Annotated in this window: 53 protein-coding genes, 1 tRNA gene, 2 pseudogenes and 2 CRISPR repeat arrays (1 of these 58 only partly in view); of the genes and pseudogenes, 25 read left to right on the plus strand and 31 right to left on the minus strand. The window is 72.9% G+C overall.

Annotated features, from left to right (window positions below; genetic code table 11):
- Positions 1-58: 58 nt before the first annotated feature.
- Positions 59-331: pseudogene (locus tag ABT092_RS22015) on the minus strand (tetratricopeptide repeat protein); the annotation flags it as partial.
- 560 nt (positions 332-891) lie between these two features.
- Between ABT092_RS22015 and ABT092_RS22020 the strand changes: the two are divergent.
- Both ABT092_RS22020 and ABT092_RS22025 read left to right on the plus strand, forming a co-directional pair.
- Positions 892-1,392 carry a hypothetical protein gene (locus ABT092_RS22020; RefSeq protein ID WP_351246408.1) on the plus strand — a complete coding sequence of 167 codons (501 nt, stop codon included), beginning with the start codon at positions 892-894 and terminating at the stop codon, positions 1,390-1,392.
- 64 nt (positions 1,393-1,456) lie between these two features.
- Positions 1,457-2,329, plus strand: a complete 873-nt coding sequence (locus tag ABT092_RS22025; protein WP_351246410.1) for a spermidine synthase — start codon at positions 1,457-1,459, stop codon at positions 2,327-2,329.
- 14 nt (positions 2,330-2,343) lie between these two features.
- Here the strand turns inward: ABT092_RS22025 and ABT092_RS22030 are convergent, their stop codons facing one another.
- The gene (locus ABT092_RS22030) at positions 2,344-2,955 is read right to left on the minus strand and encodes a hypothetical protein (protein WP_351246412.1); all 612 of its coding nucleotides are present in this window, start codon (positions 2,953-2,955) and stop codon (positions 2,344-2,346) included.
- 111 nt (positions 2,956-3,066) lie between these two features.
- Between ABT092_RS22030 and ABT092_RS22035 the strand changes: the two genes are divergently transcribed.
- The 3 genes from ABT092_RS22035 to ABT092_RS22045 all read left to right on the plus strand — a co-directional run bounded on the left by ABT092_RS22035 (position 3,067) and on the right by ABT092_RS22045 (position 7,868).
- Positions 3,067-3,756, plus strand: coding sequence for a response regulator transcription factor (locus tag ABT092_RS22035; protein ID WP_351246413.1), 690 nt, complete (start codon positions 3,067-3,069; stop codon positions 3,754-3,756).
- Positions 3,753-5,135 (plus strand): sensor histidine kinase, encoded by a 1,383-nt coding sequence (locus tag ABT092_RS22040; protein WP_351246415.1) that lies wholly within the window; start codon positions 3,753-3,755, stop codon positions 5,133-5,135. The genes ABT092_RS22035 and ABT092_RS22040 overlap by 4 nt, the downstream gene beginning before the upstream one ends.
- A 1,680-nt stretch (positions 5,136-6,815) precedes the next feature.
- Positions 6,816-7,868 carry a LacI family DNA-binding transcriptional regulator gene (locus tag ABT092_RS22045; RefSeq protein ID WP_351246417.1) on the plus strand — a complete coding sequence of 351 codons (1,053 nt, stop codon included), beginning with the start codon at positions 6,816-6,818 and terminating at the stop codon, positions 7,866-7,868.
- Positions 7,869-7,977: 109 nt separating this feature from the next.
- On the opposite strand, the gene ABT092_RS22050 is transcribed toward ABT092_RS22045, so the two are convergent.
- From ABT092_RS22050 to ABT092_RS22060, 3 genes are read right to left on the minus strand one after another with little or no spacing between them, the layout of a single operon-like run.
- Positions 7,978-8,415, minus strand: a complete 438-nt coding sequence (locus ABT092_RS22050) for a hypothetical protein (RefSeq protein WP_351246419.1) — start codon at positions 8,413-8,415, stop codon at positions 7,978-7,980.
- Positions 8,412-8,687, minus strand: coding sequence for a hypothetical protein (locus ABT092_RS22055; RefSeq protein WP_351246421.1), 276 nt, complete (start codon positions 8,685-8,687; stop codon positions 8,412-8,414). Before ABT092_RS22055 ends, ABT092_RS22050 begins: the two co-directional genes overlap by 4 nt.
- Positions 8,681-9,088 carry a hypothetical protein gene (locus ABT092_RS22060; protein ID WP_351246423.1) on the minus strand — a complete coding sequence of 136 codons (408 nt, stop codon included), beginning with the start codon at positions 9,086-9,088 and terminating at the stop codon, positions 8,681-8,683. The genes ABT092_RS22055 and ABT092_RS22060 overlap by 7 nt, the downstream gene beginning before the upstream one ends.
- A 237-nt stretch (positions 9,089-9,325) precedes the next feature.
- Between ABT092_RS22060 and ABT092_RS22065 the strand changes: the two genes are divergently transcribed.
- Positions 9,326-10,594: an NsdA family TPR-like regulatory protein gene (locus tag ABT092_RS22065; protein WP_502968484.1), complete on the plus strand. Its 1,269-nt coding sequence runs from the start codon at positions 9,326-9,328 to the stop codon at positions 10,592-10,594.
- Here ABT092_RS22065 and ABT092_RS22070 read toward each other — a convergent pair.
- Entirely contained in the window at positions 10,583-11,353 is a 771-nt protein-coding gene (locus ABT092_RS22070) for a fumarylacetoacetate hydrolase family protein (protein ID WP_502968482.1), read from the minus strand. The genes ABT092_RS22065 and ABT092_RS22070 overlap by 12 nt on opposite strands.
- A gap of 161 nt (positions 11,354-11,514) precedes the next feature.
- Here ABT092_RS22070 and ABT092_RS22080 point away from each other — a divergent pair, with 161 nt between their 5' ends.
- The gene (locus ABT092_RS22080; protein ID WP_351246427.1) at positions 11,515-12,264 is read left to right on the plus strand and encodes an NUDIX domain-containing protein; all 750 of its coding nucleotides are present in this window, start codon (positions 11,515-11,517) and stop codon (positions 12,262-12,264) included.
- A gap of 58 nt (positions 12,265-12,322) precedes the next feature.
- Here the strand turns inward: ABT092_RS22080 and ABT092_RS22085 are convergent.
- The 3 genes from ABT092_RS22085 to ABT092_RS22095 all read right to left on the minus strand — a co-directional run bounded on the left by ABT092_RS22085 (position 12,323) and on the right by ABT092_RS22095 (position 14,325).
- A tRNA-His gene (locus ABT092_RS22085) sits at positions 12,323-12,395 on the minus strand.
- A gap of 84 nt (positions 12,396-12,479) precedes the next feature.
- Positions 12,480-13,091 carry an oligoribonuclease gene (gene orn / locus ABT092_RS22090; RefSeq protein WP_351246429.1) on the minus strand — a complete coding sequence of 204 codons (612 nt, stop codon included), beginning with the start codon at positions 13,089-13,091 and terminating at the stop codon, positions 12,480-12,482.
- A 10-nt stretch (positions 13,092-13,101) separates the two neighbouring features.
- Complete coding sequence (locus tag ABT092_RS22095; protein ID WP_351246431.1) at positions 13,102-14,325, minus strand: helix-turn-helix domain-containing protein; 1,224 nt, start codon at positions 14,323-14,325, stop codon at positions 13,102-13,104.
- A 1,323-nt stretch (positions 14,326-15,648) separates the two neighbouring features.
- On the opposite strand from ABT092_RS22095, the gene ABT092_RS22100 reads away from it, so the two are divergent.
- A complete protein-coding gene (locus ABT092_RS22100; protein WP_351246433.1) occupies positions 15,649-16,173 on the plus strand; it encodes a universal stress protein in 525 nt (174 codons plus the stop codon).
- Between the two features lie 243 nt (positions 16,174-16,416).
- Entirely contained in the window at positions 16,417-16,986 is a 570-nt protein-coding gene (locus tag ABT092_RS22105; RefSeq protein WP_351246435.1) for a GPR1/FUN34/YaaH family transporter, read from the plus strand.
- Between the two features lie 108 nt (positions 16,987-17,094).
- Here the strand turns inward: ABT092_RS22105 and glmS are convergent, their stop codons facing one another.
- From glmS to ABT092_RS22120, 3 genes are all read right to left on the minus strand, one after another.
- The gene (gene glmS, locus ABT092_RS22110) at positions 17,095-18,912 is read right to left on the minus strand and encodes a glutamine--fructose-6-phosphate transaminase (isomerizing) (protein ID WP_351246437.1); all 1,818 of its coding nucleotides are present in this window, start codon (positions 18,910-18,912) and stop codon (positions 17,095-17,097) included.
- 85 nt (positions 18,913-18,997) lie between these two features.
- Positions 18,998-19,255 (minus strand): hypothetical protein, encoded by a 258-nt coding sequence (locus ABT092_RS22115; protein ID WP_351246439.1) that lies wholly within the window; start codon positions 19,253-19,255, stop codon positions 18,998-19,000.
- Between the two features lie 127 nt (positions 19,256-19,382).
- Positions 19,383-20,279 carry a DUF4429 domain-containing protein gene (locus tag ABT092_RS22120; protein ID WP_351246441.1) on the minus strand — a complete coding sequence of 299 codons (897 nt, stop codon included), beginning with the start codon at positions 20,277-20,279 and terminating at the stop codon, positions 19,383-19,385.
- A 134-nt stretch (positions 20,280-20,413) separates the two neighbouring features.
- On the opposite strand from ABT092_RS22120, the gene ABT092_RS22125 reads away from it, so the two are divergent.
- Complete coding sequence (locus ABT092_RS22125) at positions 20,414-22,012, plus strand: beta-N-acetylhexosaminidase (RefSeq protein WP_351246443.1); 1,599 nt, start codon at positions 20,414-20,416, stop codon at positions 22,010-22,012.
- 39 nt (positions 22,013-22,051) lie between these two features.
- Here the strand turns inward: ABT092_RS22125 and ABT092_RS22130 are convergent, their stop codons facing one another.
- From ABT092_RS22130 to ABT092_RS22150, 5 genes are all read right to left on the minus strand, one after another.
- A complete protein-coding gene (locus ABT092_RS22130) occupies positions 22,052-22,912 on the minus strand; it encodes a siderophore-interacting protein (protein WP_351246444.1) in 861 nt (286 codons plus the stop codon).
- Between the two features lie 142 nt (positions 22,913-23,054).
- A complete protein-coding gene (locus ABT092_RS22135; RefSeq protein WP_351246511.1) occupies positions 23,055-24,215 on the minus strand; it encodes an acyl-CoA dehydrogenase family protein in 1,161 nt (386 codons plus the stop codon).
- A gap of 2 nt (positions 24,216-24,217) precedes the next feature.
- The gene (locus ABT092_RS22140) at positions 24,218-25,171 is read right to left on the minus strand and encodes a hydroxymethylglutaryl-CoA lyase (protein WP_351246513.1); all 954 of its coding nucleotides are present in this window, start codon (positions 25,169-25,171) and stop codon (positions 24,218-24,220) included.
- A gap of 17 nt (positions 25,172-25,188) precedes the next feature.
- Positions 25,189-27,222, minus strand: a complete 2,034-nt coding sequence (locus ABT092_RS22145) for an ATP-binding protein (RefSeq protein ID WP_351246446.1) — start codon at positions 27,220-27,222, stop codon at positions 25,189-25,191.
- Between the two features lie 7 nt (positions 27,223-27,229).
- On the minus strand, positions 27,230-28,852 hold the full coding sequence (locus ABT092_RS22150; protein ID WP_351246448.1) for a carboxyl transferase domain-containing protein: 1,623 nt from the start codon (positions 28,850-28,852) through the stop codon (positions 27,230-27,232).
- 98 nt (positions 28,853-28,950) lie between these two features.
- Here ABT092_RS22150 and ABT092_RS22155 point away from each other — a divergent pair, with 98 nt between their 5' ends.
- From ABT092_RS22155 to ABT092_RS22165, 3 genes are all read left to right on the plus strand, one after another.
- On the plus strand, positions 28,951-29,556 hold the full coding sequence (locus ABT092_RS22155) for an SACE_7040 family transcriptional regulator (RefSeq protein WP_351246449.1): 606 nt from the start codon (positions 28,951-28,953) through the stop codon (positions 29,554-29,556).
- Between the two features lie 101 nt (positions 29,557-29,657).
- Positions 29,658-30,761, plus strand: a complete 1,104-nt coding sequence (locus ABT092_RS22160) for a helix-turn-helix domain-containing protein (protein ID WP_351246450.1) — start codon at positions 29,658-29,660, stop codon at positions 30,759-30,761.
- The gene (locus ABT092_RS22165; RefSeq protein WP_351246452.1) at positions 30,758-31,312 is read left to right on the plus strand and encodes a PIN domain-containing protein; all 555 of its coding nucleotides are present in this window, start codon (positions 30,758-30,760) and stop codon (positions 31,310-31,312) included. The genes ABT092_RS22160 and ABT092_RS22165 overlap by 4 nt, the downstream gene beginning before the upstream one ends.
- Before the next feature lie 463 nt (positions 31,313-31,775).
- Here the strand turns inward: ABT092_RS22165 and ABT092_RS22170 are convergent, their stop codons facing one another.
- Both ABT092_RS22170 and ABT092_RS22175 read right to left on the minus strand, forming a co-directional pair.
- Complete coding sequence (locus tag ABT092_RS22170; RefSeq protein ID WP_351246453.1) at positions 31,776-32,351, minus strand: hypothetical protein; 576 nt, start codon at positions 32,349-32,351, stop codon at positions 31,776-31,778.
- 243 nt (positions 32,352-32,594) lie between these two features.
- Positions 32,595-32,726 (minus strand): hypothetical protein, encoded by a 132-nt coding sequence (locus tag ABT092_RS22175; RefSeq protein ID WP_351246455.1) that lies wholly within the window; start codon positions 32,724-32,726, stop codon positions 32,595-32,597.
- 231 nt (positions 32,727-32,957) lie between these two features.
- Between ABT092_RS22175 and ABT092_RS22180 the strand changes: the two genes are divergently transcribed.
- A complete protein-coding gene (locus tag ABT092_RS22180) occupies positions 32,958-33,827 on the plus strand; it encodes an acyl-CoA thioesterase (protein ID WP_351246457.1) in 870 nt (289 codons plus the stop codon).
- Between the two features lie 48 nt (positions 33,828-33,875).
- Here ABT092_RS22180 and ABT092_RS22185 read toward each other — a convergent pair whose 3' ends face one another.
- Positions 33,876-34,085, minus strand: a complete 210-nt coding sequence (locus ABT092_RS22185) for a hypothetical protein (RefSeq protein WP_351246459.1) — start codon at positions 34,083-34,085, stop codon at positions 33,876-33,878.
- A gap of 342 nt (positions 34,086-34,427) precedes the next feature.
- Between ABT092_RS22185 and ABT092_RS22190 the strand changes: the two genes are divergently transcribed.
- Positions 34,428-35,225, plus strand: coding sequence for a phosphatase (locus ABT092_RS22190; RefSeq protein WP_351246461.1), 798 nt, complete (start codon positions 34,428-34,430; stop codon positions 35,223-35,225).
- A gap of 18 nt (positions 35,226-35,243) precedes the next feature.
- Here ABT092_RS22190 and ABT092_RS22195 read toward each other — a convergent pair whose 3' ends face one another.
- The 4 genes from ABT092_RS22195 to ABT092_RS22210 all read right to left on the minus strand — a co-directional run bounded on the left by ABT092_RS22195 (position 35,244) and on the right by ABT092_RS22210 (position 39,418).
- The gene (locus ABT092_RS22195) at positions 35,244-36,218 is read right to left on the minus strand and encodes a cation diffusion facilitator family transporter (protein ID WP_351246463.1); all 975 of its coding nucleotides are present in this window, start codon (positions 36,216-36,218) and stop codon (positions 35,244-35,246) included.
- 104 nt (positions 36,219-36,322) lie between these two features.
- Positions 36,323-37,516, minus strand: coding sequence for a cytochrome P450 family protein (locus ABT092_RS22200; protein WP_351246465.1), 1,194 nt, complete (start codon positions 37,514-37,516; stop codon positions 36,323-36,325).
- An 88-nt stretch (positions 37,517-37,604) separates the two neighbouring features.
- Positions 37,605-38,933 (minus strand): MFS transporter, encoded by a 1,329-nt coding sequence (locus tag ABT092_RS22205; protein ID WP_351246467.1) that lies wholly within the window; start codon positions 38,931-38,933, stop codon positions 37,605-37,607.
- Positions 38,930-39,418, minus strand: coding sequence for a MarR family winged helix-turn-helix transcriptional regulator (locus ABT092_RS22210; protein ID WP_351246469.1), 489 nt, complete (start codon positions 39,416-39,418; stop codon positions 38,930-38,932). The genes ABT092_RS22205 and ABT092_RS22210 overlap by 4 nt, the downstream gene beginning before the upstream one ends.
- A 403-nt stretch (positions 39,419-39,821) precedes the next feature.
- On the opposite strand from ABT092_RS22210, the gene speB reads away from it, so the two are divergent.
- From speB to ABT092_RS22225, 3 genes are all read left to right on the plus strand, one after another.
- A complete protein-coding gene (speB, locus tag ABT092_RS22215; RefSeq protein WP_351246471.1) occupies positions 39,822-40,856 on the plus strand; it encodes an agmatinase in 1,035 nt (344 codons plus the stop codon).
- 132 nt (positions 40,857-40,988) lie between these two features.
- Positions 40,989-42,710, plus strand: a complete 1,722-nt coding sequence (locus ABT092_RS22220) for a thiamine pyrophosphate-binding protein (protein WP_351246473.1) — start codon at positions 40,989-40,991, stop codon at positions 42,708-42,710.
- Positions 42,711-42,971: 261 nt separating this feature from the next.
- Positions 42,972-44,159: a CRISPR direct-repeat array (repeat unit 29 nt; unit sequence GGGACCACCCCCGCGCGTGCGGGGAACAC).
- A 328-nt stretch (positions 44,160-44,487) separates the two neighbouring features.
- Positions 44,488-45,021, plus strand: coding sequence for an NUDIX hydrolase (locus ABT092_RS22225; RefSeq protein ID WP_351246475.1), 534 nt, complete (start codon positions 44,488-44,490; stop codon positions 45,019-45,021).
- On the opposite strand, the pseudogene ABT092_RS22230 reads toward ABT092_RS22225, so the two are convergent.
- The 5 genes and pseudogenes from ABT092_RS22230 to ABT092_RS22250 all read right to left on the minus strand — a co-directional run.
- Positions 44,999-45,209, minus strand: a pseudogene (locus tag ABT092_RS22230) (hypothetical protein); the annotation flags it as partial. The gene ABT092_RS22225 and the pseudogene ABT092_RS22230 sit on opposite strands and share 23 nt — an antisense overlap.
- Positions 45,210-45,408: 199 nt before the next feature.
- Positions 45,409-45,705, minus strand: a complete 297-nt coding sequence (locus tag ABT092_RS22235; RefSeq protein WP_502968483.1) for a DUF397 domain-containing protein — start codon at positions 45,703-45,705, stop codon at positions 45,409-45,411.
- Between the two features lie 46 nt (positions 45,706-45,751).
- Complete coding sequence (locus ABT092_RS22240) at positions 45,752-45,967, minus strand: DUF397 domain-containing protein (RefSeq protein ID WP_351246479.1); 216 nt, start codon at positions 45,965-45,967, stop codon at positions 45,752-45,754.
- Positions 45,968-46,085: 118 nt separating this feature from the next.
- The gene (locus ABT092_RS22245; RefSeq protein ID WP_351246480.1) at positions 46,086-46,301 is read right to left on the minus strand and encodes a DUF397 domain-containing protein; all 216 of its coding nucleotides are present in this window, start codon (positions 46,299-46,301) and stop codon (positions 46,086-46,088) included.
- On the minus strand, positions 46,298-47,140 hold the full coding sequence (locus tag ABT092_RS22250; protein WP_351246481.1) for a helix-turn-helix domain-containing protein: 843 nt from the start codon (positions 47,138-47,140) through the stop codon (positions 46,298-46,300). The genes ABT092_RS22245 and ABT092_RS22250 overlap by 4 nt, the downstream gene beginning before the upstream one ends.
- Before the next feature lie 328 nt (positions 47,141-47,468).
- On the opposite strand from ABT092_RS22250, the gene ABT092_RS22255 reads away from it, so the two are divergent.
- From ABT092_RS22255 to ABT092_RS22270, 4 genes are all read left to right on the plus strand, one after another.
- Positions 47,469-47,747: a DUF7848 domain-containing protein gene (locus ABT092_RS22255; RefSeq protein WP_351246482.1), complete on the plus strand. Its 279-nt coding sequence runs from the start codon at positions 47,469-47,471 to the stop codon at positions 47,745-47,747.
- Between the two features lie 94 nt (positions 47,748-47,841).
- Entirely contained in the window at positions 47,842-48,651 is an 810-nt protein-coding gene (locus tag ABT092_RS22260; RefSeq protein ID WP_351246483.1) for a hypothetical protein, read from the plus strand.
- A 172-nt stretch (positions 48,652-48,823) separates the two neighbouring features.
- Complete coding sequence (locus ABT092_RS22265; RefSeq protein ID WP_351246485.1) at positions 48,824-49,120, plus strand: hypothetical protein; 297 nt, start codon at positions 48,824-48,826, stop codon at positions 49,118-49,120.
- Positions 49,121-49,403: 283 nt separating this feature from the next.
- Entirely contained in the window at positions 49,404-49,613 is a 210-nt protein-coding gene (locus ABT092_RS22270; RefSeq protein WP_351246487.1) for a hypothetical protein, read from the plus strand.
- A gap of 33 nt (positions 49,614-49,646) precedes the next feature.
- Here ABT092_RS22270 and ABT092_RS22275 read toward each other — a convergent pair whose 3' ends face one another.
- Complete coding sequence (locus ABT092_RS22275) at positions 49,647-50,921, minus strand: APC family permease (protein WP_351246489.1); 1,275 nt, start codon at positions 50,919-50,921, stop codon at positions 49,647-49,649.
- Positions 50,922-51,449: 528 nt separating this feature from the next.
- Between ABT092_RS22275 and ABT092_RS22280 the strand changes: the two genes are divergently transcribed.
- Genes ABT092_RS22280 through ABT092_RS22290 form a run of 3 tightly spaced genes read left to right on the plus strand, consistent with a single transcriptional unit; the run spans position 51,450 to position 54,537 of the window.
- On the plus strand, positions 51,450-53,027 hold the full coding sequence (locus tag ABT092_RS22280) for a PP2C family protein-serine/threonine phosphatase (RefSeq protein WP_351246491.1): 1,578 nt from the start codon (positions 51,450-51,452) through the stop codon (positions 53,025-53,027).
- Positions 53,024-54,115 (plus strand): cobalamin B12-binding domain-containing protein, encoded by a 1,092-nt coding sequence (locus ABT092_RS22285; RefSeq protein WP_351246493.1) that lies wholly within the window; start codon positions 53,024-53,026, stop codon positions 54,113-54,115. The genes ABT092_RS22280 and ABT092_RS22285 overlap by 4 nt, the downstream gene beginning before the upstream one ends.
- Entirely contained in the window at positions 54,112-54,537 is a 426-nt protein-coding gene (locus tag ABT092_RS22290; RefSeq protein ID WP_351246495.1) for an STAS domain-containing protein, read from the plus strand. Before ABT092_RS22285 ends, ABT092_RS22290 begins: the two co-directional genes overlap by 4 nt.
- 132 nt (positions 54,538-54,669) lie before the next feature.
- Positions 54,670-55,125: a CRISPR direct-repeat array (repeat unit 29 nt; unit sequence GGGACCACCCCCGCGCGTGCGGGGACCAC).
- Positions 55,126-55,385: 260 nt separating this feature from the next.
- Here ABT092_RS22290 and ABT092_RS22295 read toward each other — a convergent pair.
- On the minus strand, positions 55,386-55,899 hold the 3' portion of the coding sequence (locus tag ABT092_RS22295; RefSeq protein ID WP_351246497.1) for an FG-GAP and VCBS repeat-containing protein. It continues 851 nt past the right edge of the window; 514 of the gene's 1,365 nt are visible here — the last part of the coding sequence; its start codon lies off the right edge, out of view — the gene reads right to left on this strand; it ends in the stop codon at positions 55,386-55,388.

The raw sequence follows: 55,899 nt of genomic DNA on the forward strand, positions 1-55,899 counted from the left end.
CCGCCGCCGCCGACCGCCAGGGCGGCGCGCACCGCCCGGGCGCTCCCCCCGGTCAGTCGGGCGACGCGCGGTGCGTGCTCGTAGGCTCGGGGCCGGTGGGGCGCGCCGCCCGGCCCCGCACGGCCGACCGCGGGGCGAAACCGAGGTCGCTGAGGCTGCGTCCGGGGAACATGTGCAGGAACACCCGCTCGTAGGCGTAGTTGGGGCAGCGGATCTCCCCGGCCTCCACCCGCCCGATGTAGCGGGCGTCGCAGCTGACCCGCTCCCCGATCTCCCGGGCCGCCCGGCGCACCGCCGCCGCGAACTCGCCGGGCGAGCGCGCCCCGCGCAGTGCCCGGAAGGCCGTGTTGGTCCGGGGCGCGGTCGCGGCCGGAGTCGGCGGGGGGAGCGCGGGCGTCCGCGGCGACCGCGCCGGTGCTGTGTCGGGGTGCTCGGGTGACGACGCCATGGCCGGACCTCTCGTGCGCGCGTGCCGGACCCCACCGGCCCCGGCCGTCTCCGGCCGACCGTGTGCCGCGTCGCCCCGCACCGGGTGCCGAGGCCCGCACGGGCTCGGGGGAGCACGAACGTACCGGCTGTGAACGGGTCGCCACACAGCGTTTGCGTACAAAACGGATATCCCATCCGTGATCTGCCATGAACTGCCATCCTTTGCGGCGGCGTGGCGCCGTAGCCGTTGACACCGTTCCTCCGTTGAACCCGGCGGACGGGGAGCCATCCGTCAGCGATCCGCTCGACCGAGGAGGGTCCGTGTTGGAGGCCGGGACGAAACCCAGCGCACCTGCCGTGCCGGAGGCGCCGCCGGGCGCCGTACCCGAAGGGGGCCCGGCGCCCGCGACGAACACCACGAACGCCATGAGCTCGATGGACGTGACCAGTGCGACGAGTGTGATGAGTGCGACGAACGAGTCGGGCCGTGTCGGCGCCGACACCAGCGGGAACGTTCTGCCACTGCCCGGGGCGGCGGCCGGATGCGACCTGGTCACCGTGCCCGCCCGACAGGGGCTGGAGGCCGTGGACATCCTGCGCCGCGACGCCGACGCCTCGGTGGGCCCGGTGCTGCACGACAACCGGTGCCGCACCCTGGGCTTCCTGGTGCCGCCCGGCACCGCGGAGGGCTGGGACCTGCCCGGCAGCTCCTGCACCCGCACCCTCGGCCGCGGCATCCCCACGGACGGGCTCGCCGACGACCGGCCGGCGGGCCCCGCCGCGCCCGCCCCGCCGCCCCCCGACCCCGGGCCGACCGCCCCCGCGGACCTGGTCGACGAACCCCCGGGCACCGGCTGGCTGCTCCCGCCCGGCACCACCGGCCAGGTCACCGATCCGGCGGTGCTCCGCGAGGCGCTGGGCCGGGCCGCCCGGATGATCGAGGCCGCCGACAACCGCTGCTGACCGCCCCGCGCCGCCCCGCACCCGCGGGGCGGTTCCGGCGACGGCGCCCGACGATAATGGGCGCATGGCACGCGAACGGACGAGGGACCGGGGCCGGCGGGAACGACGCGCACCCCGGCGCGCCGAGGTCGACGGCGGGACGGCCGTCCTGGAACCCGACCCGGACCGCCCGGGGGCCTGGTCCCTCCTGATCGACGGCGTCCCCCAGTCGCACGTCGACCTCGACGACCCCGCGCACCTCGTCTTCGAGTACCAGCGCCGCCTCGGCCACGTCGTGGACCTGGTGGCCCCGGCCGGCCGGCCGCTGAAGGTGCTGCACCTCGGCGGGGGCGCCTTCACCCTCGCCCGCTACGTCGCCGCCACCCGGCCCCGCTCCACCCAGCAGGTCGTCGAACGGGACGCCGCCCTGGTCGCGTTCGTCCGCGCCGAACTCCCCCTGGACCCCGCGGCACGGGTCCGGGTCCGGACCGCGGACGCCCGGGAAGCACTCGGCAGATTCGCCGACGGCTGGGCCGACCTGGTCATCTCGGACGCGTTCGCCGACGCCCGGACCCCCGCCCACCTCTCCAGCGTCGAGTTCCTGACCGAGGTGCGACGGGTCCTGGCGCCCGGCGGCCACTACGTCGCCAACCTCACCGACGGCGGCCCGCTCGGCTATCTGCGCAGCCAACTCGCCACGGCGGCAACGCTGTTCCCCGAACGCGCACTGATCGCCCCGGCCCCGACGCTGCGCGGACGCCGGTTCGGCAACGCGATCCTCCTCGCGGCGGGCGTCCCGCTGCCGGTGGCCGCCCTCGGCCGGTGCGTCGCCACCGACCCCCACCCGGCCCGGGTCGAACACGGCCGGGCGCTGGTCGACTTCACCGCCGGCGCGCGCCCCGTCCACGACGCCACGGCCACCGCGTCCCCGGCGCCGCCGCCCGGCACCTTCGACTGAACGTCAGGAGACGCTCACCACACGGTCACCTTGGGCGCCTGGTCGTGCCAGCCGCAGTTCACGGTGATCCGCTTGTCGCCCGAGGCGAACACCACCCGGATCCACTTGACCTCGGGCTTGTCGAACACCTCCACCGACCAACCGGAGGCGGGCGTGGCGGACACCAACTCCGCCGAGACGGCCCCCATGTCGAAGACGACCCGGCCGCCCTCCGTGCTGGTGGCCTTGATCGCGCTCGGTGCGGACCCGGACGAACCCATCTGCTCCGAGACCCCCGTGTCCTCGGGCTCCCGGGTGGCGGGTTTGTCCCGTTCGGTGGCCGAGGTGGTGGGCGGGGCGCTCGGCTGCCCGGCCGGCGGGGGGTCGCCGCCGGACACGGCGGGCGGCGTCCGCGGCTGCGAGGGCGCCTGGGGCCGTTCCGGCGAGGGTCGCTCCTTCGCCGCCGGCCGCTCCTCACGCTCCTCGTCGTCATCGTCATCGTCGTCGTCCGGTGCGGGGAGCGGCAGCGCCAGCGGCGGATCGTAGGCCGTTCCGGACATGACCGTGTGCACGCCCCACCACGACAGCGTGACCGCTGCACCCGTCGCGAGCGTCCAAGCCGAGAAGTGAAGGAGTCCCCTGCGCATCGTCGGCCATCCTGCCCCACTCCACCCCCCGCTGTCGCCCCCTCGGACGTCCTCGGCCGTCTTCGTCCGGATCGGACGAGGGGTCACCCGCATGGCGTACGGTTGCCGCCCATGGCACGTGTGCTCGTGGTCGAGGACGATCAGTTCGTCCGCTCGGCCCTCATCCGGCATCTCACCGAGGCGTCCCACACGGTACGCAGCGTCGGAACGGCCCTGGAGGCGCTACGCGAAGTGGCGCATTTCTCCTTCGACCTGGTCATCCTGGACCTCGGCCTACCCGACCTGGACGGCTCCGAGGCGTTGAAGATGCTACGCGGACTCACCGACGTCCCCGTGATCGTGGCGACCGCACGCGACGACGAGAACGAGATCGTCCGCCTCCTCAACGACGGCGCCGACGACTACCTGACGAAACCGTTCTCGGTGGAGCACCTCTCGGCCCGGATGGCCGCGGTGCTCCGACGCTCCCGCGGCGGCACCGCCGAGGCCCCGCCCAGCCGGGTCATCCAGGTGGGCGGGCTCTCCATCGACCCGCTGCGCCGACAGGCCGAACTCGACGGCCTCCCGCTCGACCTGACACGGAGGGAGTTCGACCTCTTGGCGTTCCTCGCCGGACGGCCCGGGGTGGTCGTCGCCCGCCGGGAACTGCTCGCCGAGGTGTGGCAACAGTCCTACGGCGACGACCAGACCATTGACGTCCATCTGTCATGGCTACGACGGAAACTGGGGGAGACCGCGGCCCGCCCGCGCTACCTCCACACCCTGCGCGGGGTCGGCGTGAAGCTGGAGCCGCCGCGATGAGATGGGCTCTCGTCAAGGTGTGCCTCGCGGTCACCACGATGGTCGTCGTCGCCTTCGCCGTCCCGCTCGGACTGGTCATCAAGGAGATGGCCCGCGACCGCGCCATCTCCGACGCGGAACGGCAGGCCGCCGGCTTCGGGCCGATGCTCACCATCACCACCGACCCCAAGCAACTCGCCGGAGCCGTCGCCACCACCTGGCCCGGGGACAAGGGACGGATGGCCGTCCACGTCCCCGTCTCCGAGCGGCACACGGCCTTCACCGTGGGCACCTCGCGCGTCAGCGAACAGATGCTGGCCAAGGCCCGGTCGGCGAGCAGGGCCGTCATCCTCCCCGTCGAGGGCGGCTCCGCGCTGATGCACATCGTGGCCATCGGCGGCGGCAAGATCGCCGTCGTCGAGGTGTTCGTCCCCGACGCCGAGGTCAGCAACGGCGTCGTCATGGCCTGGCTGGTGCTCGGCGGCGTCGGCATCGGACTCGTCATCGGCTCGGTGGCCGTCGCCGACCGCCTCGGCGGCCGGATGGTGCAGCCCGCCCAACGGCTGGTGCGCGCCGCCGGTGAACTCGGCGAGGGCAAACTCGGCGCCCGGGTGCCCGAGGAGGGGCCGAAGGAACTACGGCTCGCCGCCGTCGCGTTCAACTCCATGGCCGACCAGGTCGTCCAACTCCTCGCCAACGAACGGGAACTGGCCGCCGACCTCTCGCACCGGCTGCGGACCCCGCTGACCGTGCTGCGGCTCAACGCGGCCAGCCTCGGCGACGGCCCCGCCGCCGAACAGACCCGGGCCGCCGTGCACCAGCTCGAACGCGAGGTCGACACCATCATCCGCACCGCCCGGGAGGCCAAGCCGCAGACCGCCGCGGCCGGGCCCGGCGCCGGCTGCGACGCCGCCGAGGTGATCCGGGAACGGATGGACTTCTGGTCCGCGCTCGCCGAGGACGAGGGACGCAAGGTGCGGGTCGCCGGGGTGGAGCGCCCGGTGCGCATCCCGGTGGCACGTGCCGATCTGGTCGCCGCCCTGGACGCCCTGCTCGGGAACGTCTTCCGGCACACCCCGGAGGGCACCGCCCTCGCGGTGGACGTCCACAACGGCGAGGACGCGGTCATCGTGCTGGTCTCCGACGCCGGTCCCGGCATCGACGACCCCACCACGGCGATGGCCCGCGGCTCCGGCTCCGGCAAGGAGGGCTCCACCGGCCTCGGGCTGGACATCGTGCGCCGGATGGCCGAGGCCACCGGCGGCGACGTCCGGATCGGCCGCTCGGTGCTCGGCGGGACGGAGGTCCGGGTGTGGATCCAGGTGGGGGCCGCCCGTGTGGAGGGCCGCGGCCACCGCGGCAAGGTCCGCAAGCGCCGGTTCGCCCTGCGCCGCGCCTGAGGCCGGGCGGGCGGGTCCCCACCGCGTCCCGTGCAGGCCCCCGCCCCGCGGACCCCGCGGGGACCCGTACCGCCCGTGCCGTACGCACCGCGCCCGGCGACCGTGCGACCCGTACCGCCCGCGCCGTTCGCATCCGCCCCGCGGTGCGCGACGCGCCGAGGGCCACCACCGCACCCGCCGATCCCACCGACCCGGGCGGTAGGCGCCCCGCCGGCCCCGACGGCGGCCCTGTGGGCGCGTGACCCCCTCGTCACCGCAGGTGAGACGTCCCGGCGGGCTCCTGGGATACCCCCAGGAGCCCGCCGGGATTCCCTTTTCGCTCTCCCATGTGGTCCTTAAGAGCGGCATAAGAAGCAACCCGGAGACGCCCGAGGGGGCGATTTGCCGGACTCGGAGTCGCTAGCGTGCTGACCGCGCCCCTCCCCCAGGGGGGACGCCGCACCCCGTACTCCGAGACAGGGAAACCCCATGACCACGACACTGCGACACCGGACCGGCCACCGCCCCCCAGCGGCCACCGCGCCCGCCGCGGGCGTCGTCGTCACCCGGGGCGCCCACCGTCCCACGGGTACGGCCCGAGCCGTGACGTTCGTCGCCGCGCAGCACGCCCCCAGCACCCGGCCGGGCGGTTACCCCGGCCGATGCGCGACGACGAACCGACCGGCCGCCCACCCGACGGACCGGACCCCCACGTCCCACCCGTCGGACACCGGACTCGACTCCCCGCGGGACGCGACCGCCACGGTCAACGGAGAGCACCCCACCGCGCGGACTGCCTTCCCGAGCACGGGATCGAGTTCCGGCCGGACCATCCACGCCGGGTCCACCGCCCCCCACGGCACGGACCCGGCGGCCCGGCCGCTCAACCCCGCCCACCGAGCCCCCGACGACGGCCCCACACCGTCGCCCGGTCGGCCCGCGGGCACCACCCCCACCGCGAGCGGCACCCCCACACCGCTCGTGCCCCCCACACGGTCCCGCCCCCCGCGGGCGGGACCACCACGGTGATCACCTCGTACGCGGACGCATCCCCCCACACCGCGCACGACCCGGCGGACCGGCCACCCACACCGGTCCGCCGGGGACCGGCCCCGCCCGCACCGAGGCGGTCGCCGTTCGATCCACCGCCAGGGTCCAGGTTCCGCACCGGAACACCCCCACTGGATTCCCCCCACCTGGTCACCCCCAGACCGGGCCGGCCCGGGGCCCCCTTCCTCCACGCCCCGGCCGGCCCGCCCCCCACGCACCACCCCAGGGGAGCATCGAGCCCCTGACCCCCTCCCGGTGAACCCCACCTACCGGAACACCGCGCGAGGAACACCCACAGAAGAAGACGAATCGCCACAACCCCCACCCAAGATGCGCCCCGGTCGACACTTCCCCCCACGCGACCGGGGCGCACCGGGCTCAGTCCACCGAGCCCGGGTCCGGACCCGGCCCCGGACCCGGGCCCGGTATCCCTCAGGCCCCGTCGGCACACCGCCGAACGGGGCCCGGTCGGAAGGCTGTTAGATTCCTGCCCTGCTGCGGGGCGGGTACCGCCGAACGGCGGTCCGGTGGACGACGCGGACCGCACGGCCGGCCGCTCGCGGGCACCCAGCGCCGTAGGCGGCCACCGTGCCGCCGACGACACCCGGACCGGCCCCCGACGGCGGAGCGACTACGGGAGGTTGCGGGCGCATGAGGGTTCTGGGTACGAGTCGACGGGGCTCCGGGCGCCCCACGCTGGAAGAGGTCGCCGCCCGCGCGGGCGTCGGACGGGGCACCGCGTCCCGGGTGATCAACGGTTCGCCACGGGTCAGCGACACCACCCGGGCCGCCGTCCAGGCCGCCATCGCGGAACTGGGCTACGTCCCCAACACCGCGGCCCGGGCCCTGGCCGCCAACCGCACCGACGCCGTCGCCCTGGTGGTCCCCGAACCCGAGGCACGCTTCTTCGCCGAGCCGTACTTCTCCGACATCCTGCGCGGCATCGGCGCCGAACTCGCGGAAACCGAACTCCAGTTACTGATGGTCTTCGCCGGCAACGACCGCGAACGCCGCCGCCTGGCCCAGTACCTGTCCGCGCACCGCGTGGACGGCGTGCTGCTGGTCTCCGTCCACACCGACGACACCCTGCCCGACCTGCTGGCCCAACTCCGCATCCCCACCGTCATCAGCGGCCGTCGCACCGGCCGGGAGATGCTGCCCGCCGTCGACGCCGACAACCACACCGGCGCCCGCGCCGCCGTCGAGCACCTGCTCGCCCGGGGCCGCCGCCGCATCGCCCTCATCTCCGGCCGCCCGGACGTGTACGGCGCGGCCCGCCGCGTCGACGGCTACCGCGCGGCCCTGCGGTCGGCGGGCCACTGGGTCGACGACACGCTGATCGTCCCCGGTGACTTCACCGAACGCGGCGGCGAGCGCGCCATGACCCAACTCCTCGACCGCCATCCCGAGGTGGACGCCGTCTTCGCGGCCTCCGACGTGATGGCCGCCGGCGCCCGCCGGACACTGCGCGCCCGGGGCCGCCGCATCCCCGACGACGTGGCCCTCGTCGGCTTCGACGACTCCGCCATCGCCCGCCACATGGACCCGCCGCTGACCAGCGTGCGCCAACCGGTCGAGGAGATGGGCCGCCGCATGGTCGACGTCCTCCTCGGCGAGATCGCCAAGGACCCCCGGGTCCGCCGCCACGGCAACGGCCCCCAACTCGTCCTGCCCACCGAACTCGTGGTCAGGGAATCCACCTGACGGCACCGGCGGCCGGGGCGGGCTCAGGCGGCCCGCACGGCGCCGAGGGCGAGGGCGCCCAGCAGTGCGGCGATGCTTAGGACGCAGAGGAACTGGTCCGTTCGAGGGCTCACCGCGCTGCTCGGCGCAACAGTGTCGAGACGGCTTCGGGTGGGCAGAGTTGTTGGCCGTTGGGTGGGATGATCCAGTGGTAGCGGTGGTGGGTGGTGGGGTGGGTGAGGTCGGGGCGGGGGAGGCCGAGGTAGGTGTTGGTGCCGAGGTAGCGGGTGTGGGGGTGGTCCGGGAGGTCGTGTGGGGTGTTGGGGGGTACGAGGGCGTAGTGGTGGTGGGTGGTGCGGTCGGTGAGGACGGGGCCGTGGAGGGTGTGGGTGAGGTAGATGCGGACCTGTTCGGGGTGGTGGGTGCGGGCGGCGGTGTGGACGAGGTCGGTGGGCATCCGGATCGCGGCGAAGGCGTGGCCGCAGGGGACGAGGGCGATGCTCCGCCGCAACCACTGCTCCTGCACCTCCCGAGCCGACAGGACGGCCGCCAAGGGGTGGACGTTCATGGGGCGGGCTGCTCCAGGGTGGTGAAGTGGGCCCGGTCCGCCGTCTTCCACTCCCGCCGCAGTCGCTTGCCCTCGGGGCAGCCGATCGGCTCGGGGAGGCAGTCGTCACACGTCCCGACGTGGCTGAGGTAGGCGCGCCAGGCGGCCCGTTCCATGGCTTCGGCGGCCCGCGCGGGCTCGGTGCACCGCCGGTGGATCACCCCGCCGGGTGCGGGGGCGTACGACTCACGCCCGCCGATCGGCTCACGACACTGCACGCAGGGGTTCAGCACGAGCTGCTCCCCACCGTCACCGTGCTGCTCGCACCGGCCAACGCGACCAAGGCCCGCAACACCACCACCAGCCGACGTTCCCCCAGATGCTCCACCTGCCAGAGCGGGACCAACCTCGGGAAGCTGACCGCCACCACGAAGTCCAGGAACGCCCGCTCACTCGCGTCCAACACCAACGAGTTGCGGTAACGCGCCTCGAACCGCGGCCAGTCACAGGACGCGGCTGTTTCGGTGTCGACGACGAGGAGGTCCCGCACGTCCTCCCGCGCGAGAACGTCCCCCTCTTCGATCAACACGGCGACGGCAACCTGTTCAGTGGTGCCGCGGGTACCGGCCCAGGCGGAGAGGCGGTCGGTCAGGAGTGGCGGGGATACCGACTCGGCCGTTGCGTTGTCCTGCACCGTCATTGACTCCTCGTCATCAGTCCGGGGCCGCATGCCCGTCGTCCTTCGTGGGTGATGTGAATGCTGGGTGCTGGCTCGCGGTCTCAGCTAGGCACCTGGGACGGTCTCCTCTGCCCTGGCCAGGTACTGATGTGGTCGCGCGATGGACTTTCTTGTCCTTCAGGCTTGAGAAGACAGCGGCGTGGGTCACCATCACCGGGTAGAGGTCGCTCCGCTGACCAGGAGACGTGAGTGATGTTGACGGTGTTCGGGTCCCTGCTCGCCCAGCGAGGATGGGGGTATGCGCGGTTCATTCGTGAGGCACAGCCGGTGGCGCGAGCCATAAGGCTGGGACCGTTCGTGCTCCAGCGGCGCCAGTTCGATCGGTGGCGCTCCGGAGGGATGAAAGGGCTACCCAGGGAAGACGCTCGTCAGGTGCTGGAGCGGATGTTCCCGGGACACATGGTTCACGAGCTGTTCTCTCTTGCGGCCCCGGCCGACGCCGCAGGGAGGATGCCGGACGGCCAAGAGGTGGGGCGGCGCTCCCTGCTCGGGGTGATCGGTGCCGTTGCGATGCCCACCGGAGTCGTCGAGTCGATCAGAGAGGAGCGACGGCGCATGGACGCTGCACTGGAAGGGTCGGCGGTCGGTGAGGCGACGCTCGCCCGGTGGGAGATCGCGGTGCAGGACTACGCACTGGCCTACCAGTCACTGCCGCCCCAGGACCTCCTGGCAGACCTCCTCGCAGACTTCGGGGAGGTGCGGCGGCTGCTGGAGGGCCAGCAGCCGATACGGCATCGCCGCCGCCTCTGCCGCGTGGCCGGAGAACTCGCCGTGCTGGCGGGGATCTTCGCTTCCGCGCTGGCTGAGCACCGGGAGGCGCGGGCCTTCTTCCACACCGCGCGCTTGGCCGCCGCCGAAGCTGGTGACCTTCATCTGGAGGGGACGGCCGTTGTGCGTTCCGCGATCGTCTCGCTGTACTACGGGACCCCCGCATCGGCCCTCACCGAGGCGGCCCGCGGGCTCCACCTCCTGGGCACCGCGGTGACCCCCGCCGCCGTGCGGGCACTGCTGGTGGAGGCGCGAGCGCTAGCCCGTCTGGGCCGGGGCGCGGAAGCGATCCCGCGGTTGCGTGCGGCGGAGGACATGTTCGGTCGCCTCACCCTGGAGGAGCGCCAGGCCATCGCGTTCGGGTACACCGAACGGCAGTTCCACTTCCACCTGGGAAACGCGTGGACGCACCTCAGGCGCCCAGACGAGGCATGGACCGTGCAGAAGCGTGCCCTCGGCGCATACGCGCCCAGCGAGTACCTCGATCCGACTCTGATCCGCCTCGACCGGGCCACCTGCCTGGCTCGGTCGGGCGAGCCCGAGGAGGCGTACCGGATCGCGGGTGAGGCCCTGCGAGACCTGCCTGATGCCCACCGCACCGGCATGGTCGTGCAGTACGCGCAGGACTTCCGCGTGACCGCCGGGCACCCCGAACTGCCCGCCGGCCGTGAGTTCGTGGAGCTACTGAGGTGAGACCACCGGGTTGCGCAGGGTGCCCACCCCGGTGACGGTCACCGCCATCCTGTCCCCAGGAACGACCGGACCCACGCCGGCCGGCGTGCCGGTGAGGATCACATCGCCGGGGTTGAGGGTGACCGCCGCGGTGATGTACTCGATCAGCGTGGCGACCGGTGTCAGCAGCGTCGACGTGCTCGCGTGCTGGCGGCGGTCGTCGTTGACGTGACAGCTCACGTCGAGCGCGGTGGGGTCGAGCGCGGTGGCGATGACCGGGCCGAGAGGGCAGAAGGTGTCGAAGCTCTTGGCCCAGGACGGCTGCCCGTCGGCCTTCTGGATGTCCCGCGCGGTCACGTCGTTGCCGCAGGTGTAGCCGAACACGACGCCGAGCGCCTGGGACGCGGTCACGTTCCGCGCGGTTCGGCCGATCACCACAGCCAGCTCTGCCTCATGCTCGACCTGCCGGGACTGGCTCGGGTAGACGACCGGCTCGTTTGGGCCGACCACCGCTGAGGGCGGCTTGAAGAACAGGCGCGGGATCGGCGGAGTGCCCATGCCCATCTCGGTGATGTGGTCGCTGTAGTTGCGGCCCACCGCCACGATCTTCCCGGGAACCACCGGCGCCAGCAGCCGTACATCTCCCATCGGCACCGTCCGCCCGGTAGGCGCTGCTTCGCCCCTCACCGGGTCTCCGTTCAGCACTTCAAGAGGCCCGGTCCCCGTCGCCGTCCGCCCGAACCAATGGTCGCCCTGCCACTCGAATCGCGCGTGGAGCACGTCATCACATCCCTGGGTTGGTGTCCTCGCCCAGGCAACCAGATCACGAGTGCGGCGGCGGCCAGCGGGGTTCTCTCCGGGGCGGGCGGGAGGCCGCACGACACGGGTGGCGCTGCCCCGGCCGACCTCCACCACGGAGTCCCGCCCCCTACGATGCCCGGATGACCCACCACGCACCGCCCGTCACGGGGCCGGAGTTCTTCGACGTCGATCGTGTCCGACTCACGGAGGTGGCGCCGCCGGTGTTGCCGCCCGCACTGGTGGCGGCACGGGACCGGGTGTGGGAGGAGGCGGTGCGGGCCAATCCGGAGCTGTTCGACGGGCCCGTGGTGGCCTGTGCGGGGCTGGCGCCGGACGGTGCGGGCGGGGCGGTGCTGGAGTGGTCGCGGGCGACCTACCGGCACCGGTGGCTGCGTCGGCTGCCGGGGGCGGTCGGGGCCCTGCCCTCGCTGTTCGTCGGGGTGGTGCAGCCGGTGGAGGACGGGCGGGTGCTGGTCGCGCGGATGGCGCTGTGGACCTCGGCTCCGGGGCGGTGGCAGTTGCCGGGCGGCTCGGTGGAGCCGCCGGCCCCGGGCGGGGTGCTGGACGGGGCGGCGCTGGCCCGGGAGGCGGCCCGGGAGCTGGTGGAGGAGCTGGGGGTGGTGGTGGATCACGGGGAACTGGAGCTGGCGGGGCTCACCCGGGCCCGTGGGGGCGGGGTCGGTGCGCTGTACCTGGCGCCGCCGCGGTCCGAGGCCGAGCTGCGGGCGGGCTTCGCGGCGCTGGCGCGGGCCGAGCGGGCCCGGGGGCGGGAGCCGGAGCTGGTGGAGCTGGTGTTCCTCGGGTCCGTGGCCGAACTGTCGGGGCTGACCGGCCCGTGCGCCGACTACCTGGTGCCGGTGCTCGAACGGGAGGGACGGAGGACCCGGTGAGCCCGGGCAGACGCTGAGGGCCGACCCGCCGGAGCGGATCGGCCCTCAGACCCATCAGGGTGAGTGACGGGACTTGAACCCGCGACATCCTGGACCACAACCAGGTGCTCTGCCAGCTGAGCTACACCCACCACGAGCGGCGGTTTCCCTTGCGGTTCACCGACCGGCCGAGAAAAAGTGTACAGGGTCCGGGAGGGTGCTCGTGCACCCGTTTCTCAGGGGGTGGGGGCGGTGGGCACCACGTGGCGGGCGGCGATCGTCCGGGCCGTCTCCGAGTCGGGTCCGGGCTGCGGGACGAAGATCGCCTCGCGGTAGTAGCGCAGCTCGGCGATCGACTCGCGGATGTCGGCGAGGGCCCGGTGGTTGCCGCTCTTGTCGGGGCTGTTGAAGTACGCCCTCGGGTACCAGCGCCGGGCCAGCTCCTTGACCGAGGAGACGTCCACGATGCGGTAGTGCAGGAAGGACTCCAGCGCGGGCATGTCACGCGAGAGGAACCCGCGGTCGGTGCCGACGGAGTTCCCGCACAGGGGGGCCTTGCCGGGTTCCTTCACGTGGGCGCGCACGTAGGCGAGGACCTGTTCCTGGGCGTCGGCCAGGGTGGTCCCGCCCGCCAGCTCGGCGAGGAGGCCCGAGGCGGTGTGCATCTGCCGCACCACCTCGGGCATGGTCTCCAGCGCCTCGTCGGGCGGGCGGATCACGATGTCCACCCCGTCGCCGAGGACGTTCAGCTCGGAATCGGTGACCAGTGCGGCCACCTCGATGAGCGCGTCGTTCGCCAGCGAGAGTCCGGTCATCTCGCAGTCGATCCACACCATGCGATCGTTCATGCGCCTTACCCTACGGCGCGCTCCGCTGACCGGGCAGGCTCGGGCGGCCCATCAGGCCCGATGCGTAGAGGTCCGCACCGGACACGTGGCGCCCCGGTTCGTTGGCCAGGGCCGGGTGGCCCAGGGCACCGGTGGGTGCCGCGGCCCGCCGGGACTGCACCGGGACCGGGTTCTCCGGTCCGGGCAGCGACCCGGCGTCGAGCAGCTTCTCGCCCTGCGGCCGGCGCGCCCGGTAGGCGGCCCGGTACGCGGCGGGCGAGGAGCCCAGCTGGCGCCGGAAGTGTCCGCGCAGGGCGACGGGGGAGCGGAAGCCGCAACGGCCCGCCACCTCGTCGACCGAGTAGTCGGACGTCTCCAGGAGCCGCTGCGCCTGGAGGACCCGCTGGGTGATCAGCCACTGGAGGGGTGCGCTGCCGGTCAGCGAGCGGAACCGGCGGTCGAAGGTCCGGCGGCTCATGTAGGCGCGGGCGGCCAGGGTCTCCACGTCGAACTGCTCGTGCAGGTGCTCCAGCGCCCAGGCGACGACCTCCGCGAGGGGGTCGGCGCCGATCTCCTCTGGTAAAGACCTGTCGAGGTAGCGCTCCTGACCGCCGCTGCGCCGGGGCGGCACGACCAGACGCCGGGCGAGGGCGCCGGCGGCCTCGTTGCCGTGGTCGGTGCGCACGATGTGCAGGCAGAGGTCGATGCCCGCGGCCGTGCCCGCGCTGGTGAGGACGTCACCGTCGTCGACGAACAGTTCCCGCGGGTCCACGTGGACCGAGGGGTACCGCTTGGCGAGCGTCGGTGCGTACATCCAGTGGGTGGTGGCCGGCCGGCCGTCGAGGAGACCGGCGGCGGCCAGCACGAAGGCACCCGTGCACAGGCCGACGATCCGGGCGCCCTCCTCGTGGGCGCGGCGCAGCGCGTCGAGCGCCTCCTCGGGCGGCGGCGCGGTGATCGACCGCCAGGCCGGGACGACGACGGTGCCCGCGCGGGCGATCGCCTCCAGGCCGTGCGGCGCGCTGAGTTCGAGTCCGCCGGTGGTGCGCAGCGGTCCGTCCTCGCCGGCGCTCACCAGCAGTCGGTAGCGCGGCACGCCGGCGTCCTGCCGGTCGATGCCGAACACCGACAGCGGGATCGAGCTCTCGAAGATGGGGCCGCCGCTGAACAGCAGCACCGCGACTATTTCCCTGCGCCGCCGCCCGGAGAGCTTCCGGACGGCGACGTCGGTCGTGGCTGCGGAGTCGTGGCTCATGGCGCTAAGCCCCCCTCGGTGGTCGCGGCGTCCCTGACGTGTCGGGCCTGTCGCTCCAGCACAATTCCCCTCGGTACCTGCACGAGTCCCCCGCCGTAAGACAGTCAAGATCGAATCTACTGCGTTGCGCGGTGCCTACGTGACCACTTCTGCACCCCGGCGCATTGTCGACATGGCAACTTGGCGTGAAGCATTCGATCACGAAGCGTGTCGCCGTGGGAGTGCGCAGGGAAGCGCGCATGCGGCGCATGGCCGGTCCGCGTAGGGTGCGAATCCGGCTGCTGGTCCTTTCTTCCCAGGTGGAGGTGGGTGCGGAAGGGGTCCGGGCCAAAGGAAGTACCCCCTGGCCAAGTTGGCTGAAATCTTATGGGTCAGTGCGCGGGAATTGGTCAGCTCACCGGTGTGTGCCGGGGAGGTGAAGGGTGTGCCGGCCATCGGTCCCGGAGCGGGGGCGTCCGGTGGTTCCCGTGCGGCGGCCGGGGTCGGGCCTCGGGGGTTCGGTGTGATGGGCTCCGTTTCGTGCGGACGGGTGCGGCTCGTGCCGGTTGCTCCTGCGAGCCGGCCGCCCGGGGCGGGTGGGGTCCGGGGGGTCGTCCGTTCCGGGATCGTGCCAGCGCACCGCCGTCATCGCGGGGTGGCGGGCGGGGGGCGGGTGGGGGCTGGGGCGGCGTTTGCACCTCCCCCATCAGGAGTTCGCAAAGACCAAAGCACGGGGGCCCTGCGGAGCCGCTGTGGCGTGCCATCTGTGCGCCCCCTGTGCGCTGCCGTGCGCCCGCCTGACGGTGTGCGCCGGTGGGGGAGCACGGGCGGCGGTCGATGGGCGGGGCGCCGTCCAGGGGGGTGAGATGATGTATGCGTACCACGCATAACGCCTGTATCGGGCAGGTAAGGTCGTCTGGTTTTGAACCAACTCCTGTCCGAGACCGCACCCCTTCGGAGCGGGAAGCGGCTGTACCCGGCAGCCACCATTGCCAGCGGGGCGGCGGCTCGTGCATGCTCCGGGGTGCGCCGCCGCGGCGCGGTGCGCAACGGTGCGCGCAGTCCGTGCGGCCCGCCCGGGTGCCGTGCGGTCCCGTTGGGCAGGAGGGGAGTGTCGCCGTACCCTTGGGGGTAGGGGGTTGGGAAGATGATTCCCGGACACGGCTCCGGGTATCGGAGCGTTATCCCCAACCCTGGTGGTTCCTCCGGTTCCGCCACCTCCGCCCGGACCGGCCGACCGGCTCTCCTGGCACCCTGGACACCTTGACAGCCGCATCCCCGAGAAGACAGCGAACACCGCAAGCAGCCGCCCCTCCTCAGAGGATCTCCTTCGTCGAGACACCCATGGCCGGTCACGAATCCTTCGAACCCGCGGACCGCAAGCGTCAGGTCGCCGATCCTGCGGCCGACCCGTTGGCGGCGGAAGAAGCACGCCACCCCTGCGATCCAGCCTTCCGTCACGGCGTCGTCGTCGGCTTCGACGGGTCCACCTCCAGCGAGCGCGCCCTCGCCTACGCCGTCGGCATGGCCCACCGCTCCGGCTCCGGGCTGATCATCGTGCACGTCGCCAACAGGCTGCCCACCACGGTGTGGGCGGGGTGCGAACCCCCGGTCTTCGTGGACGTGCCCGACCACCGCACCGAGGTGCTCGGCCTCGAACTGGCCTGCGCCGACTACCTCGCCGAGGTCCCCTGGATCCTCGTCGAACGCGGCGGGGACATCTGCCACGAACTGGAGGAGGTCGGCTGCGAGTACGAGGCCGACGCCATCGTCGTGGGTTCCACGCACGGCATCGTCGGACGCCTCTTCGGTTCCGTCGCCGGCCGGCTCGCCCGTCGGGCCAAGCGCCCCGTCATCGTCATCCCGTAGCGGCCCGCACCGACCCGCAACTTCCCCGTCCCGCGGGTCACTTCGACCGCTCCTGCATCCGCCGGTGCATGCGCCCCAGCCGTTCCAGCGCTGATTGCGCCGGGCGTGCGCGGGTGCGCTAGGTCGACAAATCTACTCGTGCGTAGGGGGTGGAACGCGCCTCCGCCGCGGGTACAACGCGCACACGGGTCGTCACCCTCGGCCCCACACCACGCAGCACGACTGCAGTGAAGGGAGCCCGCCGTGAACAGTCCAGTCCCAGCGGGAAGCAGCACCGCCGCCCTCGGCCATCTCGCGCTCGGCCTCACCCTGTTGGCCTTCGGCATCGGCCACACCGGGATCATCGACGGGGTGACCGCCGCCGACGCGATCGCCCCCGCCACCTACGTCGGGGGCATCACCCTGTTCCTCGCCGGCCTGTTGGCCCTGCGCGACCACGACGCCTTCACCGGCACCGCCTTCGCCGCCTTCGGCGCCCTCTGGTTCACCTGGGGCGTCGGCGCGGACGGACTGGTCAGCCACAACGCGGCCGGACTCTTCCTGCTGCTGTTCGCCCTCGTCGCCCTCAGCCTCACCGCCGGCGCACCGCGCGACGCCCTGCTGATCGGCGGCGCCTACGGACTGACCGCCGTGGCCCTGCTGCTGCTCGCCGTCGGGCAGTTCGCCGAGTCGGGCACCCTCGGCGAGGTCGGCGGCTGGTTCGCCGCCGTGGCGGGCCTCGCGGCCTGGTACGCGGCCACCGCCGCCCTCGCCCACTGGCCCACCGCGCTCCCGCGACGCGCCGCCGGCCGGGGGGTGACGGCCACCGGCTGAGACGGTGACGGGCCGGCGGCGGTGCGCCACCGGCCCGAACGGCGGTGATCCCCGTGCGACCCCGGCGGCCCGCACGGGGATCACCGGCCCGGTCCCGGGCTCGCGTCCCTACTCCACGGTCACGGACTTGGCCAGGTTGCGCGGCTTGTCGATGTCCCGGCCGAGCGCCAACGCCGTGTGGTAGGCGAGGAGTTGCAGCGGAATGCCCATGAGGATCGGGTCCAACTCGTCCTCGTTCTTGGGGACGACGATGGTCCGGTCCGCCTTCTCCTGCTCCTGGTGGGCCACGGCGAGGATGCGCCCGCTGCGGGCCTTGATCTCCTCCAGCGCCGCGCGGTTCTTCTCCAACAGGTCGTCGTCGGGCACGATCGCCACGGTCGGCAGCGCCGGCTCGATCAGCGCCAGCGGGCCGTGCTTCAACTCCGAGGCCGGATACGCCTCGGCGTGGATGTACGAGACCTCCTTGAGCTTCAGGGACGCCTCCCGGGCCACCGGGTAGCCGCGCACCCGGCCGATGAACATCATCGAGCGGGCCTCGGCGAAGCCCTGGGCCAGCTTCTTGATCTCGTCCTCCTGCTTGAGGATCTCCGCGATCTGGCCGGGCAGCCGGCGCAGCCCCTCGATCATCCGCTTGCCGTCCGCCACCGACAGGTCGCGGGTGCGGCCCAGGTGCAGGGCGAGCAGGGCGAAGGCGACGGTGGTGTTGGTGAAGCACTTGGTGGACACCACGCACACCTCGGGACCGGCGTGCACGTACACCCCGCCGTCGGCCTCCCGCGCGATGGCGGACCCCACCACGTTGACCACGCCGAGCACCCGGGCGCCCTTGCGCTTCAGCTCCTGCACGGCGGCCAGCACGTCGTAGGTCTCGCCGGACTGGGAGACCGCGACGTAGAGGGTGTCCGGGTCCACGACCGGGTTGCGGTAGCGGAACTCGGAGGCCGGCTCGGCGTCGGCGGGGATGCGGGCCAGCTCCTCGATCATCTGGGCGCCGATCATGCCCGCGTGGAACGAGGTGCCGCAGCCGAGGATCTTCACCCGGCGCACCGCGCGGGCCTCCCGGGCGTCCAGGTTCAGCCCGCCCAGGTGGACGGTGGAGAACCGGTCGTCGATCCGGCCCCGCAGCACCCGGTCCACGGCCTCGACCTGCTCGTGGATCTCCTTGTGCATGTACGTGTCGTGGCCGCCCATGTCGTAGGACTCGGCCTCCCACTCCACGGTGGTCGGCGAGGCGGTGGTGCGGGTGCCCTCGGTGGTGTACGTGCGGAAGTCGTCGGCCTTCAGCGTCGCCATCTCGCCGTCGTCGAGGGTGACGACCTGCCGGGTGTGGGTGACCAGCGCGGCCACGTCGGAGGCGACGAACATCTCCTTCTCGCCGATGCCGAGCACCACCGGGGAGCCGTTGCGGGCGACCACGATCCGGTCCGCGAAGTCGGCGTGCAGCACGGCGATCCCGTAGGTGCCCTCGACCAGGCGCAGCGCGGCGCGGACCTTCTCCTCCAGGGTGGGGGCCTCGCTGCGGCCGATCAGGTGGGTGAGCACCTCGGTGTCGGTCTCGGAGCGGAACTCCACGCCCTCGGCGGTCAGCTTGGCCCGCAGGTCGGAGGCGTTGTCGATGATGCCGTTGTGGACCACGGCGACCTTGCCGGAGCCGTCCAGGTGGGGGTGCGCGTTCGCGTCCGAGGGGGCGCCGTGGGTGGCCCAGCGGGTGTGGGCGATGCCGGTGGTGCCGTGGAAGCGCTTGGGGACCTTGGCCTCCAGGTCCCGGACCCGGCCCTTGGCCTTGACCATCTTCAGTCCGCCGGTCTTCGGGCCGGTGATGACGACGCCCGCCGAGTCGTACCCGCGGTACTCCAGTCGCTGGAGGCCCTCCAGGAGCAACGGCGCCACATCGCGCTTGCCGATGTATCCCACGATTCCGCACATAGAACGTGTTCCCCTATATTCCTGTCGCTCGGACGGCCGCGCGGGGCCGGGGCGTACCCCGGGCCCGGCCTGGCGGGTGCCCCCGTCAGCCGTAGACGATGCGGCGCAGCTGCCTCAGTGAGAGGGTCGGCGGCGCGACCGCACGGTAGTTCAGGTCCGCCGAGATCCGTTCGAAGATCTCCGCGTTCACCAGGCCCTGACCCTGGAGTTCGCGGTGGCGGCGACGGACGTACTGCTCGGTCGTCTCGTCGAAGTACGCGAGGACGTCCTGGACCACCCGGAGCGCCTCGCCGCGGTTCAGCGGCGTGCTGCGGGTCAGATGATCGACCAGGTCGTCGTGCACTCGATGATCCTGGGTGACCGCTTCGGGGTTTCGCAAGAATCCTGCCCGATTTCGGGCAGGATTCCGCTCGATTGCCGGTCAGGTGCCGTTCGTGCGGAGGTGGGAAGCTCCTCCCCAGTGGCCTGCATCACATCCGGCGCAGCACCGCCTGCTTGGCGACGCTGAACTCCTCCTCCGTCAGCACCCCCGCCTGCCGCAGCTCGCCCAGCTCCCGCAGCCGCCGCAGCAGCGCGTCGTGGTCGTCCTCCACGGGTCGGGCCGCCGCCGGCTCCGGGCCCGCCGGCGACAGCTCCCTACGGGGCTCCTCCCCCCGGGCCGGCGCCGAGGGGTGCGGCAGCCGCGCCTGCACCGCGGCGGCGATCAACGCCATCAGCGGATCCCGGCGGAAGCCCCACAGGACCACCGCGTGCGGGTCGTACTTCGGCGGGGCCTTCGTCGGCGGGACGTTCTTCAGGGTGAACCGGATGAAGCCGTTCTCCAGCCCCACCGCCGGCTGCCACTCCACCGCCTGCACGGTGTCCACCGGCATCGACCGGGTGCCCGCCGCGGCCTTGGCCTCCTCGGTCTTCCAGTTCCACTCCAGCCGCACGTGCTCCCCGTCGAAGCTCGCCGAACCGTCGCCCGCCTGCACCGACAACGGCACCGCGGGCCCGGCCAGCAGATAGCCGTCCGTCGGCCCGGCCGGCACCTCGTCCAGCAGCAGCGCGTTGCGGACCTCGTCCACGAAGTACTCGGCGACCCCGCCCCGGTCCGGCTCCACCGTCAACTGGTACGGGTCCATCCCGTCCGTCAGCTGCCCGCCCGCCGCCTGGAGCAGCGGATCGGCGCCCTCCCGCAGCCGCAGCCGCAGCCGTCCCGACTTGCGGCCCGGCTCGAAGGAGACGCCGGCCACCGCCTCCAGGGGCACGGCCAGTTCGCCCAGGGTCCGACGCAACAGGCTCACGGCCTTGTCCCGGCCCGGCACCAGCCGCACCGTGCCGCCGTCGAAGGTCCACGTCCCGTCGCGCTGGATGATTTCCGCCATACGGGGATTCTCCCATCCGTCCCGCGGGGTAGAAGGTGGAACCGTCGAGGGGTCCACGGGTGCGGACCGGACCGCTCGCCGCCGCTCGCCCCCGCCCGCCCGGGCGGGGCCGGAACACCTCGAAGGGACCGCAGGTGAACCCCCGTCACAGAGAATCGTCCGTGCTCCTCGGCTCGCTGCTGCTCGCCACCGGCAGCCCGGGCGCCGTCGAACCGGGGGAGGGCGGCGGCGCCGCGCCCCCGACCCCCGCCCTGGGCCGGGTCATACCCGCGCCCGCCTCCGTCGAGCCGCGCAACACCCCGTACCGGATCACCGCCGACACCCGCATCCGCACCCGGGGCGCGCCCGGGGCGCAGGAGGTCGCCGACCACCTCGCCGCACTGCTACGCCCCTCCACCGGCCATCCGCTGCCCGTCGAGGAGGACGCCGCGGACGGCATCCGGCTGCTGCTCACCGACGGCGAACCGGACCTCGGGGACGAGGGCTACCTGCTGGACAGCGGCCCCGAGGCGGTGACGATCACCGCCCGCCGGCCGGCCGGACTCTTCTACGGGGTGCAGACCCTGCGCCAACTGCTGCCCGCCGCGGTGGAGGAGCGAACCGAGCAGCCCGGCCCCTGGACGGTGCCCGGCGGCACCGTCCGCGACGTGCCGCGCTACGGGTACCGGGGCGCCATGCTCGACGTGGCCCGCCACTTCTTCACCGTCGACCAGGTCAAGCGATACGTCGACCAGCTCGCCCTCTACAAGCTGAACACCCTCCACCTGCACCTCACCGACGACCAGGGCTGGCGCATCGCCGTCGACTCCTGGCCCGACCTGACCACCAAGGGCGCCACCACCCAGGTCGGCGGCGGCGCGGGCGGCCACTACACCAAGGACGAGTACCGGGAGATCGTGCGGTACGCCGCCGCCCGCCACCTGGAGGTCGTCCCCGAGATCGACATGCCCGGCCACACCCAGGCCGCCCTCACCGCCTACCCCAAGCTGAACCCCGACGGCGAGGCCCCCGAGCCGTACACCGGAGTCGAGGTCGGCTTCAGCACCCTGTGCGTCCCCGAGGAGGTCACCTACCACTTCGTGGACGACGTGGTGCGCGAGGTCGCCGAACTCACCCCCGGCGACCTCCTGCACATCGGCGGGGACGAGGCCGACGCCACCCCCAAGGACGAGTACGCCCACTTCATGGACCGGGCCCAGGCCCTGGTCACCCGGCACGGCAAGACGGTCATGGGCTGGCACCAGCTCGCCGGCGCCCGACCCGTCGCCGGCGCCGTCATCCAGTACTGGGGCTACGACGCCACCTCCGAGGAGGAACGCCGGCAGGTGGTGGACGCGGCCCTCGCCGGCGCCAAGGTGGTGCTCTCCCCGGCCGACCGCTCCTACCTCGACATGAAGTACACCGAGGCCACCGAACTCGGCCTGGACTGGGCGGGCCGGGTGGAGGTGCGCCGCTCCTACGACTGGGACCCGGCCACCTACCTCGACGGGCTCCCCGAGGAGGCGCTCCTCGGCGTCGAGGCGCCCCTGTGGACGGAGACCCTGGCCACCTCCGCGGAGTTGGAGGTCATGGCCTTCCCGCGGCTGCCCGGCATCGCCGAACTCGGCTGGTCCCCGCGCGCCACCCACGACTGGGACGCCTACCGGCAGCGGCTCGCCGCCCAGGCGCCCCGCTGGGACGCCCTCGGCATCCGCTACCACCGCTCCCCGCAGGTGCCCTGGCCGCAGCAGTAGCCGCCGCGGGCGGCGGGGCGCCGGCCGCCGGGGTGCGCGTCACTCCGCGCCGGCGCCCTCCGCCCGCATCCGGTCCTCCGACATGCCGCGCCGCCAGTAGCCGGTGAACGTCACCGCCCGCCGGTCCAGGCCCCGTTCGCCCACCAGGTGGCGGCGCAGCTCCTTCACCGTGCCGGCCTCCCCGGCGATCCACACGTACGGCGCCCGGGCCGCCGGGAACTCCGCGGCCCGGATCGCCGCCGGGCCCGAGGGCGCGCCCCGCCCGGTCACCAGCCAGGTGACCTCGGCGTGGGTGGCCAGCGGCTGCCGGTCGTCCTCGTGCCGCACCTCCAGCCAGGCCACTCCCCGCATCCCCGACGGCAGCGACTCCAGGATCGCGCCCGCCGCCGGCAGCGCCGTCTCGTCGGCCCACACCACCACCAGGTCGGTGCCGTGCGGCGGACGGAACTTCACCGCCCGGTTGTCCGCGACCGCCGGCCCGTACAGCAACGCCCGGTCGCCCGGCACCGCACCGGCCGCCCAACGGGCCGCGGGACCCGCGCCCCCCGAACCCCCGGCGCCGTGCAGGGCGAAGTCGACGTCCACCTCGGTGGTGCCGTCCGGGCGCACCCGCTGCGCCCGCAGCGTGTACGTGCGCATCACCGCCCGCTCCGCCTCCGGCAGCGCCCGCCACGCCCGCCACCAGTCGTGGCCCGCCTCGACCGGGACGACCGGCTCCGACTGACCCGGGTGCGGCAGGAACAGCGACACGCTCTGGTCCAGCCCGCCGGACGCCACCTCCGCCAGCTCGGGCCCGCCGAAGGTGACCCGCACCAGGGACGGCCCCAGCGGCGCCACCCCGATCACGCTGGCGCGGAAGAAACGGAACGCGGTGGCCACGGCGGCGGGCACGGGGCTCAACTCCCATCGGTGCGGGGGCGGCGCCGGGCGGTGGGGCCCGGCGCCCTGCTCTCGCCAGGCAGGTTAGCCCACCCTAAGTACCCGGGGAACGGGGCCGGTCCGCATGTGCGGTACGTCTCGCACCAGGCCCGGCGCCCTTCGCTCAGCCGGTGAGCCCCAGCTCGCGGGCGATCAGCATCCGCTGCACCTCGCTGGTGCCCTCGCCGATCTCCAGGATCTTGGAGTCCCGCCACATCCGGGCCACCGGGTACTCGTTCATGAACCCGTACCCGCCGTGCACCTGCGTCGCCTCCCGGGCGTTGTCCACCGCCACCGTCGAGGAGTACAGCTTCGCCAGCGCGGCCTCCTTCTTGAACGGCTCCCCGGCCACCAGCCGACTGGCCGCGTCCCGCCACGCCAGCCGGGCCGTGTGCGCCTTCACCTCCATGTCCGCGATCTTGAACTGGATCGCCTGGAAGGAGCCGATGGCCCGCCCGAACGCCTGCCGCTGCTTGGCGTACTTCACCGACTCGTCCACGCACCCCTGCGCCAGCCCGGTCGCCAACGCGGCGATCGCGATCCGGCCCTCGTCCAGGATGCGCAGGAACTGCGCGTACCCGCGGCCCTCCTCGCCGAGCAGGTTCGCCGCCGGCACCCGCACGTCCGAGAACGCCAACTCCCGGGTGTCGGAGGCGTTCCAGCCGACCTTGGAGTACGGGGCCCCCACCGTGAACCCGGGCGTCCCGGACGGCACCAGGATCGCCGAGATCAGCGGGGACCCGTCCGGCGTGCGGCCGGTCACCGCGGTGACCGTCACCAGGCCCGTGATGTCGGTGCCGGAGTTGGTGATGAAGCACTTGGTGCCGTTGATCACCCACTCGCCGCTCGCCCCGTCCAACCGCGCCGTGGTGCGGGTGGCGCCCGCGTCGGACCCCCCGTCCGGCTCGGTCAGGCCGAAGGCGCCCAGCACCTCGCCCGAGCACAGCCGGGGCAACCAGGTCCGCTTCTGCTCCTCCGTGCCGAACAGGTGCAGCGGCATCGCCCCCAGCGACACCCCCGCCTCCAGGGTGATCGCCACCGAGGAGTCCACCCGGGCCAACTCCTCCAGCGCCACGCCCAGCGCCAGGTAGTCGCCGCCCATCCCGCCGTACTCCTCCGGGAACGGCAGCCCGAACAGCCCCATGCGGCCCATCTCGCGCACGATCTCGTACGGGAACTCGTGCCGCTCGTAGTAGTCGCCGATCTTCGGTGCCACCACGTCGTGGGCGAACTCCTCGACGGTGCGCCGCAGTTCCTCGTGCTCCGGGGCGAGCCGGTGGTCCAGCGTCATCGCGATTCCTCCTGGGGTGCCCCGATCAGGGCGCGGACGGTACGGGACGGGCTGGGGCGACCCAGCCGCTTCGCCAGCCAGGCGCTGGTGGCGCTCAACCGGTCGAGGTCGACACCGGTGTCGATGCCGAGACCGGACAACATCCACACGAGGTCCTCGGTGGCCAGGTTGCCGGTGGCGGACTTCGCGTACGGGCAGCCGCCGAGCCCGCCCGCCGAGGCGTCGACGGTGGCCACCCCGTGCTGGAGGGCGGCCAGGGTGTTCGCCAGCGCCTGCCCGTAGGTGTCGTGGAAGTGCACCCCGAGCCGGTCCGTGGGCACCCCCGCCCCGTTCAACCGGGCCAGCAGCGCCAGCACGTGGCCCGGGGTGGCCACCCCGATGGTGTCGCCGAGGCTGAGCTCGTCGCACCCCATGTCCAGCAGCGCCCGGCACACCCGCACCACCCGGGCGATCGGCACCGGGCCCTCCCACGGGTCGCCGAAGCACATCGACAGGTAGCCCCGCACGTGCACCGGGCCGTGCCGGCCGCTCTTGGCCCGGGCCACCACCGGCTCGAACATCGCCAGCGACTCGTCCACCGTGCGGTTCAGGTTGGCCCGGGCGAAGGACTCGGTGGCACTGGCGAACACGGCGATCCGCCGCGCCCCCAGGGCCAACGCCCGCTCCAAACCGCGGGCGTTGGGCACCAGCACCGGCAGGGCGATGCCCCGTTCCTCGTGCAACTCCCGTACCTGCGGGTACAGTTCCTCCGCGTCGGCGAGCTGCGGCACCCACTCGGGGCGGACGAAGCTGGTGACCTCGATGGTGGTCAGCCCCGCGTCCGCGAGCCGCCGCACGAACTCGGCCTTCACCTCGGTGGGCACGTTCACCGACTCGTTCTGGAGCCCGTCGCGCGGCCCCACCTCGTGGATCCGCACCCGGGCCGGCAGATCCGCCGCCGGCACCCGCATCGGCAGCCCGGCCGCGGTCACGACGCCTCCCCGGCCGGGGCCGCGGGCTCCACCACGGCGAGGACCTGGTCCATCGCCACGGTGCTCCCCGGCCGCACGTCCACCCCGGTGACGGTGCCGGCGTGCGGGGCGGACACCACGTGCTCCATCTTCATCGCCTCCACCACCAGCAGGCTCTGCCCCGCCTCCACCACGTCCCCGACCGCCACCTTCACCACCGTCACCGTGCCCGGCATCGGGGCGGTCAGCGAGTCGGCGCCCGTCTGCCCCGCCCCGGTGAGCGCCGCCGCCACCGGGTCGTGGTCGCGCACCTGCCAGGCGTCCCCGTCGCGGCCCAACCACTCGCCGGCCCGGTCGAAGGAGTGCCGCACCCCGTCCAGGGTGACGTCGACCCGGTCGACCTCGACCCGGGCCGTGCCGCGCGGCCGGTGCAGCACCGGTTCGCCCCCGGGCACCCGCAGCGCGAAGGCCGGCACCAGCGGCTCGCCGCCGAGCCGCCAACCGCTGGGCTCCGCGAACGGGTCCCGCCAGCCGTCCGCCCGCTCGGCCGGTGCCAGGGCCGCCCGCCGCACCGCCGCAGCCGCCTCGTACACCTCCTCCGGCACCCCGTCCGGCACCAGGACGTCCGTCTCCCGCTCCACCAACCCGGTGTCCAACTCGCCCGCCACCACCGCCGGATGGGCCAGCAGCCGGCGCAAGAACCCGGCGTTGGTGGGCACCCCCAGGGTGACCGTCCCGGCGAGCGCCGCCCGCAGACGGCGCAGCGCGCCCGCCCGGTCCGGGCCGTAGGCGATCACCTTGGAGAGCATCGGGTCGTACCGGCTGCCGACCTCGGTGCCCTCGCTCAGCCCCGAGTCGGTGCGCACCCCCTCGCCGTCCGGCTCCCGCAGCAACAGCACCGTGCCGCCGGACGGCAGGAACCCGCGGGCGCCCTCCCGCACCGACACCGTCTCCGCGCAGATCCGGGCCTCCACCGCGTGCCCCGTCAGACCGACGTCCTGCTGCCCGAACGGCAGCGGTTGACCGGCGGCCACCCGCACCTGCCACTCCACCAGGTCGATGCCGCGCCGCCCGCCGACCGTGACGACCAGCTCCGTCACCGGGTGCTCCACCTGGAGCCGGGTGTTCATCTCCATGAACGAGAACCGGCCCGGGTCGGACCCCGGCACGATGAACTCCACGGTCCCCGCGCCCTGGTAGCCGCAGGACCGGGCCGCCCGCACGGCCGCCTCGCCCATCGCCGCCCGGGTCGCCGGGTCCAGCAGCACGCTGGGCGCCTCCTCGATCAGCTTCTGGTGCCGCCGTTGCAGGGAGCACTCGCGTTCCCCCAGGTGGACGACGTTGCCGTGGGCGTCGGCCAGCACCTGGATCTCGATGTGCCGCGGCCGGTCGATCCACCGCTCCACCAACAGGGTGTCGTCCCCGAAGGAGGCCCGGGCCTCCCGCCGGGCGGCGGCGATCTCCTCCGGCAGCGCCGCCGCGTCCACCACCCGCCGCATGCCCTTGCCGCCGCCGCCCGCCGAGGGCTTCAACAGCACCGGCATCCCGATCTCCCGGGCGGCGGCGATCAGTGCGGCGTCGTCCAAGCCCGCGCCCGAGGAACCCGGCACCACCGGCACCCCGGCCGCGGCCACCGTCTCCTTGGCGCGGATCTTGTCGCCCATCAGGGCGATCGCCTCCGCGGCCGGGCCGATGAAGACCAGCCCCGCCTCGGCGCAGGCCCGGGCGAAGCCGGCGTTCTCGGCCAGGAACCCGTACCCGGGGTGGACCGCCTGGGCGCCGGTGCGCCGGGCCGCGTCCAGCACCCGTTCGATCGACAGGTAGCTGTCGGCGGCCGGGGCCGGGCCGAGCCGGACCGCGGTGTCGGCCTCCCGCACGTGGCGGGCCTCGGCATCGGCGTCGCTGTGCACGGCGACGGAGCGGATGCCCAGGGCACACAGGGTGCGGATCACCCGGACGGCGATCTCGCCCCGGTTCGCCACCAGCACGGTGTCGAACAGCGCCCCGCCGGCGCCGGGCGGGGGAGTGGGGGTGCGTGGTGCGTCGCTCATCGGGGCCTCACATCCGGAAGACGCCGAAGCCGTCGCCGCGGGGCGGCAGCGGGGCGTTGGCGCAGGCGGTCAGGGCCAGGCCGAGGACCTGACGGGTCTCCAGGGGGTCGATGATCCCGTCGTCCCACAGCCGGGCGGTGGCGTAGTAGGCGTTGCCCTGCGTCTCGTACTGGGCGCGGATCGGCGCCTTGAACGCCTCCTCGTCCTCGACCGTCCACGGTTCGCCGCGGGCCGCCGACCGGTCGCGCCTGACCGTGGCCAGGACGGCGGCGGCCTGCTCGCCGCCCATCACGGAGATCTTGGCGCCGGGCCACATCCACAGGAACCGCGGCCCGTAGGCCCGACCGCACATCGAGTAGTTGCCGGCCCCGTAGGAACCGCCGATGACCACCGTCAGCTTGGGCACCCGGGTGCAGGCCACCGCGGTCACCATCTTCGCGCCGTGCTTGGCGATGCCGCCCGCCTCGTAGGCGCGGCCCACCATGAAGCCGGAGACGTTCTGGAGGAACAGCAGCGGAATCCCGCGCTGGTCGCAGAGTTCGATGAAGTGGGCGCCCTTCTGGGCGGACTCGGAGAACAGGATGCCGTTGTTGGCGACGATGCCCACCGGGTGCCCGTGCAGCCGGGCGAAGCCCGTCACCAGGGTCTGCCCGAACTCCGCCTTGAACTCCGCGAACCGCGAACCGTCCACCAGGCGGGCGATCACCTCCCGCACGTCGTACGGGGTGCGCGGGTCGACCGGCACCACCCCGTACAACTCGTGCGGGTCGGCCTTCGGCTCCTCGACCGGCGCCGTGGCCCACGGGGGCGCCGTGCGGGGAGGCAGCGTGGACACGATGGTGCGGACGATCCGCAGCGCGTGCGCGTCGTCCTCGGCGAGGTGGTCGGTCACCCCGGAGACCCGGGAGTGCACCTCCCCGCCGCCCAGTTCCTCGGCGCTGACCTCCTCACCGGTCGCGGCCTTCACCAGCGGCGGGCCGCCCAGGAAGATGGTGCCCTGCCCGCGCACGATCACCGCCTCGTCGCTCATCGCCGGCACGTACGCCCCGCCCGCGGTGCAGGACCCGAGCACCGCCGCGATCTGCGGGACGCCCGCGCCCGACATCCGGGCCTGGTGGTAGAAGATCCGCCCGAAGTGGTCCCGGTCCGGGAACACCTCGTCCTGCATCGGCAGGAACGCGCCCCCGGAGTCCACCAGGTACAGGCACGGCAGCCGGTTCTCCAGCGCCACCTCCTGGGCGCGCAGGTGCTTCTTCACCGTCATCGGGTAGTAGGTGCCGCCCTTGACCGTGGCGTCGTTGGCGACGATCACGCACTCCCGCCCCGACACCCGGCCGATGCCCGCGACCACGCCCGCCGCGGGGGCCGCCCCGTCGTACAGGCCCTCCGCGGCCAGCGGCGCCAGCTCCAGGAACGGGGAGCCCGGGTCCAGCAGGGCGTCCACCCGGTCCCGGGGCAGCAGCTTGCCGCGCGCGGTGTGCCGGGCCCGGGCCCGCTCGCCGCCGCCCAGCCGGGCGCGGGCCAGCCGGCTCCGCAGCTCCTCGCCCAGCGCGCGGTGGGCCGCCCCGTTGGCCTGGAACGCCTCCGCCGCGGGGTCGGCCGCGGTCGCCAGTACCGGTGCCTCCTGCATGGTGTCGAGCCCCCTTGCCCGTGCCACTCGGTTAATGAGCGTTAACGTCGACCCCTTCAGGTTAACGAGCGCTAACCCGCCTGTCTAGAATCGACGTCATGGCCACCAGAACCGACGCCTCCACCCGCCGCGAGCAGATCCTGAAGGAGGCCGCGCGCCTCTTCGCCGAGCGCGGCTTCCACGGGGTGGGCGTGGACGAGATAGGGGCCGCCGTCGGGATCAGCGGCCCCGGCCTGTACCGGCACTTCGCCGGCAAGGACGCGATGCTCGCCGAACTCCTCGTCGGCATCAGCGGCCAGCTCCTCACCGGCGCCCGGCGGCGCGTCGAGGAGTCCGTCGGCGACCCCGCCGGCCTGCTGGACTCCCTCATCGAGGGCCACATCGACTTCGCCCTCGACGACCGGCCCCTGATCGTCCTCCACGACCGCGAGCTGGACCGCCTGCGCGACAGCGACCGCAAGCTGGTCCGCCAGCTCCAGCGCCAGTACCTCGAACTGTGGGTGGACGCCCTGCGGGCCCGCTACGCCGACCTCCCCGAACCGGAGGCCCGCGCCGCCGTCCACGCCGTCTTCGGCCTCCTCAACTCCACCCCCCACCTCAGCCGCCCCGACGCCCTCCCCACCCGCGCCGAAGCCGCGGAACTCCTGCACCGCCTCGCCCGCGGCGCCTTCTCGGCGGTGGGCGCGGGGCTCCTCGGGCGGTAGGGGTGTATGCCGTCCGGACCAGGCGGCGGGCGGTTTCTCTCCGCGAGTGCACCCGTTCGTACGGTGAGGCGAGATGGCGGGTGCGTGCTAAATTCGCACACATGGATATCGGTGCGCGCATCTCGGAGGCAAGGGCGGAGCGCGGCGTCACTCAGACCCAGTTGGCGGCCTCCGTCGGCATCGACCGCACGGCGCTGGCGAAGATCGAATCGGGCAAGCGGCGCGTGACGGCCGTGGAACTCGTGGCGATGGCGCGTGAACTGGGCCGCCGGGTGGAGTGGTTCGTCGACGAGGCGCCGCCCGCGCTCGTGTCGTACCGCGGAGCCGTGCGGGGCGAGGGGGGGAGCGTGCAGGCCATCGACGCGGAGCTCGATTCGCTGGTTCGCGACGCGGAGTTCGTCACCTCCCACTGCCCCGAGCTGGTCGAAGCCCAGCCCCCCGCCCTGCCCCATCCGACCACGACGGAGGAGGCGGACGAACTCGCGGTGTCCGCACGCGGGCTCCTCGGGCTGGACCCCGGCGAGCCGGTGTACGAGTTCTCCCGGTTGGCTGCGCGTGTGGGGCTCCTGGTGTTCTCCGTGGACCTGGGGGAAGGTGCGGACGCCGGTACGGTGCTGCTCAAGCGCGGCGGTGTCGCGCTGGTCAACGGACACTGGCGGGTGGGGCGTCGTCGTCTCGCGGCAGCCCACGAATTGGGTCACTACCTCGTCGCCGACGAGTTCTCCCTGGACTGGAGGGTCTCTGCGGCGGACGCCCGGGGCCTTGAGGCGAGGCTGGACCGATTCGCCAGGGCCTTCCTCATGCCGGGGGAGGACCTCCGTGAACGTTGGGGAACCTGGGAGGTCGACCCCGACGGCACCTGGCGGGACGCCGCGGTGCGCGCTGCCAGTCATTACGGCGTGGATATGGCGACCCTGGCCCGTCGACTCCACGAGATCGGCCTGGTGGACAGGGGGCGGGCGGACCGTGTTCGCCGTGTGCAGACCAAGCAGGCCGACATCGTGGAGAAGAACCTCGTCGTGCGTGACGAACTGGCGCCGGTCTCCCTGCCGAGACCCTACGAGCAGGCGGTGTTGAGGCTCTACCGCCGCGAGATGATCAGCGCCGAGCGTGCTCTCGGATTGTTCCGGGGCACCTTCACCCGCGACTCCCTTCCGAGTCTGCCACCAGTTTCGGACGCGGAGATGTGGAAGGTGACGTCGTGACCGACCCGCGGACCGCGTACGTGCTGGACACGGGGCCGCTGAGTCACTTCGCGCACGCTCAATGGCTCGGAGTCCTCAAGATCGTTCTGAAGGACCACCGGGTGCTGATCCCCGATGTCGTCGAAGCGGAGTTGCGCAACGGCGCTGAGCGGCACCACTACCTGCGCGCCGTGCTCGACGCGGACTGGATCGAGATCGTCCCCCTCGACACCCCGGCCGAATTTTCGGCTTTCGCACACTACGAGCGCCTTCTGGTCGGGACAGACGGGCGCAACGTCGGCGAGTGCGGGGTGCTCGCCCTGGCGGAGTGCCTGCCTGCTGCCGTGGCCGTCGTCGACGACCGGGTGGCCGTTGAGGCCGTGCGAGGACGGGGCGTCACCTTGCGCCGGACCCTCGGGCTGCTGTGCGACGCGATCCGGGCAGGTCTCCTCACGGTGCCGTTGGTCTCCGCGCTCGCTGACGACCTGCTCAGCACGGCGTACCGCCTGCCCTTCAAGCCGGGTGGTTTCGCCGAGTGGTGTGACCGGGAAGGTCTCATTCCCGGTGTGTAGGCCGCGGTCGCTCCGCACGCCAGTGAGGTGGGCGAGCCCATCCGCAGTCCGCCTCGTCGTCGGGCTCGCCGGGGCGGCCCGGTCCGGCCGTGCTCGAAGGCCGTGGAGTTCGGTCTCCCTGAGCTGGAACGGCGGCTCGGCGCGGTAGCTCCGGTCCCATCGACCCGGAGCACGTTGCCGTACTGCGGCAACCCTCGCACGTTGTCGACGGTGCCAACATCCAATACTTTGGCTGGGCATGGCGAACTGATGGGCGTCGAATCCAGATCGTAGTCAAGGCTAGGTATGCGCAAGCGACGGACGACGGTCGATTCAAAGTCGCAAGAGGCGAGAAGATCGGCGTGATCACTGCGTACTGCAAGGGCGTGCGCAAGTGTCCAGAATGGGTTAATCAGCGAGTATGGGAAACGGCGGTAGATCTCCTGCGGATACTGACCCCGGCGAGGTCGAGGAGCTCGGAGAGCTACAGGTCGCCATCGCCGAACTCCTTTTGCGTCACGTCTGGGCTCCCCTGGTCGGCGACCAGCACGTGCGGGGCGTGCTCCCGGCACCCGACGGTGCGGAGGCGGTCCGGGTCGTCGTCGGCCCCCGTCGAGGTTCCCGCCACGCCGTTGCCTACGAGGTCCCTCTCCGTGTGGAGGACGGAGATCTGCGTACCACCTACAGCGTCGTCGCCCTGCTCCGAGCCCAACTCGCCGTGGTGGGATCCCTTCGCACGGTCGGAACGGTCATGGGCATGCCTCTCGCCCGCGTCGACCCGGAAGCCGTTGGTGAAGCGCCGTTCACGAAGGACGACTGGGCCGAGACCCTGTTGTCGACACTCGCCCGCCCGAGACGTGAAGGTCGTTCCCGCGTACGCCTCCGCGGATACCTGTTCAGGGCTCCGGAACGACTCCGGCTCTATCTGGACAGCTCGGGTGTCGTTGGAGTGATCGCCGCCGACGTTCGTCCCGGCGGTGCGCTGACGGCGCTGCTGGCCATGCTGTCGCCCTTCGACGAAGAGGAGTGGCGCAGGGACGAAGGCGCCGATGACCCTCACGCTACGAGGGTTTTTGACTACACCGATCTGTAAGTGGGTCAACGACTCGTGCCGATCGAGGTCGGCTTGTTGACCCGTGGCGGGATGTGCGTCGCCTGGGCACGACGGGCCGGCGACGGGCGGGTGGGCTGCTGGCAAGGAGCGTGAGGACGGCTCGGCTCTCCGTCGCCTTCGTTTCGGTCGTCAGGAACCCACATCGCTCGGGGCGGTCCGGAGCCCGTGGGTCGTGGTCGGCGGCCGTGCTCAGGGGTCGTGGAGTTCGGTTTCCCAGGGTTGGAGGGGCGGCTCGACGCGGTAGCTCCGGTCGCCGTGGGCGCGGAGCCACTGGGCGAACGGCCGGAGCGAGGCGCGCACGTCGACGGGGCGGTGTTCCACCGGCCCATCATGTCGGGTTCCGTGTCGGTCGAACCCGGGTCCGGCCCTGGACGGTCATGTGACCGGCGGGTAGCGTACGGGGCTGAGCGGGCGCTTAGCTTCTGCTGTGCAAGGAGCACCCCACGGCCCGCCCGTACGGCGGACACGCCGGTCAAGCGGCTCCTCGGCGACACCGGCGAGGTCACGAAGACGGTCGTCGCGAAGGACCTGGGGCTCTGAGAGGGTCGGAACATGCCTGAAGCACTCCAGTCGCTCCTCGATCTGCTGGACCTGGAACGGATCGAGGAGAACATCTTCCGCGGACGGTCCCACGCCTCCGTGGTGCCGCGGGTCTTCGGCGGCCAGGTCGCCGCGCAGGCCCTGGTCGCGGCGGGGCGCACGGCGCCCGCCGACCGTCCGGCGCACTCCCTGCACGCCTACTTCCTGCGCCCCGGCGACCCGGGTGCGCCCATCGTGTACTCCGTGGACCGCATCCGCGACGGCCGGTCCTTCACCACCCGCCGGGTGGTCGCCGTCCAACACGGACAGCCCGTCTTCCACCTCTCGGCTTCGTTCCAGGCGCACGAGGAGGGCCTGGAGCACCAGGCGCCGGTGCCCCCCTCCGTCGATCCGGAGACCCTGCCGACCGCCGCCGAGACCCTGGACCGGTACGCCGACGTGCTGCTGCCGGGCGTCCCGGACCGGCTGGCCGAGGCCCGGCGCGCCATCGACCTGCGGTACGTCGACGAGCCGCCGTTCGCCTCGCTGGGCCGGCCGCGCGAGCCGCGCTCCCAGGTGTGGTTCCGGGCCGCCGGCAAGCTGGTCGACGACCCGCTGTTGCACGTCTGCCTGGTCACCTACGTCTCCGACATGACCCTGCTCGACTCGGTGCTGTTGGCGCACGGGCGGGGCGGTTGGGCGGTCGGGGACGTGGTGGGCGCCTCGCTGGACCACGCGATGTGGTTCCACCGTCCGTTCCGCGCCGACGAGTGGCTGTTGTACGACCAGGAGTCGCCCTCCGCCTCCGGCGGGCGCGGGCTGGGGCAGGGCCGGATCTACACCCGGGACGGACGGTTGGCGGTCACCGTCATCCAGGAGGGCGTCATCCGGGTGCCCCGGTAGTCCGCGGCCGTCCCGGTACCCGCCGGCTCCCGGGGGACACCGGCACCGCTACCCCGCGGCCTCCGGGTCGGGCGAGGCGGTGAGGGTCCAACGGCCGATCTCCCGGTACCCGGAGTCGTACACCTTTTCGCCGGAGCCGGGCGCCAGCGGGTAGTGGTGGAGGTTGCCGGCCCAGTAGCGCAGCGCCCGGGACAACTCCTTCACCGCCTCCTCGGCCGGGGCGTCGTCGGGGACGTGCACGTCGAGGACGAACCTCATGGCGGTACCTCTTCCGGTGGTCTGCGGGGTGGCTGTCGGCGGTGGCCCGCCGCGGGCCACCGACCCGGGCGTACGTGGACGCTCCCGGGGCCGGCGCCGGCCTTCGGGCGACGGGCGTCCGGCATGCGGACCGCAGCGGGCCCGGGGGCCGTCCGCCCTGCCTCCATCGTTCCACTGAACCTCCCGGTGAGACTTGGACGGCGCCGGGGCCCGGAATCACCCGCTGGAACGGTGCACAGGTCTCAAACGGGGTGGCCGGGTCACGCCCCCCGCGGCCGTGGTGGGCGCACGGGCTGGTGGATCTCCGCCCGGCCGGGGGACCCCGGCGGCACAATGGGCGGTATGCCGATACCCGGGACACCCAGCCGCGCCGAGCTCGTCGACCATCTGATCCGCACGCGCATCGCGGGCGAGGTGGCCACCCCCCGCGAGAACAACCTCGACCACTACCGCAGGCTCGCCAACGGGGACCGCCACTACTGGTTCGGCCTGGAGCTGGGTGACCGGTGGACCGACGAGCAGGACGTGCTGGCCGTGATGGCGGAACGGTGCGGGGTGAACGACGACCCGCAGCACCGGCAGGGCCAGGACACCATCGACCCGGAGTTGACCGTCGACGGCCTGGACCGGATGGCCGCCCGGCTGCGCAAGGCCGCCGCCGGGCGGGAGCGGGTGCTGGTCGCCACCGGCCACCCGGGCGCCCTGTTGGACGTGCACCGGGCCACCGCCGAGGCGCTGCGCGCGGCGGGCTGCGACATCGTCGTCATCCCGGACGGGCTGCTCGCCGACGAGGGCGTCGTCTTCCAGCTCGCGGACGTGGCGATGCAGGCGGGCGGCGCCTCGCTGTGGCACACCCACTCGCCCCAGCCGCTGAACGCGGTGCTCGACGGCTTGGCGCAGCTGGGGCAGGCCCCGCCGGACCTGGTCGTCGCCGACCACGGGTGGGCGGGCCGGGCCGGGCAGCGCGGCATCGACTCGGTCGGGTACGCCGACTGCAACGACCCGGCGTTGTTCATCGCCGAGGCGGAGGGCACCGTCCAGGTGGCGGTGCCCCTGGACGACCACGTCCGCAGCCCCCGCTACTACGACCCGATGGTGGCCTACCTGTTGGCCGCTGCGGGGCTCACCGCCGCCCGCTGACCCGCGGCCCGGCCCGGCTCAGGGCCTGCGGTCGAGGGAGGGGCCGGGCGTGGGGTCCAGGTACACCCGGCTGATCACCGGGAAGCGTCGTCGCAGCCGTCGCTCGGCCTCCTCGCAGGCCTGCTCGACCTGGGCGGCGGTGGAAAGGTCCCGGAAGTCGACCTTGGCCGCCACCAGCGCCTCGCGCGGTCCCAGCAGTCGGGTGGTCAGCTCCAGCACCCCGTCCACGTGCGGGTCGGCAAGCAGCAGCGCCCGGATCTCCCGCCGCACCGGGGCGGGCAGCGGCCGGCCGATCAGCAGCTCGGCGTTGGAGCGGCCCAACTCCCAGGCCACCCAGAGCAGCAGGGCGCCGATGCAGAGCGAGGCGGTGCCGTCCCACGCCCCCGAGCCGGTGAGTTGCCCGCCGAGCAGTCCGCCGGCCGCGAGCAACAGCCCGACCAGGGCCGCGGTGTCCTCCAGGACGACCGCCTTGACCGCGGTGTCGGGGGTGCGCCGCAGGTAGCGGCGGAGCGGGACGCCGTAGCCGCGGGCCTCCCGGCGGGCCTGACGGACTCCGGTCCGCAGGGAGTAGCCCTCCAGCAGGAAGGCGACGCCGAGCACCAGGTAGGAGAGCAGCGGGTCGCCGGGTTCCTCGCCGTGGGTGAGGGTGTGCACCCCGTCGTACACGGCGAACACCGCCCCGCCGACGAAGGTGGCGACGGCGGCGAGCAGCGCCCAGATGTAGCGTTCGGCGCCGTGGCCCACCGGGTGGTCCTCGTCCGCGGGTTTCTCGCCGCGCTTCAGGGCGGTCAGCAGCAGGAGTTCGGTGACGGTGTCGGCGACCGAGTGGGCGGCCTCGGACAGCATCGCGCTGGAGCCGCTGGTGAGCCCCGCGACGGCCTTCGCCACCGCGATCCCGAGGTTGGCCGCGGCGGCCACCAGTACCGTCGCGACGCTCTCGCCGCCCTCTCCGCTGTCGGTTGCGACCCCCGGCCCTTCGTCCCTTTCGTTCATGGACGCGCAGTATGCCGGAACGGGTGGGGTGGGGGTCGGTGGCGGGGCGCGGTCCACCGTGCGGCGTCCGGATGCGCCGGGCGCGTCCGCCCGGCGCATCGAGGTCAGCCGAACCGTACGGGCAGCTCGTCGATGCCGCGCAGCAGGACGGAGGCGCGCCAGCGGACCGCGTCCGGTGGCACGGCCAGCCGGAACTCGGGCCGCCTGGCGAGCAGTTCGGTCAGGGCGATGACCCCTTCGGCGCGGGCGAGCGGCGCCCCGGGGCAGTGGTGGACGCCGTGCCCGAACCCGAGGTGGTTCGGACGTTCCCGGCCGAGGGCGAAGCGTTCCGGGTGCGGGCACCCGCGGGGGTCCTGCCCGGCGCCGCCGAGCGAGATGACGACGGCCTCGCCGCGGGCCACGGCCGTGTCGCCGATCCGGGTGTCCCCGGCCGCGTACCGGAAGGCCGCGGCCCGGGCGGGGGAGTGGAAGCGCAGCGTCTCCTCGACGACCTCGCCCAGCAGCGAGGGGTCGGCCCGCACCGAGGCCAGCAGCGGCGGCTGGCACAGCAGCGTGTACAGGGCGCCGGAGATCAGGTTCATGGTGGTCTCGTGGCCCGCCACCACCAGCAGGAAGCACATGCCGATCAACTCTTCGGGCGACAGGGGGTCCTCGTCGTCCGGGGAGGCCAGCAGGCTCAGCAGGTCGTCCCGGGGGTCCCGTCGCCTGCGGGCCAGCAGTTCGCCGAAGTATCCGGCCATCGCTGCGGAGGAGGCCCGGCCGAGCTCGTCGGAGTCGGGGGTGATGAGGGCGCGGGACCAGGCGCGCATCGTCGGACGGTCCTGTTCGGGCACCCCCAGCAGTTCGCAGATCACCGTGATCGGGAGGGGGACGGCGAACGCGTCGACCAGGTCGGCGGTGCCCGACCGGGGCAGTGCGTCGACCAGTTCCGCGGTGATCTGCCGGATGCGGGGGCGTAACGCGGTCACCCGGGCCTGGGTGAAGTGCCGGGTGACCCGGGCACGGAGCCGGGTGTGCTCCGGCGGATCGGTCTGGAGCATGTTGCGCCCCGGCCCGTAACTGCCGTCGTCCGACCAGCCGGCGGAGTGCCGCAGGTCGTTGCGGAGCAGTGGATCGGCGAGCGCGGCGCGGGCCTCGGCGCGGCCCACCACCAGCCAGACGTCCCCGAGGTCGAGCATGCGCACCCGGTGGACGGGGCCTTCCGCGTGGAGTCGCTGGTACAGGGGTTCCGGCTGCTGGTCGGGGTCGGTGCCCGGGGGCGCCAGGTCGTGCGGGGTCGGGGTGACGGACGATGACATGCGGTCCCTCCGGTGGTTCCGGGAGCGGTGCGCTTCAGTACGGGAACATCATGAAAAATGATGATTGGTCGCCGTTCGCATGCGCATGCTATTCCCGCTCGCCCCTCCCGTCACCGGAGAGTTCCCGCCGTTCTTCGGCCGTCGCGCCGAAGCTTCCGGTGGCGGCCGTCCGCCCGGCGGGGGGCGGGGTGCGGTAGCCGCGGAGGGGGGCGTTGGTCGCGGCCACCACGGCGACCGCCACGGCGGCCGACAGCCCGCCGAAGACCAGGGCGAACGGGACGGAGGTCGCCGAAGCCAGCAGGCCACCGCGGAAGTTGCCGAGCTCGGGACCCGCCACCCCGATGACGTGCTCCACCGAGGTGACCCGTCCCCGGTACGCGTCCGGGGTCTCCAACTGGACCAGGGCGCCCCGGGTGACGACGGACGCGGTGTCGGCGGCGCCCGCCACGGCCAGGCACCCCAACGCCAGCCACAGCGGCCCCGCGAGTCCGAAACCGGCCAGTGCCAGACCCCAGATGCCGGCGGCGACCAACTGCACCAGGCCGGCCCGGCGCCAGCGGGTCACGGTGCCGGAGAACAGGCCGGCCGTGATCCCGCCGACCGCGACGGCGGAGAGGAACAGACCGAGGGTTTGCGGATTCCCCCCGAAGCGGACCTCGTTGACCAGCGGGAAGAGCGCGACGGGCATGGCGAGCAAAGTTGCCGACAGGTCGGTCGCCATCGAGCCCCACAGCTTCGGCCGGCGCAGCACGATCCGCCAACCGCCGCGCTGCGGCCGGCGTTTGCCGCCGTCCGCGGCGACCCCCTGGGGGCGCATGGAGGGCAACCGGAGCACCGTGAGCATCGAAACCGTCGTGGCCACGGCCTGGACGGCGTACGCGGCGGGCAGGTCCCAACGGGCGATGATCAGTCCGGCCACCGCTGGCCCGGCCAGCATGGCCGTCTGGAAGGAGATGCTGGCCAGGGCGAGGCCGGACGCGATCTGGTCGCTCGGCAGCAGCCGGACCGGGTAGGCGCGCCGGGCGGGCGCGCCGAGCGCGTTGCAACTCGCCCCCGCGGCGACCAGGGCGAGCAGCAGCACCACGTTCCGGTTGCCGGCCAGGGCCTGGGAGAACAGTCCCACCGAGGACAGCAGTTGGCCCGCGGCGGTGGCCCGCACCAGCGTGCGGCGGTCGACGGCGTCGGCGAGGGTGCCGCCGAGCAGCCCGAACAGCACCATCGGCACCCCGGTGGCCAAGCCGATGGCGCCGGTGCCCACCGGACTGCCGGTCAGCTCCCAGACCTGGGTCAGCACCGCCACATTGGCTATCTGGACGCCGAGTTGGGCGACCGATATGCCGATCCACAGGTCCCGGTAGGTGGGGCTGTGGCGCAGCGGCCGGGTGTCGAGGAACCGACCGCGGACCCGCCCCCTCATCGCGGCGGTTCGACGAGGTGGTGGAGGATCCGCTCCCGCATCGGCCGCCGCTCCAGCGCCCGCCGCACCTCCTCGACCACGGCGGTCATCGCGTACGGCACCTCACGGTCCAGTTCGGCGACCGTCGCATGGGTGGCCCGCCACTCCGCCTCCAGGAACGGCACCATCGACCGGCCCCGCTCCGTCAGGTCGATCCGCCGGGTGCGGGCGTCGGGCCCCGGCTCCGAGGTGACCAGCCCCTCCTTGCGCATGGCGGCGACGGTCTGGCTGATCGCCGAGTGCGAGCGGTCCAGGGACTCGGCGAGCTCCCGGATGGTCAGCGGCCCGGTGTGGGCGAGCCGGATCAACGGATAGGCGAACCGGGGCCGCACCCCCTGGATGCCGTGCTCGACGTAGACCTTCTCGATCTCGGCGTCCATCGCCGACATGAGCGCGTACAGGGAGTACCAGGGGTCACGGTGCACCGTGGGATCCGGAGATGTCACAGCGCTAATATAACAGTGCTGTGACATTTGGGGAGGGGTGCGGAGGCGCGAACCGGCCGGGAAACGCGCCGACTCCCGCACGGCCGCCCGGTGGTGCCGGCATCACCGGGCGGCGCGTGCATCCCTGCCCCGGCGCCGGCCACCCGGTCCCCCGAACGCGACGCGCGCCGGCGTACGCCACACTGGATCGTCGACCCGGGGCACCGCCCCGGACCCGGCACCCCCGCGGCCCGGCACCCCCGGCCCGCACCCCGCGGCCCCGGAGCACCCCCGGGACCGCGCCCCCCGCGGTCGGGAACGCCCCGGACCGCACCGCACGCCACGAGCGCCAGGCGACGGCCCGGCCCGGGACACCCCCGGCCCCGGCGACCACCGCCCCGCACCGCACCGGAGGAGTCCGACGATGAGCACCACCGAGAACCCGGCCGAGGGCACCCCCGCCACCTTGCCCACCGGCCCCGCCCACCCCGTCGGACCCGTGGACTCCTCCCGCATCCCCCGCTACGCCGGCCCCGCCACCTTCGCCCGGCTGCCCCGCATCGACCAGGTACCCGCCGCCGACGTCGCCGTCGTCGGCGTCCCCTTCGACACCGGCGTCTCCTACCGCCCCGGCGCCCGCTTCGGCGGCAACGCCATCCGCGAGGCGTCCCGGCTGCTGCGCCCCTACAACCCCGCGCAGGACGCCTCCCCCTTCGCCCTGGCCCAGGTCGCCGACGCCGGCGACATCGCCGCCAACCCCTTCGACATCCACCAGGCCGTGGAGACCGTCGAGGCCGCCGCGGACGACCTCCTCGCCACCGGCGCCCGACTGATGACCCTCGGCGGCGACCACACCATCGCCCTGCCGCTGCTGCGCTCCGTCGCCAAGAAGCACGGCCCCGTCGCCCTGCTCCACTTCGACGCCCACCTCGACACCTGGGACACCTACTTCGGCGCCGAGTACACCCACGGCACGCCCTTCCGCCGCGCCGTCGAGGAGGGCATCCTCGACACCTCCGCCCTCTCCCACGTCGGCATCCGCGGCCCCCTCTACGGCAAGCAGGACCTCACCGACGACGAGAAGATGGGCTTCGGCATCGTCACCTCCGCCGACGTGTACCGGCGCGGCGCCGACGAGGTCGCCGACCAACTGCGCCAGCGCATCGGCGACCGCCCCCTCTACATCTCCATCGACATCGACTGCCTGGACCCGGCGCACGCCCCCGGCACCGGCACCCCCGAGGCCGGCGGCATGACCTCCCGCGAACTGCTGGAGATCCTGCGCGGCCTCGCCTCCTGCAACCTGGTCTCCGCCGACGTCGTCGAGGTGGCCCCCGCCTACGACCACGCCGAGATCACCGCCGTGGCCGCCTCCCACACCGCGTACGAGCTGACCACGATCATGGCCCGACAGATCGCGGCCTCCCGCACCACGGACGCCGGGAACGCCGCGAGCTGATGCCAGGGGTGCCGTGCGCCGGTGCGCACACCGGGCCCGCAACGGACCCGCGCGCCGGCGCACGGCACCGATGACCGAACCACCCCCGCCCCCGCCCGGGGCGGGACGGACCACAGGGAGCGTGGCGAGAACGTGACGCACGACCACCACGGGCCGGAACTGCTGCCGACGCCCGCCCAGACCGAGGCCGCCCTCAACCCGCCCGCCGGCCGCCGCGGCGCCGACCTGGTCCTGGAGACCCTCGACTGCCTCGGCGCCACCACCGTCTTCGGCGTCCCCGGCCGCGACACCCTCGCCCTGTACGACGCCCTGCGCCGCAGCCACCTCCCCTACGTGGGCCTGCGCACCGCGAGCGGCGCCGCCTTCGCCGCCGACGCCTACGGCCGCCGCACCGGCGAGGCCGCCCCGCTGCTGCTGCCCACCGGCCCCGCCGCCCTCGCCGCGCTGCCCGCGCTCCAGGAAGCCGCCGAGGCCTCCGCCCCGGTGATCACCGTCGTCTCCCAGGTCCCCGCCGCCGGCCTCGGCGGCGCCCGCCACGGCCACCTCCACGAACTCCGCGACCAGCAGGCGTCGTTCCGCGACGTGGTGAAGTCGGTGCACACCGCCCGCACCCCCGCGCAGATCCCCTCCGCCGTCGCCGCCGCCTGGCAGTCCGCACTGACCGTGCCGCACGGCCCCGTCCTGGTCGAGATCCCCCGCGACGTCCTCGCCGAGCCCACCGTCATCCCCGTCGTCACCAGCCTGGACGCCATGCCCGAGGACGTGGTGCCCCGCCCCGAACTCACCGCCGTCGCCGCCGAGTGGCTGTCCACCGCCGACCGCCCCGCGATCATCGCCGGCGGCGGAGTGATCCGCTCCGACGCGACCGGCAAACTCCGCGCCCTCGCCGAGAAGCTGACCGCCCCCGTCGTCACCACCGTGGGCGGCCACGGCGCCTTCCCCCGACACCACCCCCTCTCCCTCCGCTCCCACCTCACCGCCCGCCCCGTCCTCGACCTCCTCGAAGACGCCGACGTCCTCCTCGTCGTCGGCTCCGGTCTCGGCGAACTCACCACCGGAGGAGGCGGGTTCCACCCCCGCGGCCGGATCGTCCAGATCGAGGCCGACCCCGGCAAACTGGAGTCCCACCACCCCGCCCTCGGCATCCACGCCGACGCCCGCCTCGCCCTCGACGCCCTCCTGGACACGGTCCGCCCCCGGCCGGACGACACCGCCGCCGCTTCTGCCCAGGCTTCCGACCGCGTCCGCGAGGCCCTCGCCGCTGTCGCCCGGAGCCGTGCCGGGAACTTTGCCCACCCCTCCAAACCGGCCCCGGAAGAGGCCCTGTTGGACGCCGTCCGCAGGGCCCTGCCGGACGCCGCCCCCTCCTTCTGGGACCTGACCGTCCTCACCGGATGGGCCTGGTCCGCCTTCGACGCCCGCCGCCCCAACACCCTGCACTCCGCGCAGGGCGCCGGCGCCCCGGGCTACGCCCTGCCCGCCGCCATCGGCGCCGCCGTCGCCGACCCCTCGTACCCGGTCCTCGCCGTCTCCGGCGACGGCGGCGCCCTCCACTCCGTCGCCGAGCTGGCCACCGCCCGCCAGTACGGCCTGGACCTCACCTGGCTGATCGTCGACGACTCCGGCCACGGCTACCTCCGCCACCAACTCGCCGACCGCTACGCTGGCCCCGTCGCCGCCGCCCCGTTGGACGCCCCCGGGCCCGACCTCGTCGCCCTCGCCGCCTCGTTCGGGGTCACGGCTGCTTCGGCCAGCCCGGAGACCCTGGGCACCGTGTTGGGGGAGGCCCTGGGCGCCGCCGGACCTTCGGTGGTGGTGCTGCGGGTGGGGGCGGGGGAGTTGGGGGTGTTGTAGGTCGGGTGCATGGGGTGGGTGGCGTCGGGTGCGGGTTTGGCCCCGTGCCCGGCCCCGAGGCCCAGCCCCGCGGGGTGCGGGGATCACGGGTCGGGCGCGGCGTGCGGCGACGCGCTGGGCGTCCCGTACGAGGGGCCACCCCCGCTTGGTGCTTACGTGCGGGGAACATCCGGCGTGGTTGGCGCGACCGTAGCCGACGAGGGGGTCATCCCCGCATCGCGGGGAGCACGCGAACCACATGGCGCCGGATTTGTCGCCGTCGGGGCCAGCCCCGCGCGTGCGGGGAACACGTGAGGAGCGCGGCGCTGATGCCGAGGGCTCCGGGACCACCCCCGCGCGTGCGGGGACCACTCCTCCAGGCTCGGGTCGTACACCAGCGCGTCGGGACCACCCCCGCGCGTGCGGGGAACACGAGGCTCCACAGGGTGGGTTGATGGTCGGCGAGGGACCACCCCCGCGCGTGCGGGGAACACGCCGGCGGACGCAGTGGAGGGGTGGAGCCCGTCGGGACCACCCCCGCGCGTGCGGGGAACACTCATTCCTGTCGGAGGCGCCGCGCTGTGCGCAGGGACCACCCCCGCGCGTGCGGGGAACACCGTTTCTCGATCGCGTACAGCGTGGTGCGCCAGGGACCACCCCCGCGCGTGCGGGGAACACTCCTTCGGCGGCTTGATCTGCCGCTTGAGCAGGGGACCACCCCCGCGCGTGCGGGGAACACGAGAGCGGCGCACCGGACGCCGCGGCGAGCGCGGGACCACCCCCGCGCGTGCGGGGAACACCGCCCAGATCAACGCATCCGGCATCCGGGCGAGGGACCACCCCCGCGCGTGCGGGGAACACGTCCCCCTCTAGGCTTCAAGGCTCTGTCTCATGGGACCACCCCCGCGCGTGCGGGGAACACGAGAAGGTGGCTCGGGGAGATCGGGCGGCCTCGGGACCACCCCCGCGCGTGCGGGGAACACATGGCCGGCACCCTCCCGGGCACCGACGCCTGGGGACCACCCCCGCGCGTGCGGGGAACACCCCCGAATCCGGGGCGCATCACGATCAATCAAGGGACCACCCCCGCGCGTGCGGGGAACACATGCTCGATGACGCCACCCGGTGAGGCTCCCCGGGACCACCCCCGCGCGTGCGGGGAACACGACCTCGACAGCTTCGACGTGAAGTCGTTGGGGGGACCACCCCCGCGCGTGCGGGGAACACCCGCCCCGCACAGGAGGACCCGGTGTGCTGAAGGGACCACCCCCGCGCGTGCGGGGAACACGGACAACAACGCGAAGGCGGGCGCCGCGTCGGGACCACCCCCGCGCGTGCGGGGAACACTTGAGGACGACCGGGATGCAGTTCTCGCGGAGGGGACCACCCCCGCGCGTGCGGGGAACACCCAACACCCTGTAGGAGGGGTCATGGTGCAGCCGGGACCACCCCCGCGCGTGCGGGGAACACCCTTCGTGACCTGCGACGTTAGTTGACCAGAGGGCTGTTTTCATTGAGAACTTGAAAACCCGGCATATCGCCTAATCCTGCCCTCCTGCCCTTCTGTCTGTCGGCCCTGACTCTGGCGACTCTAGACCGTTCTGTCACTCCAGTTGAGTGGTGTCCCCGGCGGGTGGCCTTGGTGCCCGCGATGAGGGTGGTGAACACGGCCGTAAGGGAAGGCGAGGGCGTGCCCGCTCGGTGCATATTCGTCAGAGTGACATGAATCTGCCCCAACCTGGCCCCCGACCAGGCCCGCTCTGCAATGCTGGGGACTGATTCGAGAGGGGCCTCAGCGATGCAGTGGAAGATCCACGGTGAACGTCCGATCTACGAGAACCCATGGGTCAACCTGTGGTTGACCGATGTGGAACAGCCGGACGGGCACCGATGGGAGTACCACGTCGTCAAGCTCCGGCACCTGGCCGTGGCGGCCGTGATCAACGACGAGCTCGAGATCCTGATGATGTGGCGGCACCGCTTCATCACGGACTCGTGGGCGTGGGAACTGCCCATGGGCCTGGTCGAGGATGGCGAGAGCCCTGCTGCTGCCGCTGCTCGTGAGGTTCTGGAAGAGACGGGCTGGCGGCCCGGACCGATGAAGCCGTTGATCTACGCGGAGCCGGCCAACGGGATCACGGACTCTCAACACCACGTGTTCCGTGCCGATGGGGCCGCCTACGACGGTCCCCCCACCGAGAAGAACGAATCCGACCGGATCGAATGGATCCCGCTGGCAGACGTCCGGGGCATGATCGACCGCCGCGAGATCGTGAGCAGTGGCTCGCTCGTCGGCCTCTTGTACGTTCTCATGGACGAGGCGATCCGCTGACCCGAGTTGGAAGGAGAGCCCGTAGCCGTGACTCGAAGACCAGGGCTACGGGCTCCCGGCGGCACGGGGCCAGTTCGTCGTAGAAACTCGCGTAGGTGCCCGGCCACACGCTCCGAGGCGACCGAGGCGGCGGGCTCCAACGCGTCCGTCGCCGTCTGGCATGCCTGATTCAGCTTGCCGAGGCTGAGCGAATCAGAACGCGTGGACCGCGCGTTCTCGCTCAGGCCGCGTGGGCGGCGGTGTGGCTGCCCAGTATCGCGTGGGCGAACGAACGCCTCCCACAGCGGAAGCATCCACAGCGCACGCGGGTGGAAAAGCGGTGCGGGGACACGCCTCTCCGGACGTGGACTCTTGCGCCGTTTCGGGTGGTGCACGGTCTGGCGATGCTCAAGCGGAGCCGATTGCCTCGGCCTTGATGCCCGTCACGAAGGATGTGAACGCATGGGTTGGGAGGGCGAGTACGGGGCCGTTCGGGTTCTTGGAGTCGCGGAGGGGGATGAGGCCGTGGGTGGCGGCGTATGCGGGTGCCCATTCGACGCAGGAACCGCCGTTATTGCTGTAGGAGGACTTGACCCAGTGGTGGGCAGAGGGGGTGAGGTTCACGGGTGCCCTTTCGTCGTGGTCGTGGTCGTGGTCGTGTGGGGTGTTGGGCGGTACGGGTACGGGCCTCACCGTGCTGGACACGGTGAGGCCCGTTGGGTCGCATCGGGGTGTGGTCGGTCGGGGGTGCTCAGGCCGAGGCGAGTTCTTCGGCCTTGATGCCCGTCACGAAGGATGTGAACGCAAGGGTTGGGAGGGCGAGTACGGGGCCGTTCGGGTTCTTGGAGTCGCGGACCGGAACGGTGCCGTGGTCGGCGGCGTGTGCGGGTGCCCATTCGACGCAGGTGCCACCGTTGTTGCTGTAGGAGGACTTGACCCAGTGGTACGTGGCTAGGTTGGAGGTCACGGGTTCTCCTTCGTGTCGGTGGGCTTGGGCTAGCGAGCGGTACGGGTACGGGCCTCACCGTGCAGGGCGTGGTGAGGCCCGTTGGGTCGCTTCGGGCTGCGGCCTGGTCCGGTGGTACTCAGACCGAACCGAGTCCCTCGGCCTTGATGCCCGCTACGAAGGAAGAGAACGCCTGGGCGGGGAAGGCGAGAACGGGGCCGCCGGGGTTCTTGGAGTCGCGCACCGGGACGAGGCCGTGGAGGGTGGCGTGGTTGGGTGCCCATTCGACGCAGGTGCCTCCGTTGTCGCTGTAGGAGGACTTGACCCAGCGGGGAGCGGGGGAGGCGGTGGTCACGTGATGCCCTTTCTGAGTTGCTCGATCATGGCGACGGACTCTGCCTGAGAGGGGGACTCTGTCTGGAGCAAATGGTAGTTCCTCACGCGAGGGAGCACAGAGGACAGTTCCCGGTCCAACTGGCCCTGTGCTTGCGACTCAAGGTAGGAGACCACGGAACGGTCAGGGAGCGTGAGCAGGTTCACTGGCCGGTTGAACGGCCGTCGTGCCCCCAGTGTGTACGGAGCGATCTGTAGCGAAGTGTGTGGCAGTCTGGCGAACTTGATCAGGTGCGCGAATTGGTCACGCATGACTGCTGGGTCGTCCCCAATGGGACGTCGAAGACAGCTCTCGTCCAGGACCGCGAAGATCAGCGGCGGTGGGGTCCGGTCCAGTGCCTGCTGGCGCTTTATCAGGTACTCGACGCGTTCGGCGGCCTTCTCGGGTGTGATGTCCTTTCGCTCCACGGCGGCATCGGCAAGCACTTGCGCGTACGCCCGCGTCTGGAGCAGCCCAGGGATCACTCCCACCTCGAACAGACGGATCTCGGCGGCTCGTTCCTCCAACTCCAAGTACTCGGGGAAGCCCTCCAGTAGCGCCCCGAACTTGATTTCCCGCCACTGGCGTTCGAATGACTCTTCGGTGCCAGCGAGCCCGAAGTGCATGTCGATCTTTCGCACGAACCGCAAAGTAGCCATTTTCCGACCAGTTTCGGTGTGCGACAGCTGGGTTGGCGAGTAGCCGAGCTTCTGTGCCAGCTCCTTCTGCTTGAGGCCGAGATCCAGGCGCTTCTGGCGCAGGCGGGCGCCCAACGCCGCCTGCGGGCTCTCGTCCGGGTTCAGGTCCTTGATGTTCGCCATGTGCGTCCGCCCAATTTATTTGCTGTCGTTCCAAGTTGAACTGATCCCTGCCGTGGTCCACGCTGAGGGCTCTTGGTAGTGAACCAGCTACGGAGAGGAAGCGCCCTGTGTTCAAAGGTGAACTAGGCGTGGGAGACCTCGCGTTCGACACTCGAAAGGGTGTTGTCGGAGTGGTTATGGACCGAATCGGGGCTCAGTACTACCTCCGCCCGCCGCACGGCGGTGTCGAGTGGGAGGTGCCCCCGGACCAGGTCCGTCCGGCGCTCGCTTCGGACCGGCTGCGGCCCGTGGTCGCCGAGCTGAACGCCTGGAGTCGACGGAGCGCGCCATGGGGGTGACCAGGCGTTTCCGTCACGTCGAGTGGACGCTGAAGCGGATGGACGCCAAGGCGTGGGCCCACATCCAGTGCGTCTCGGGTGAACCGCGCTGCGGGGCCGTTCCGCCGGGCCGGCCGGGCAACCGGAGCCCCGAGGGCGTGTTGGCGTGGACCGAGGAACACTTTCGGGTGACGGGGCATCGTCGGTATGACCGCGTGCTCTTCGACCGGGTCCAGTGGGACCCGCCCGAGGACCTCGACCCCCACTCGCTCCCCGGCGTCAGCACGTGAACCGCCTTCCTGCGTCCGCACGTTCCGGCAACGCGCCGCAACAGCCGCCCGCCACCCGTCACTCGTGTCACGTCACTCGCATCGGCAGGGAGCCATGACCGACCGCACACCCACCGGCCCCGGGCCGGGCATCGACCAACTCCGCGCCACCCTGGACTCCTTGGGTACTCGCCCCGGTGCCCTCAGCCGTCCCCGTGTCCGAGAACTGATCGGCGCGGCCGTCCCGTTGGTGTGGGGAGAGCTGAAGGCCGCCGGAGCCTGGGACAAGCTCATCCCGACCGACCGGGCGGCGCTGTACTGGACCCTGGCCGTGAGCCACCACCTCCACCTCGACCTGTCCCCGATCGCCGACGACGAGGACCGAGCCGTCGGCGAACTGGTCCGGGACTGCGCTTACTTCGCCGTCCACTGCGAGCCTCGCCGGGTCCACCGCTGGCCCGAGGCCGAAGGGCGTCGCGAACAGCGCGAGGCCGCACTCCACCAGCTGGCCTGGCTCCACGACCTCCACCCCACCTGGCGCGCCGAGGTCTTCCACACCCTTCACACCGTTCCCCGCCCGACCCCCGAACCCGACCGAACCGCCGCCGCCACCGACTCCGCACCGCACCCCGCAACGGGCCCGGGCCGCCCGGACTGGGTCGAACCCTCCTGCGTGTGGGACGCCCTGGCCGACGCCCAACGCCGAGCCGTCCACGAGGCCCCACCACCGCCCGACCGCCCGGAGGGCTGGCTGGGCAGGGACGCCGCCCGACGGTTCGCCGCGCTCCCCGAAGGCTGGCAGGCCGAGGCCCTGCGCCGTATCGGCCGGGGAGACCCGGCCCGCCGCACCGTCAGCGAAGCGACCGAAGCCATGAACACCCTCCCCCGCTTCGGCATCGCCCTGCGCCCCGCACCCCCGCCCTGACCGCCCGCCCGCCCGCCCGCGGTGCCCGAGTCCCCCCACCTGCCCCGCTGAAGCCCCGCCCGGCAGGGGGCGGCACCCCCCCGCCTCCTCCCGCAAACCGAAAGCGCCCGGTGCACCGCGCCAACGGTCCACCGGGCTCGCCGAACCAGCTTGCCTAGGAGCTGCCCGACGTATGCGTGAGCGTATCTCCCGTGCCCTCGTACGGGTGTTGGACGTCCTGCCGTTGGCCCGTCGCCGCCGTCGCCGCCGTCGCCCCGGCCGTCACACCGCCGCCCACCTCGTACCCCGAGCCCCGTTGCCGCCCACCGTCATCTGCACCGCCCGCCTCCCCGTCCCGCCCCACGTCCTCGCCCGCACCGCCCCGTCCCCCTGGGGCCACCGCGTCCCGCCCTACCTCGGCGACTGGATCGCCCAACAGGAAGCCGAGTGGGCCACCGAGGACCCCGTCCCCGACCGACTCCCCGCATGACTCCCGAAGCCCTCACCGCCACCGAACCCGCCCACCACGAAGCCACCTGCTGTGCCTGTCACCGGCCGACCCTCGCGCCCCTCCCCGTCCGCGTCCCCCGACAGTCCGGCTCGGGGGCCAGGACCATAGACGCCTGCCCCCACTGCGCCCTCACCCTGACCCCCGCCCCCATCCCCGACGAACTCGACGCGGCGGGAGTCCACGGGCCGTGGACCGTCCCCGCCCCGCGCCGCCCGGAATCCGGTGGCCCGAGGGGGAGCGGCCGTCAAGGACCGCGGGATGCGTGACGTACGACTGTCCGACGGGGATCAGCGCCCTGTCTCTACTGCACCCGGGCGATGCGGAAGCCCGCTTCGCGGGTGAGGACGAGCAACTCGTCCGCTGGCTCACCGGCGGCCCGAGCACCGGGGAGGGCGTCGAGGGCTCCGGCGGGGAAGTACGCGGCCCCCGCCCGTCAGCTCATCCACGGGCCGGCCACGTCGTCGGGCGGTGACAGCGCGGCGAACAGTCGGAACTCCACGAAGCGTCAGCGGTCGGAGCCGCTGGTCACACCCCTGCGAAGGCCGTAGACGGCGGCCCCGAGGGCGAGGACGGCGGTGCCGGAGACGACGGTGGCTAGGGGAAGGGCGAAGGCGAGGGCCGCGCAGCCGGCCATGCCGAGGAGGGGGACGAGCCGGTTCGGCCGGCGTTCTGCCGGGGTGAGGGTCCAGGCGGAGGCGTTGGCGACCGCGTAGTAGGCCAGCACCCCGAAGGAGGAGAAGCCGATCGCGCCACGGACATCGGTGGTCGCGGCGAGCACGGCGACCACCGCACCGACGAGCAGTTCGGCTCGGTGCGGGACACCGAACCGGGGGTGGACAGCGGCCAGCGCGTGCGGCAGGTGCCGGTCCCGGGCCATGGCCAGGGTGGTGCGGGAGACCCCGAGGATCAGCGCGAGCAGCGAACCGAGCGCGGCGACGGCGGCACCCGCGCGGACGATCGGCACCAGCCAGTCGGCGCCCGCGGTCCGGGCGACGTCCGACAACGGTGCGGTGGCGTCCGCCAACACATCCGGGCCCAGCACCCTCACGACGGCGATCGCGACGAGGACGTAGACGACGAGGGTGATGCCGAGCGCGATCGGGATGGCGCGGGGGATGGTGCGCGCCGGGTCGCGGACCTCCTCGCCGAGCGTGGCGATGCGGGCGTATCCGGCGAAAGCGAAGAACAGCAGGCCCGCCGCCTGGAGCACGCCGCCGACGGTGGCGTCCGAGCCCGTGTCCCATCGGGTGGCGTCCGTGTCAGCCGAGGTCAGGGAGGTGACCACCACCGCGGCGAGCACGGCCAGGACGACCGCGACGATGACGCGGGTGAGGAGTGCGGACTTCTGCACCCCGGCGTAGTTGACCGCGGTCAGCGCCACCACGGCGGCCACCGCTACCGCGTGCGCTTGGCCTGGCCATACGTACGAGCCGACCGTGAGCGCCATCGCCGCGCAGGAGGCGGTCTTGCCGACGACGAACGCCCAGCCGGCCAGGTAGCCCCAGAAGTCGCCCAGACGCTCCCGGCCGTACACATACGTGCCACCGGACCGGGGATAGAGGGCGGCCAGCCGCGCCGAAGACGTCGCGTTGCAGTAGGCCACGACCGCGGCCAGGGCCAGAGCGAGCAACAGCCCGGAACCGGCGGCCCCGGCTGCCGGGCCGAGCGCGGCGAAGATCCCAGCCCCGATCATGGAACCCAGGCCGATCACCACCGCGTCGAACAGCCCCAGGCGACGCTTCATGGAGCCCTCACCCGTCGGCGCTCCCACCGTGTTCATCCCTCGCCCCTTCCCGGCACCCGTCGTCGACCTCGGCGCACGGTAGCGGAGCAAGACGTCCGGACGGGGGCGAGAGCATCGCCGCCGGCCAGCGACCGAGGGCGCGTTTCACCATGGGAGGCGTACGCATGGAGTACGCCTTCGCCGGACGGGCCCCGTGGACTCATGACGGAAACCAGGTGGGGTGTTCGGTGAGGGCCGAGGACGGTGTGCGTCGGCGAACGGGCGGGGCGCCCGCGACGGTCTTGCGGGGCCCGGCACCCGCTCCTGAGGGCGGCGGGCCCGTCGCTCCGGCCGACACCCCTGCTCGTGATCTTCACATCTGTGCAGATGAAGGGGAGGGGAGGAGGCGGGTTGCCAGGAGGAAGACGCGTGAGCGATCGTTGCCCCGAGAAAGCAATTCCGACTGAGTTGGTGAGGTGAGGGATTCGCCCAGCGGATCCTCGATTCTTGGTCTCCACCCGAGCGCAGACTGTCGCGGACACGGATCCGGACTTCCCGTGGGGTCGTGCCCCCTACCCGGTCCTGGTGGCTGACGCGGCGGGCCTCGTCGTGGAGTGCAACGACGCGGCGCGGGCGCTTCTGCCCGCGGCCCGACCGTCGTGCCGCCTGGCCGACGTGGCGCCGAACTGGCTGGCCACGGCCCACCGGGCGATCCACCCGGGCGGCCCGCTGGCCGCACGGGACTCGGACGGGCCGCTGTCCGGTGCGATCGAAGCGCGCCGGTTCGAGGCGCACCCCAGCGTGCGGGACGACGGCACGGTGGCGTGGTGGCTGGTGGATGACACGGATCACCAGCTTGCCCGCGAGGCCCTGCACATGGAGCGGAAGCGGACCGCGTTCCTCTCGACGGCGTCCAGCACTCTCCTTTCCTCACTCAACCTGGGTCGCTGCATGGACGTAACCGCGCAGCTGGCCGCAGAGAACCTGGCCGACGCGGCCCTGGTCATCGCGCCGGCCCGCGGCCGTCGGCTTCCGGTGGTGACGTGTCTACGGGGCGACGTGCCCGTTTCCTCGCAGGAAACCGGCGACCCGGACGAGGTGCCCGGCCTCGGTGAAGCCCTGCGCGGGTTTCCGCCGGTGCCGTCCCGGTGGATCGACCCCGCTGCCGCCCCTGCCTGGATGATTCCCGAAGGCTTCGGCCCCGTCGGGGCGATGGTGATCACTCCGCTGCCCGGGCACGGCGTTCCGGCCGGTGCGCTGGTGATGCTGCGCGGTGAAGGCAGTGCCGCCTTCACCGAAGAGGAAGAGGTCTTCGCCCGCCTGTTCGCCGCGCGTTCGGGGGCGGCGATGTCGGCGGCCCGCCTGTACGCGGAGCAGACGGCCATCACCGAGGTGCTCATGCGGGAGCTGCTACCCCCGGCCCTGCAACAGATCTCCGGCGTGGACTTCGCCGGAAGCTACCGGACCTCGGCCGACCACGAACGCATAGGCGGGGACTTCTACGACGTGCACCCGGCCGCCGTGGAGGGGGAGCCCTCGCTGGTCACGCTGGGCGATGTGTGCGGAAAGGGACTGGAAGCCGCCGTCCTCACCGGCAAGATCCGCAACACCCTGCACGCCCTGCTCCCCCTGGCCGACGACCACCAGCGGATGCTCACCCTTCTCAACACCGCACTGCTCAACTCCCACCACACCCGGTTCGCGACACTGGTGCTCGCCTCCGCCGTCCGCCGGGGCCAGGAGGTCCAGGTACGGCTGACCAGCGCCGGCCATCCGAACCCGCTGGTCATCCGCGCGGACGGCACGGTCCACACCGCCGACACCCACGGAACCCTCGTCGGGGTCCTGCCGGACGTCCCCGCCCGCACCGTCGCGGTCACGCTCGCCCCCGGCGAGACCTGCATCCTCTACACCGACGGCATCACCGAGGCCAAGGGCGGCCCCCTGGGCGACGCCCTCTTCGGTGAGGAACGCCTCCGCCGCGCCCTCGCCGGATGCGCCGGGATGCCCGCCGAGGGCATCGTGGAACACGTCCAGATGCTCGTATCCCAGTGGCTCGGCAACCGTCGCCACGACGACATGGCCGTCGTCGCGATCTCCGCGCCCCGCGCCCCTCATCCGAGCGCGGTGGACGGCCCCACCGGGGGCAGGTCCACCGCATGAGCACCCCCACCCCGCCCAGCACACCCGACGGTGAGCGGGTACGGGAACTGGCCGGCGAGCTGTGGACGGCCGTGGCGGACGGCGACGAGTACACGGCCACCGGCATCGTCCTGCGTGCCCTGGACGACGGCATCGACCCCGAATCCGTCCTCCTGGACGTGATCGCCGCGGTCCAGGGCACCGTCGGCGAGGAATGGGCCGCCAACCGCATCAGCGTCGCGCAGGAGCACGCCGCGACCTCCATCAACGAACGCGCCGTCACCGCGCTCGCCCAGCACTCCGCCGCCCGCACCCCTGCCCACCGGGGACGGATCACGGTGGCCTGCGTGGACGGTGAGTGGCACGCTCTGCCCGCCCGCTTGGTGGCCGAGGTGCTGAAGCTGCGCGGCTGGGAGGTCGACTACCTCGGCGCCCCGGTTCCCTCCCCGCACCTCATCTCCCACCTGCACACCACGAAGGCCGACGCGGTCGCCCTGTCCAGTTCGATCGCCACCCGCCTGCCCACGGCGCACGCAACGATCACCGCCTGCCAGTCGGTGGGCGTTCCCGTCCTGGTCGGCGGCGCCGCGTTCGGAGCCGACGGCCGCTACGCGAAACTGCTGGGCGCCCAGGCGTGGGCCCCGGACGCCCGTTCCGCGGCCGACCGGCTCGCCGAGGCGCCACTGGCGCGCCCGCAGGCCGACCACCGGCAGACCGACGACCTGCCGCACCTGGCCGACCAGGAGTACACGATGGTCGCCCGCAGCGCTGACGCCCTGGTGCGGACCGTCTTCTCCGGTCTCCAGGACGCCCGTCCCGCCCTGCTCGCCGCCGACGAGACGCAGCGCGAACGCACGGCGGAGGACCTCGCACACATCGTGGAGTTCCTCGCCACCGCCCTCTACCTCGACGAGGACGACCTCTTCACCCACTTCGTCACCTGGACCGCCCGGATCCTCCGGGCCCGAGGAGTGCCCGGACGGTTCCTTCCGCTCGCGCTGGACCTCCTCGCACACGAGCTCAGGGACTTCCCCCGGGCCTCCCGCATCCTTCGGCACGGCCTCGAAGCCCTGACCGCGGACCGCGCCACCGCTGGAACGCACGCATGACGCAGCCCCCCGCCCTGTGCCTGACCACCATCGACACCGCGGACACCGTTCGCATGGAGATCACCGGGGACCTCGACTACGACACAGCCGACCTCCTCCTGGACGAGGTCACCCGCGAGCTTTCAGCCCGGCCCGGCCTGAAGGAGCTCCATCTGCACTGCGCCGCGATCGGCGCCGTCGACTCCATGGGCCTGTCGATCCTGTTGATGATCGGCCGCCAAGCCGCCGCAGCCGGAGTGCTTCTCCACCTGGATGACCGGCCCGCGACACTGAATCGGCTCCTCGACATCACCGGCACGCTCGACTACTTCACGGTGACGCCTCCTTCCGGCGCCGCGACGCACCCCCCGACGACCACAGAGGAAGCACAGGCAGCCCGCACCCCGGTGGCCCGCCCCGGCGGCCCTGACAGCGCCGTCTGAGCTCCGCCCCGCCGGCCGCTGACGTCTTGGCCGCGCCGGTGCCCCCGCGCGCGGAGTGCGTTCTTCCCGGACTTCCTGGGCCCCCGCGTGCGGGGAACACAAGAACACCGCGACGACCGACATCACCAGCCAGGGACCACCCCCGCACGTGCGGGGAACACGTGCCGAAGTGGCTCGACGCCTTCGCGGCTGGGGGACCACCCCCGCGCGTGCGGGGACCACGTCGGGCGGCCCCGGGGCGACGACCTTGCGCCGGGACCACCCCCGCGCGTGCGGGGACCACCGCGGCACGCGGGCGGACGACTACCTGTGCCGGGGACCACCCCCGCGCGTGCGGGGACCACCTCGCTCCCCAAGTCGCCCTGGCCACCCACAAGGGACCACCCCCGCGCGTGCGGGGACCACCCACGCGGAACGCGCTGCCCGCACGTGCTCACGGGACCACCCCCGCGCGTGCGGGGACCACTTCGGGCACTCCCAGCCCTGCCCGCCGGGGTCGGGACCACCCCCGCGCGTGCGGGGACCACCCTCCCTCTTCAGCCACCACTGCGGCGATTCCGGGACCACCCCCGCGCGTGCGGGGACCACCCTTCGTGACCTGCGACGTTAGTCGACCAATAGGCCGTTTTCCTTGAGAACTTGAAACTCCGGCCAACTGGTCAAATCCCTGCCAAGGTACCCGAAGCAGGTGCAGGTCTCGCTTCTCCTCATCCAGTGCAGTCAACGCCACCCCACCAATGACCACTTGCTCTCGGGGAAACGTCCGGCCCCCAGCAGACGTTCCCCTGACCTGGGCAGGACCAGACGTTTGACCAAGCTCATCCCGTCCCACCCCACCGCCCCCCAACTCACCGCAGTATCCCGACCACATGGCCCTCCGGGATCACCGTGGCCCCCCGGGTGGTGATCCCGGAGGCGGAGCCGTGGAGGCGGAGGGAGCCGGTGGTGCCGGTGACGTGGAGGTCGGCGCGGCCGTCGTGGCCGTGGTCGGCCAGGCGCACGGTGTTGCCGAAGGCGTCGCCGGTGGTGACGGGGCCGGGGACGCCGGGGGTGGCGCGGTCGAGGTACTGGGTGGCGCGGGCGGTGAGGCCGGAGCGGTGGCCGCGCAGGACGTGCACGGAGCCGGCGTCGGCCTTGGTACCGAGGTCCTCGCCGGGGACGCCCACGGCGAGGTCGGCGCGGCCGTCGCGGTCGACGTCTCCGGCGGCGAGGGAGGCGCCGAAGCGGTCGCCCGACTCGGGGGTGCCGCTGACGCCCGCGGTGGCCTGGTCGATGCGGCGGTGGGCGGTCGGGCCCTTGGCGCCGCCGCGCCACACCGTCACGTAGCCCTTGCCGCGGTTGGCGAGAGGCGTGCCGATGGCG

The sequence above is a fragment of the Streptomyces sp. NPDC002490 genome (assembly GCF_040296045.1).
GTDB lineage: Bacteria > Actinomycetota > Actinomycetes > Streptomycetales > Streptomycetaceae > Streptomyces.

What these genes read in the sequence shown, in the direction of transcription:
- ABT092_RS22020 (WP_351246408.1), top strand. Translation starts at nt 892, where the DNA reads ATGAGTGCGACGAACGAGTCGGGCCGTGTCGGCGCCGACACCAGCGGG.
- ABT092_RS22025 (WP_351246410.1), top strand. Translation starts at nt 1,457, where the DNA reads ATGGCACGCGAACGGACGAGGGACCGGGGCCGGCGGGAACGACGCGCA.
- ABT092_RS22030 (WP_351246412.1), bottom strand. Translation starts at nt 2,955, where the DNA reads ATGCGCAGGGGACTCCTTCACTTCTCGGCTTGGACGCTCGCGACGGGT.
- ABT092_RS22035 (WP_351246413.1), top strand. Translation starts at nt 3,067, where the DNA reads ATGGCACGTGTGCTCGTGGTCGAGGACGATCAGTTCGTCCGCTCGGCC.
- ABT092_RS22040 (WP_351246415.1), top strand. Translation starts at nt 3,753, where the DNA reads ATGAGATGGGCTCTCGTCAAGGTGTGCCTCGCGGTCACCACGATGGTC.
- ABT092_RS22045 (WP_351246417.1), top strand. Translation starts at nt 6,816, where the DNA reads ATGAGGGTTCTGGGTACGAGTCGACGGGGCTCCGGGCGCCCCACGCTG.
- ABT092_RS22050 (WP_351246419.1), bottom strand. Translation starts at nt 8,415, where the DNA reads ATGAACGTCCACCCCTTGGCGGCCGTCCTGTCGGCTCGGGAGGTGCAG.
- ABT092_RS22065 (WP_502968484.1), top strand. Translation starts at nt 9,326, where the DNA reads ATGTTGACGGTGTTCGGGTCCCTGCTCGCCCAGCGAGGATGGGGGTAT.
- ABT092_RS22080 (WP_351246427.1), top strand. Translation starts at nt 11,515, where the DNA reads ATGACCCACCACGCACCGCCCGTCACGGGGCCGGAGTTCTTCGACGTC.
- orn (WP_351246429.1), bottom strand. Translation starts at nt 13,091, where the DNA reads ATGAACGATCGCATGGTGTGGATCGACTGCGAGATGACCGGACTCTCG.
- ABT092_RS22095 (WP_351246431.1), bottom strand. Translation starts at nt 14,325, where the DNA reads ATGAGCCACGACTCCGCAGCCACGACCGACGTCGCCGTCCGGAAGCTC.
- ABT092_RS22100 (WP_351246433.1), top strand. Translation starts at nt 15,649, where the DNA reads ATGGCCGGTCACGAATCCTTCGAACCCGCGGACCGCAAGCGTCAGGTC.
- glmS (WP_351246437.1), bottom strand. Translation starts at nt 18,912, where the DNA reads ATGTGCGGAATCGTGGGATACATCGGCAAGCGCGATGTGGCGCCGTTG.
- ABT092_RS22120 (WP_351246441.1), bottom strand. Translation starts at nt 20,279, where the DNA reads ATGGCGGAAATCATCCAGCGCGACGGGACGTGGACCTTCGACGGCGGC.
- ABT092_RS22140 (WP_351246513.1), bottom strand. Translation starts at nt 25,171, where the DNA reads ATGCGGGTGCCGGCGGCGGATCTGCCGGCCCGGGTGCGGATCCACGAG.
- ABT092_RS22145 (WP_351246446.1), bottom strand. Translation starts at nt 27,222, where the DNA reads ATGAGCGACGCACCACGCACCCCCACTCCCCCGCCCGGCGCCGGCGGG.
- ABT092_RS22150 (WP_351246448.1), bottom strand. Translation starts at nt 28,852, where the DNA reads ATGCAGGAGGCACCGGTACTGGCGACCGCGGCCGACCCCGCGGCGGAG.
- ABT092_RS22155 (WP_351246449.1), top strand. Translation starts at nt 28,951, where the DNA reads ATGGCCACCAGAACCGACGCCTCCACCCGCCGCGAGCAGATCCTGAAG.
- ABT092_RS22160 (WP_351246450.1), top strand. Translation starts at nt 29,658, where the DNA reads ATGGATATCGGTGCGCGCATCTCGGAGGCAAGGGCGGAGCGCGGCGTC.
- ABT092_RS22180 (WP_351246457.1), top strand. Translation starts at nt 32,958, where the DNA reads ATGCCTGAAGCACTCCAGTCGCTCCTCGATCTGCTGGACCTGGAACGG.
- ABT092_RS22185 (WP_351246459.1), bottom strand. Translation starts at nt 34,085, where the DNA reads ATGAGGTTCGTCCTCGACGTGCACGTCCCCGACGACGCCCCGGCCGAG.
- ABT092_RS22190 (WP_351246461.1), top strand. Translation starts at nt 34,428, where the DNA reads ATGCCGATACCCGGGACACCCAGCCGCGCCGAGCTCGTCGACCATCTG.
- ABT092_RS22195 (WP_351246463.1), bottom strand. Translation starts at nt 36,218, where the DNA reads ATGAACGAAAGGGACGAAGGGCCGGGGGTCGCAACCGACAGCGGAGAG.
- ABT092_RS22200 (WP_351246465.1), bottom strand. Translation starts at nt 37,516, where the DNA reads ATGTCATCGTCCGTCACCCCGACCCCGCACGACCTGGCGCCCCCGGGC.
- ABT092_RS22205 (WP_351246467.1), bottom strand. Translation starts at nt 38,933, where the DNA reads ATGAGGGGGCGGGTCCGCGGTCGGTTCCTCGACACCCGGCCGCTGCGC.
- speB (WP_351246471.1), top strand. Translation starts at nt 39,822, where the DNA reads ATGAGCACCACCGAGAACCCGGCCGAGGGCACCCCCGCCACCTTGCCC.
- ABT092_RS22225 (WP_351246475.1), top strand. Translation starts at nt 44,488, where the DNA reads ATGCAGTGGAAGATCCACGGTGAACGTCCGATCTACGAGAACCCATGG.
- ABT092_RS22250 (WP_351246481.1), bottom strand. Translation starts at nt 47,140, where the DNA reads ATGGCGAACATCAAGGACCTGAACCCGGACGAGAGCCCGCAGGCGGCG.
- ABT092_RS22255 (WP_351246482.1), top strand. Translation starts at nt 47,469, where the DNA reads ATGGGGGTGACCAGGCGTTTCCGTCACGTCGAGTGGACGCTGAAGCGG.
- ABT092_RS22260 (WP_351246483.1), top strand. Translation starts at nt 47,842, where the DNA reads ATGACCGACCGCACACCCACCGGCCCCGGGCCGGGCATCGACCAACTC.
- ABT092_RS22265 (WP_351246485.1), top strand. Translation starts at nt 48,824, where the DNA reads ATGCGTGAGCGTATCTCCCGTGCCCTCGTACGGGTGTTGGACGTCCTG.
- ABT092_RS22275 (WP_351246489.1), bottom strand. Translation starts at nt 50,921, where the DNA reads ATGAACACGGTGGGAGCGCCGACGGGTGAGGGCTCCATGAAGCGTCGC.
- ABT092_RS22285 (WP_351246493.1), top strand. Translation starts at nt 53,024, where the DNA reads ATGAGCACCCCCACCCCGCCCAGCACACCCGACGGTGAGCGGGTACGG.
- ABT092_RS22290 (WP_351246495.1), top strand. Translation starts at nt 54,112, where the DNA reads ATGACGCAGCCCCCCGCCCTGTGCCTGACCACCATCGACACCGCGGAC.